Genomic DNA, 57671 nt, shown 5'->3' on the forward strand with positions numbered 1-57671 from the left:
AACCTGCGAAATTGGTTTTATTTAAGAATCTCATATCGTTTGTTTGTTTAATTAATTTTTCATTCCGGTTCGGCTGAAGTTGTAGATGATCCTTACATTATCACCCGCTGAGTTCACATTCTGTTCGAGGCTAAAAGAATCTGCAGTTTGACTGATGAGATTTAATGAATACCCTTCAGTGACAGATTTTGCTTTGGAGCCTTCTAGCATTTTTTTGAATTTGAATTCAGAACCGTTTACCACTTCAAATTTAATAGGCTGAATCACGCTTGGGCATGCGCCGCCGCCACTCAAAGTGTAAGAGCCTGTCCAATTATTGGGGATAAGCCTCCAGTGGCTTCCTACGAAACACTGTGCATCCGCACCTTCATCAAATGGCTTCACCTTATAATTTTTATCGTAGTTTACACTGGTAATCTCCCAGTCACCTTTTAGCTGAAGAAACTCGGCCCTGTTGTTCTGAGCGGTTTTAGCCGTACTGCAAGAAACAGTAAGTGCTGCCCCTACGAAGCCCGCTAATAATAGATTTTTCATAGCTTAAATTATTTGATACATACCCTACAAAAAACCGTGCCACACCCATAGATATCCAAAAAAAAGCCCGAATAACCGGACTTTTTATTGAACAATCATATAAAAAGATTTATTTCTTAACCTTTTTTACCGTTTTTTTAGGTGCCGCATTTTTGGCTGCTGGCATTGGTTTATAGAAATTAGTATAGGCATATTCCGCCGCTTTCAGCACATCAATAACTCCGCCTGCCTGAGAAATAAGGTTGAAGCTGTTATTGGTATTTGATGAAATCATCGCGTTTACAGAAGATTTGTTTGAAGTCTTCACCAGTGCTTCGATGATTTGCGCCGGTGTGAGGTTAGGCATGTAAGCCAGCAATACCGATGCTGCGCCTGCAACCACCGGAGCTGCCATTGATGTCCCTTGCAGATACTCATATTTGCCATCGGGCACAGTAGAGTAAATTTTATCGCCTGGGGCAAACACATTCACCATCTTTTGGTTGTAGTTGGAGAAACTGGCTCTTAGAAACTCATTATTATTGGTAGAAGCGCCCACCACAATCATGTTATTAATAAAAGGTGCCGGATCGGTAACATCCTGGAAGTTGGTTGGGTAATATATATTCTCCTCGATGTTTTCATTCTCATTACCAGCAGCTTTTACGAGTAACACACCTTTATCCTGCGCATATTTAAATGCTTCCCAAACGATATTCTTGCCGGGAGAAACGGGTTTGCCGAAACTCATATTCAAGATTTTAGCGCCGTTATCCACTGCATATCGTATGGAATTGGCCACGTCCTTATCTCTTTCATCACCATTTGGCACGGTACGAACGGTCATGATTCTTGCGGTTTTATAGCCTACACCATATTGTACTTCGGCACCGTGTGGCATACCTGCGATAATGCCTGCAACGTGTGTCCCGTGCTGGGCATCCGGGCCTTCGTAATTGTTATTACCATAAAAACGCTCCGTATAATCATCATAGTTATCGCCTACAATTTCGGCACGCGGATCATAATCAAGATTATACTGCTTGGTAGCCTGGGGACCATAATAATCGAGCGCTTCTTTCATTTGTGCTTCCAGAAACTTTTGTACTTCAGCCGGTGCTTTCCCTTTCACTGAAGGGTCGTTCACCAACTGACCAAGTACCGAAGCTGCCATCGCCTGCTCCTGTGTGGTAGGCTTAATGGCGGCCACAGCTTCAGTGGTGAGCGGCTGGCCGTTGAGCAACGCAATCATTGATGGGATCATTTGCTGAATGCGCGAATAGGTTTCGTACCCTTGTTTGGCTTCGAGGCTTTTCTTAGTGAAGAGTTCCTTGGACTTCATGTACATTTCGAACTCATTCGGCATTTTTGCCTGATTCGCTTTATTGACAGTGGAGTTTGCGCCTTCAAAGACATCTTTATACTTCTTCACCACGCGGGTTACTTCCATATTATCTACATCGATGTCACCGTTTTTCCCGCCCATGAAATTCCAGCCATGTACGTCGTCTACATAACCATTGTTATCATCGTCTTTGCCGTTGTTTGGGATTTCATTCGGATTTCTCCACATGTTTTTCATTAGTCCGGGATGGTCCACTTCTACCCCGCTGTCGAGTACGCCTACGACAACTGGTTTGGCTTTAAGGCCTTTGGACTCCAGATATTTATATGCATTATCGGTATTTACACCATATACGTTGGTGGCAGCAAAATCTTTGTGATACCAAGTCATCAGATCTTTATCTTTCATTGGATCCACCGGCTGGCTGTCGGCTTGTGCAAACGCAGCTGTGCCTGCGAGAAAGTAAGCTGCGATGAGTAATTTTTTCATATTAAATTTTGTTTAGATCGATATTCTTAAGATAAGTAAGCGTTTCCGGGCCTTTGTTACATATTAAATCGAGTATGGAGAGATCTGCCTCAAACCCGAATTTGTCCGAGAAAGTCTGGTAATAAGTTTCGAGACCATAATCCTCCCGGTGTTTGGCAGGAAATTTTTCCCGGTAATTTTTTCCTTCCGGTTCTTTCAGGTACTCGCCGCTCAACGTATATTCTTTTTCTGTTTTCAAGATTTGCTGAATGACTTTCAGGGCGTTCAGATTAAATTCGATAAGAGAAGGGGTACTAAAGTTAAATATAGCCTCGAGCTTATCTTCATAAAACTCGAAATACGGCGAACTCTGATACGCGGTTTTAATAGATTTCCAATGGAGTTTCTGCCAGTTTTCGCGGTAAGAAATTTCTGTTTCATTCAGTACACGTTTACCGTTATGGCTTATCGGAATAATGAGTGACAGACGACCATTGGCCCCATAAATGGTGGTACGGTTACGGTAAGTCTGTTTCGGGAAATGCTCAAATTGCTCCAGTTCTACTGCTTTACTTTGTAAAAAGACAGCGAACCATGACACTGGCGGAAGATAAAATATAGGTAATAAAACTTTCATCGAATAAAAATTAAAATCCCCCTCCAGGGGAGAGGGAAAGTGATATAAAAATGTAAACAGTTTAGTCTGTTTTTTCTTTCTTTTTGAAGAGCTTGGCAAAATAATCCCAACCGAAAAACAATACAAGAATAATGACGGCTACCCACCAATAAGAAGTTTTGTGTGCTTCACCGGTGTTGGTGGCTTTAAACATACGGTCCCAACGGAAAGATTTGCCATCCGGCTGGTAAGATGAACCGTTGTCAGCAAAAAGACCTTCTATACTCAACCAGGTAAACATGGGGCTGCCGACGATATTTTCCTCTGGCACGAAACCGAAAAACCGGGCATCAAGTGAGGCATCGCGGTTGTCACCAATCATCATATAATAATCCTGCTTTATGGTGTACTGATTGGTTTGCTGGCCATTTATAAAAATTTTACCATCGCGGTTCTCGAGTTTGTTATGTTCGTACTCTGAAATAATCCATTGATATTCAGGCAAATTACTCTGGGTAAGGGTTACCACATCGCCTTTTTTCGGAATCCTTAGCGGCCCATACCAATCTTGATTCCATTTCTTATTGATCGGAAAAATGGACTGGGCGGTATCAATGTTTTTGGTATATGCACTACGGTCGGCATTTACCTTATAAGAAACCGCAGCCGAATCTTTTGCCCAGATATGTTCTTTAAGTTCAATCACTTGCGGCAATTGCTTGATTTCTCTGGCAGTTTTATCCGTAAGTCCTTGGAAATCATAAACAAATCCGTTTTCAGTCTGTAACTCCTGTACCGGTAAGAAACCATATTGTCTGTATAACGAAGGAATATCCAACTGGCTGCCAGTTACAGCGATGAACTTATGCTGTTTCTGCTGGTCTCCTAAGATAGTTTCTGGTTTACCATTCACAAACAAACGTCCGGCGCGCATTTCTATGAGATCGCCGGCAACTGCCACGCAGCGTTTCACGTAAGGATCTTTTCGGTCTGTAGCGGTGTGAACAGAATCTTGGGGATAATTAAATACTACAATATCGTTTTTCTGCGGTTTATTGAACTGAAAAATCCTTTCGTAAGGAAGTTTTACAGTTTCCACATAAGACTTGGGGTCATCCTTTGGGTTGCCCTTCTGGCCGGTATCTAAAATAGTTCCCTGCAAGAACGGAATCGCCAGCGGACGCATCGGCATACGGAAACCATACGTCCATTTATTAACAAATAGGAAATCGCCTACCATTAATGTACGCTCCATAGAGCCCGTTGGAATACCAAATGGCTGAACTACAAACACATGCACAATAGTCGCAAACACTGCCGCAAAAGTTATTGAGCCGATAAAAGATTCTTTTTTCTTTTCTTGAGGTTCTTCACCGGTAAGGAATAATGAGTCTTCGGTTTCTATCTCGGCATCCTTACTATAGTTCACCACCGCCATATAAATGAATGGTAATAAAACAGTCAGCAACCTTTGCGTAAAGGTTCTTTTCCCGAAATGTTTCATCAAAAACAAGTGAAAAACCGACAACATAATAGGCCCCACAATGGGCAGATAAGCCATGATTACCCACCATTTAGGATGTTTTGTTTCTTTCTGTATGATGAAATAATTATAGAACGGAACAAACGCCAGTAACGGATGATAGCCCATTTTCTTAAAGAGCTTCCATGTGGAAAGCCCCATCAAAACGGATAAGATAAGGACGTAAACGGTATAGGTAATAAAATAATTCATGGATAAAAATCTGTTTGCGTTTGCTGGTAAACGATTAGTTTTAAGTTTCGGGCAATTGTTACAGGGCTACTATTGGTAATATTACGAAAAAAGCACGTCTTTCATCGTGAAGCTGCCAGATTTCCCCTCGATCCACTCTGCTGCGATTACGGCTCCCAAGGCAAAACCATTTCTGTTGAAAGCGGTATGTTTGATCTCAATCTCATCCACATCGCTGCGGTAATAAACGCTGTGTGTACCGGGTACCTCATCCTCACGGATGGCAAAAATACCCAGCTGTTCCTTATCTGTTTCATCGAGTTTCCAGCTGTTGAACGCAGCATTGTTCTTTATGATGCCTTCTGCCAGTGAAATAGCGGTGCCACTGGGCGCATCAAGTTTATGCGTATGATGAATTTCCTCCAGCTGCACATTATATTCATTGAAACCTCTCATCATGGCAGCCAACTTCTCATTCAGCTCAAAAAAAAGATTTACACCTAAACTGAAATTGGAACCATACAGGAAACCCGTACCATTATCGATGGCCATCTGCTCCACCTCTGGTTTTTTTGCCAGCCAGCCCGTGGTTCCGCAAATAACCGGGATTTTATATCCTAGGCAAGTTTTGATGTTTTCAAAAGCCACCTCCGGGTTTGAAAATTCTATCACCACATCTGGCTGATGAAGGTTTTCCAGCGTAGGAGATTCGTTGAGGCGGGCTACGACTTCATGTCCACGGGAAACAGCAATCTGATCAATGATCTTACCCATTTTTCCGTAGCCTACCAATGCAATTTTCATATTTGTAATCTTATTTTTATTAAAAGTTGTAACTCAAACTTAGCCCAGCCTTTGAATTCTGCCTGGCAAATTCATCATAAATAACCGTTGGCTTCAGCGCTAGATCAGGGTCTTTGCGGCCTTCGTAGAGGTGTGCGTCCACTACTGCGTCTACGATATTCAGCAAATACACCAGTCCTGTTACGGCAATGGCATAATCTCGCTGGCGTTTGGCGCGGTCTTGCGTGCGCCCTAAAGCTTCGGCTGTAATGCCCGGAATGTCAGAAAATTCATGGGACTGCCCATTGAGTTCTGCGATAAAAGCGTCACGGTAGCGGTTATATTGTTTTTGATTCCACAGGGTAATACCGATGCCGGTCCCGATCCCACCCCAAACGATTGGGATCTTCCAGTATTTTCTGTTGTAATACTGCCCCAACCCTGGTAAAACCGCCGAATATAAACCCGCTTTTGTAGGATTATACCGCACAGCAACCGGTGTCGAGTTGGATTGCTGAATATCTGCGTACACTTCCACTTCAGACTTCGGAGTAGTGGCAGAAACCGAATCGGTCGGATAATTCTCTACGCGGATCGTATCCTTTGGCAGAACCTGACCAAATATTTGAACTGATATAAACAGAAGCAGCAAGGCTGTGATTTTACCCATTATCTGAAATGTGATAGGATGTTTTCCAGTTCTTCTTCATTCTTGAAATCGAGTACGATCTTCCCCTTTTTCCCGTTAGCGGCGGCCTTAATCTCTACTTTTGAATTTAGTATATCGGCGAGGTTCTTCTCGGCTTTCTTGAAATGATTTGGTAAAACCGCTTTCGCTCTCTTCTCAGGATTCGCCTCATTTTTCATCCTCGAAGCTTCTTCCTCTGCCTGTCGTACGTTAAGTTTATGCGCAACGATTTTCTGAAACAGCATCCTTTGCTTTTCGGGATCGTCTTGGCTTAAGATGGCACGGCCGTGGCCAGCAGAGATTTCTCCACTTCGGATGGCATCCTGTATTTCTGGTGACAGGCGCAACAGCCTTATCGAATTGGTAATGGAAGTTCGGTCTTTGCCGAGTCGCTGGCTAAGGTTCTCCTGTGTGAGACCTATTTCTTCGAGCAAGCGTTGATAGGTAAGCGCAATTTCTATCGCATCGAGATCTTCGCGCTGAATGTTTTCTACCAAAGCCATCTCGAGCAACTCTTGATCGTTCACCAGGCGGATGTAAGCAGGCACAGTCTCCAGACCGGCAATCTTACTCGCCCTGTAACGGCGTTCCCCAGAGATAATCTCAAATTTATCACCATCTTTCCGTAAGGTGATCGGCTGAATGATGCCCAGGCTTCGGATAGATTCTGCCAGTTCATTCAGTGCTTTTTCATCGAAATAAGTCCGGGGCTGCGAAGCATTCGGATAAATATCATCCAGCGAAACCTGTACGATATTTCCCACGAACTTATCTGCACCTTCGTCGGTGGCAGAGTTTACCGTTGCCTTGGATTCGGCACTCAGTATCGCACCCAGGCCACGCCCCATCGCTCTTTTCTTATCTCTCATAATATGGTTAGCGTTTTACTTTTTAACTTTTTACTAAATTTTCATTTTTCAGCAACACTTCCTCAGCCAGCTGAAGATATTGAATAGCGCCTTTGCTTTCAGCATCATAATTAAGGATGCTTTCGCCGAAACTTGGCGCTTCACTCAAACGTACATTTCGGCTGATGACTGTCTCGAAAACCATTTCAGGGAAATGCGAGTTCACCTCTTCCACGACCTGGTTTGAAAGTCGCAGACGCGAATCGTACATCGTAAGCAGCAGTCCTTCGATATCAAGGTCCTTGTTATGGATTTTCTGTACATTCTTAATGGTGTTCAGTAATTTACCTAAACCTTCAAGGGCAAAATACTCGCACTGTATCGGGATGATGACAGAATCGGCGGCTGTTAGGGCATTAATGGTAATCAGTCCCAAACTTGGCGCACAGTCGATAATGATGTAATCGTACTCGTCACGAAGTTCTTCCAGCGCTTCTTTCAGCATATATTCGCGGTTCTCACGATCTACAAGTTCGATCTCGGCCGCAACCAAATCGATGTGCGAAGGTATAATATCGAGATTTGGCGAAGTGGTTTTCTGCACACAATTTTTAGCATCGGTACTGCGCTCCAGCAGGTTATAGGTAGAAAACGTGGCCTCGTCAACACCAAGACCCGAAGTGGCATTGGCCTGCGGATCGGCATCAATAATAAGGATTTTCTTTTCAAGCACCCCCAGTGCGGCAGCCAGATTCACAGCTGTAGTTGTTTTCCCTACCCCACCTTTTTGATTGGCAATGCCAATAATTTTAGCCATTCTTTATATTTTAAACCTCAAAAATACACTTTTTTATCATTTTCAGATATTTATAAAAAAAGCGAATAAACTTAACGCCTTTAAAATGAATAAGATAGCTATAAAAAAAATTATCCACAAAAGATGGTATTCTGTGGATAAAATTAGAGCGAGACAAATGATTTCACTCAAACTGCATAGAAATAGGGAATTTGAAGTAACTTCTTACAGATTGGCCATTAAGTTGCGCCGGCGTCCATTTCCCTTTGATTTTTTTGATGGTTTTTTCGGCTTCCGCATTAAAAACGGGATCTTTCCCTGTAGCTTTTACGGCTGAAATATTACCGTCTTTCTCTACAATAAAAGTCACCATGGTCTTTAGTACCTCACCACGGCCTTCGAAATCATCCGTACTAAAATTCTGTACTACCCGAATGCGGAAAGCATCTATCCCACCCGAAAACTTAGCTTCCACATCTACCTTTGCAACCGGTGAATCATCTATTGGTTTTGGTACACTTTGCGGAGGGGCTACGGGCACTTGTGGCAAGGTGACAGGCGGTGTATATGAAGAAACCGGTGGTGGCCCTGATACGGTGACAAGACCAATATGGGCATCTCGTATATCATTTACAGTGGGTGGCGCTACGTCTTTAACAGGATTTTTAGTAGGTGTCGGCATTTCGATGCTTACCGTGGCGGGCGGAATACTGACAACCGGCGTTTGTGAAGCGGCAGGCGGCTCGATTTCATCCACCGGAACCAATGTATGGCCAGAATTATCTGATATCGAAGGTACTTCGGCCGTATCCAAAGCGTTTATAAACACCGGAGTGAGAGAGATACCTGCAAAAACGGCAATCCCCAGAAACAGTGATTTTCTTAGGATGGCGCTTTCACTGGCGCGTAATTGGTACGCTCCATAAGCCTTGTTGCGGTTTTCGAAAAGGATTTCATTAAACCGGTTTTCCTGAGAGGTCGTAAAAATGTTCATGGCAAAATATTTAATTGTTAAGATAAATAACTTTTCAACACAATAACGTTATCAATAAAGAACCAACAAATAAAATGCCTAATCATTTAATATTTTTAAACTAAATTATTCTTTCCATACAAATTAATTAATTTTACCTGTAAAAAAAGCTGCCTGTCGGCAGCTTTAGTTTTAAAAAAGTTCTTTACGGATGATATTCTGGCTCCGCTCCGGACCTACGGAAACCAGATATACATTGATGCCGAGATATTTCTCGATAAACTCAATATATTTCTTGGCGTTCTGCGGTAATTCATCATAGCTTCTGGCATTGGTAATATCTTCGTCCCAGCCGTCAAGTTCCTCATAAATTGGCTCATAATCGTACAATTTCGTGGTTGAGGATGTGAAGTAATCTATGATCTTACCATCTTCGGTTTTGTATTTCGTAGCAATTTTCAATGGTGAAATACCGGAAAGCACATCAAGTTTTGTAATAACCAGATTATTAATTCCGTTAATCATCGTCGCATGTTTCAGTGACACCAGGTCAAGCCAGCCAGTTCTTCGCGGACGCCCTGTAGTAGCCCCAAACTCAAAACCGATTTTTCTGATATGTTCGCCCAAATCATTATTAAGTTCGGTAGGGAAAGGGCCTTCGCCCACTCTGGTTGTGTAGGCTTTCGCCACACCTATTAAATTCTGCAGACTGGTTGGTGGCACACCGGCACCTGCACAAACACCGCCCGTAGTAGGTGATGATGAGGTAACATACGGATAGGTACCGAAATCAATATCGAGCATCGCCGCCTGCGCCCCTTCGAAAAGGATGTTTTTACCCTCGCGGATGGCTTCATTAAGTTCAGTTTCGGTATCGATGATGCGGTGTTTTAACTGCTCGCCCAAGGCTAGATATTGCTGGTAAATCTCATCAAATGCAAGCGTAGGTTTACCATAATATTTTTCAAAAAGTGAGTTTTTGAGTTTCAGGTTTTTCTGGATTTTATCGGCGAGGATCTCAGGATTCAGCAAATCAATCATGCGGATGCCAATTCTCGCAATCTTATCCTCATAACAAGGGCCGATACCTTTTTTGGTAGTACCAATGTGGGTGCCGCCGGTTTCTTCTTCCCGGTAGGTATCCAGCAGGATATGGTATGGCATGATGACGTGTGCGCGGCGACTGATGAATACATGATCTGTCTTAAGCCCTTTTTCTTCAATCTGCCCAATTTCTTTAAGGAAAGCCATAGGATTAACGACTACCCCATTGGCAATAACACATTTGCCTCGGCATTGTAAAACGCCCGAGGGCAGTAGGTGAAGCACGAACTTCTCTTCACCGGCATATACGGTGTGACCGGCATTATCGCCACCCTGAAAACGCACTACATAATCGGATTTTGCGGAGAGGACATCCGTGATTTTGCCTTTTCCCTCATCACCATACTGCAGGCCTACCACTACATAAGTTGACATAATTTTTTACTTTTATTTAGATTTATGCAAAAGTAGATTTTCTGAGGGTTACAGGCAACCAAAACCGTTAAATATATCCCCTTAACAGTCTTATCTCGTGTGTATTGATTTTAATTAAAGTAAGATTCCTTAAAAAACATTAAATTTGCGCTTTGCAAATCTCTATGGAATCCATCAAAATTCACGACAAGACGTTTATTCCTTACCTGCGCGATGCCGAAATACAGGAAATCGTAAAAGAAACCGCCCTGAAAATTTACGAAGATTACAAAGATGAAACACCGGTATTTATTGGGGTTTTAAATGGCGTAATCATGTTTTTTTCAGACCTGCTGAAACATTATCCCGGCCAGTGCGAAGTCGCATTCATCCAGATGAGTTCGTACGTGGGCACACAATCTACAGGGATCGTTTACCAGAAAATGGAGCTTACCAAAGACATCAAGGACCGTCACATCATACTTGTTGAAGACATTGTAGATACCGGAAACACCGTTGAAAGTCTCTTTAAATACTTCACCGAAACCCAGCGCCCGAAATCTGTGAAATTAGCTACCTTCCTGCTAAAGCCTGATGTTTACAAAAAAGATTTCAAACTTGATTATGTCGGGAAAGAAATCCCGAACAAATTCGTGCTCGGCTATGGCTTGGATTATGATGAAATCGCCAGAAACCTGAAAGACCTTTACCAACTGGAAGAAGGCCGCATCAACGAATAAACATCGCAGCAGCCCTGCAAATCCTTCATAAATCTAATAAAAAATTAATGATAAACATTGTACTCTTTGGCCCTCCGGGAAGTGGCAAAGGCACACAGGCACAACATTTAATTGAAAAATTCAACTTGAAACAGATCTCTACCGGCGATCTTTTCCGGTTCAATATGAAAAATGGCACCGCGCTCGGCACACTGGCCAAATCCTACATAGATAAAGGCGAGCTGGTGCCCGATCAAGTAACCACCGATATGCTGGTAGATGAAATAAAGAAGCCTACCGATGCTGTAGGTTTCATTTTCGATGGCTATCCGCGTACGGCCAACCAAACTGATGCGCTAGAGCAGATTGTGAAAGAAGTACTGCATGACGAGATTTCCGTATGTCTTTCTTTGGTGGTAGATGATGAAATCCTCGTGGATAGATTACTTAAAAGAGGCGAAACCAGCGGTAGGACAGATGATTCTAATGAAGAGGTCATCCGCAACAGAATTAAAGAATATTATGCTAAAACTGCTGAAGTAGCCGAACTTTACAAGCAGCAAGGCAAATATGTAGAAGTAAACGGCGTAGGCGGAATCGAAGAAATTTCCGAAAAACTGTTCGCCGAAGTAGAAAAAATAAAAAAATAACTGCCGGAAACTTTCCGCAGCAAACGAAACCACAACCATGTCGAATTTCGTAGATTACGTAAAAATCCATTGTAAAAGTGGTCATGGCGGTGCAGGGTCTGCACACCTTCGCCGTGAAAAATATATTCCGAAAGGTGGCCCCGACGGTGGCGACGGCGGACGCGGTGGCCACGTGATTATGAAAGGAAACGCGCATGAATGGACGCTCCTGCCGCTTCGTTACACCCGCCACATCAAGGCGGAACGCGGCGAAAACGGTGGCAAGAACCAGCTCACAGGCGCATACGGTGCTGATGTGTACATTGAAGTCCCGGTGGGTACTATCGCCAAGAATGAAGAGGGGGAGATCATCGGTGAAATCCTTGAAGATGGCCAGGAAATCATCCTCATGCATGGTGGCAAAGGCGGTTTGGGTAACGAGCATTTTAAATCTGCCACCAACCAGACCCCGCGTTATGCACAACCCGGCCTGCCTGGGGAAGAAGGCTTCGTGACTTTCGAGCTTAAACTTCTGGCCGATGTCGGTTTGGTAGGTTTCCCGAACGCCGGCAAATCTACTTTGCTCGCAGCAGTTTCTGCCGCAAAACCTAAAATCGCCGATTATGCGTTCACTACTTTAACACCAAATTTGGGGATTGTAGATTACCGGAATTACAAATCTTTCGTAATGGCCGATATCCCGGGGATTATCGAAGGTGCGGCAGAAGGGAAAGGTCTCGGTCACCGTTTTCTGAGACATATCGAGCGGAATTCAATTCTTTTATTCCTGATCCCGGCTGATTCTGAAGATTATTACCAGGAATTTAAGATTCTTGAAAACGAGCTGAAGGAGTTTAACCCCGAACTTTTAGATAAGGATTACATTCTTTCAATCTCAAAATCAGACATGTTAGATGATGAACTTAAACAAGAAATAGCAGCAAAGTTCCCCGAACACCGCCAGCCAATTTTCTTTTCAGCCATCACACAGGAAGGTTTGATGGAACTGAAAGACGCGATCTGGAAAAAACTCCACGGATAATTGATAAGGCCTGATTTTCATTCATGTCTTTTTTTTCATCTTCGTAAATGATTTAATTTTCTTATAAACCACATTCGTAGCAGCTAAGACACAAAGCTGCTCAGGTTTCAACGGTAAAATAATTTAACGTATATTTGCCTCATCATTCCTTCTGCTACGGAAGGATTTTTTTTGTACGGTGTCATTCTTGGTGAATCTGTTGCTGCGTTCTGCAAAACCTTTTGTTACAGACTCATTTCCGTACTTATCGAAAGAATGACGCAGCTCATTTTAATTTAACCTAAAACATTTCATTTGAAATTTACTGATTTAAAACTCATTGATCCTATCGCAAAAGCGCTTCAGGAAGAAGGATACGTGCAACCCACCCCGATCCAGGCAAAAGCCATCCCCAGTATCTTAGAAGGTCGCGACCTTTTGGGAACCGCACAAACCGGAACAGGCAAAACGGCTGCTTTCGCCATCCCTATCTTACAGAATTTAACAGCGAAAAACATTCGCAACAACCAGATAAAAGCGCTGGTATTAACTCCGACCAGAGAATTGGCGATACAGATTGAAGAAAGTTTCAACGCGTATGGCAGACACTTGAAACTACGCAACTTGGTCATCTTCGGCGGCGTAAAACAAGGCGCACAGGAGCAGGCCTTGAAAAAAGGCGTAGATATCCTGGTGGCCACGCCGGGCAGACTGCTCGATTTCATTTCGCAAGGTCTCATTTCGCTTAAAAACCTTGACATCTTCGTTCTTGATGAAGCCGACCGTATGCTCGACATGGGTTTTGTGCATGATGTAAAACGCATCATTAAGCTTCTTCCACCAAAAAGACAGACTTTGTTCTTTTCCGCAACTTTCCCTGATGAAATCAGCAAACTCGCAAACTCGATGCTTACGAATCCTGTGAAGGTAGAAGTGGCTCCGGTTTCCTCAACAGCGGATACCATACAGCAGAAAGTATATTTCGTTGATAAAGAAAACAAGCTTGATCTGCTGACACATATACTTAAGAACGATATTTCAGATTCGGTATTGGTGTTTTCTCGGACCAAGCATGGTGCTGACAAGATCGCGCGAAAGCTACAGTCACAGAAGATTTCCGCAGAAGCCATCCACGGTAATAAATCCCAGAATCAAAGACAAAACGCGTTAAGTAACTTCAAATCCGGGAAGACCAGGATTTTAGTCGCTACAGATATCGCAGCACGCGGCATTGACATCGACGAACTGAAGTACGTGGTCAACTACGAACTTTCTGACGTGTCCGAAACGTACGTTCACCGCATCGGCCGTACCGGAAGAGCCGGCGCCGATGGCAGCTCGATCTCTTTTGTAGACGGTCTGGATCTCATTAACCTCAAAAATACGGAAAAACTGATCGGAAAGAAAATTCCGGTGGAGAAGGACCACCCTTTCCACACAGATAACCTGGTGGTTGAAAAAAGAGATTCGAACAACAAGCCGTTCACACCGAGACCAAAACCGCAAACCAAGGAAAATATCGGCTACAAAAAGCCGAAGAACAAAAGCAATTTTTCGAGGAATAAATAGAACAACTTTCAAATAGTAAAATACCGCAAATAATATCTGCGGTATTTTTTATGTAAAGATTCGATTGGCGTTTTCCGAGGTAATCCGATCTATTTCCGAAAAATCAACTTTATAAATATCAACCAGTTTACCGGCCACAAGCTCCAGGTACGAACTCTCGTTGCGTTTACCGCGGTGCGGAGCCGGCGCCAGGTAAGGCGAATCGGTTTCCAGCACTATTTTATCTAAAGGAATTTCGTGCAGAAACTGATCGATCTTTCCATTTTTAAAGGTAATGACTCCGCCGATGCCTAAAATAAAATTCAGGTCGATGGCATGTTTTGCCTGCGCCAGATTTCCGGAGAAACAATGGAAAATCCCACGCAGTTTGGGGTGTTTTTTCCTTTCTAACACTTCAAAAACTTCATCAAAACTCTCGCGGGTATGAATCACGATTGGCAAATCTCTTTCAATTGCCCAGTCAATCTGCTGCTCGAAAGCTTTTACCTGAATGTCCAACGTGGTTTTGTCCCAATATAAGTCGATACCTATTTCGCCAATGGCCGCAAAATGCCTTTGATTGAGATAATGCTCAACGATCTGGAGTTCAGCCTCCCAATTTTCGGGTTTTACATAACACGGATGCAGGCCCATCATCGAAATAATCTGCTCAGGATACTGGTTTTCTAAATTCAGCATTTTCTCGTGTGTCTCAGCATCAATTGCCGGAAGATAGAATTTTGTTACGCCTTTTGAAATGGCTCTTTCAATCATCTCATTCCGATCATGGTCGAATTCTTCAGAATATAAATGCGTATGCGTGTCAATCATAGATTAGTTGTGAATAACAGTTTTAGGCGGCTAATGAGGCTTGCCATCATCTTAGGAATCTGTGTAATGAAAGTCGGCGTAGGTTTTTAATGCTTTTTACAATTTAGTTCAGCCGCTGAATACAGCATTGCTGGTTACGGATTAATGAATATTTTATGCTTCACTTTTGCCTGTTGGTGGGCAATCCTATTGTTCAGCGCGTTGCGGAACTCTTCATATTTCGGATGTTGAGCATCAGTAGGACGATGTTGGAGTGCCTGCGAAATCTTAAAATTTTCTTCTACAAAATCCATTGTTTCATCAGCAAAATAAGCACTACCGAACTTTTCCCAGATGTACTGTATGGCTTGGTGGTTGGGATGGATCATGTCTTCTTTGTAAAAGCGGTAATCGCGCAAATCATCCATCATCAGTTCATAAACGGGCAGATAATGGCAACCATCAAATTGCGGTAAAATTTCGTGCAGCGCGGTGATCAGTTTTGCTTTGCTGAGGTTGTTCTCGCTCATCCCGTCTTTCGTATGGCGAACCGGCGATATCGTAAAAAGAATCTGTACGTGGCTTTCACAAATATCTTTTAGCAACGTTACGGTTTCATAAATGGCATCGGTAAGCTCCAAATGGGTAAGCATCCTTTTCCTGAAATGTTTGCCCGGGATTTTATGACAGTTCGCGACCAGTTTGTTTTTCGGTAGAAATTCATAAATAAATGAAGTCCCATAGGTCACAATAACCCAACCTGTCTCCTGTAGAAAACGGTTGCCTTCTTCTACCGCAGTATTGATTTTTTCGAGTGTCTGATGTACAAAACGCGAATTGAAACTGCTGTGATGATCCAGCGAAATAACCTCATCGTTATATTTTATGAGATCTTCTTCGGTATAAAATGCCGACGCATGCAATTTTTTAAGCGCTTTATTGATGGAATACGGATTGAAAACGGTCCCAAAAGGATTGTTTAGAGTCTGTATCTGGCCGGTTTGCAGCAACCTAGCGATTTCGGAGGCAAAACAAGAGCCTATCGTAAATAAGCGGTCATCCGCAGCGATTTTCTGCGGACTATCAGGAATCTGTACTTCAGTGCGAAATTTCATAAGCCATAAATGGTGATTTCAGGTCACCTTTAGATTGAATTTCAGTTTAGCTTTCTCTTCTTAAAAGATAGTTTGCCAGTTCTATGAACGGTTTCTTTTTCTCATCCGGTACATTGATTTGGTTCAAGTAGCCTTGGGCAATTTCATTGTATTTCTGGATCAGCATCAGGGTTTTTTCATCCACTTTTGTTCTGCGGAAGATTTTTTCCACGCTGTACACTTTATCAACGTTGTCTGTCTTCTTAGCGTACCAGTAGTCCAGCTCTTTTTGTTCCTCTTCAGTGCCATGTTCTTTGGCGAGCAGGTAAAGAACGGTCTTTTTATTTTCATAGATATCCCCGGCGTGCTTTTTACCAAATTGCTCTTGGTCACCAAAAACATCCAGATAATCATCCATAATCTGGAACGCAATGCCAACATTCTTCCCAAAGTTGAACGCCGCTTTGGCATCTTTAAAATCAGCACCTGCTATTAATGCGCCAATCTCAAACGAAGAAGCACTTAAAACGCCTGTTTTATAGGTAATCATACGGATGTAATCATTAAACGTAACATCACCCTGCGTCTCGAAATTGATGTCGTATTGCTGTCCTTCGCACAGAAGTAAGCCAGTATGCGTGAAGACACGTACGCAGGCCTTGAAAAGTTCGGGCTCCAGGTCTTCAAAGAACTTATACGATTTCATCAGCAGGGCGTCGCCTGACAGGATACCGGTATTGATGCCGTGCAGCGTATGTATTGTCGGGACATTTCGGCGCAGCGGAGCCTCATCCATAATATCATCATGGATTAGGGTGAAATTATGGAAGAATTCAATCGCGAGCGCAGGTTTAATGGCCTTTTTCATATCACCACCGAACAGGTCATTGGCCATGAGTACCATAATGGGCCTCAGCCTTTTGCCACCATGCGAAATAATATAATTCATGGGATCATACAATTCGGTAGGTTTGTCCTTAAAGGCATATTTCTCAATAGCTTTCGATACGATTTCCTGATATTCTTCTAAAAACTGCATAAGATTTCTTGTTTATGGCAAAAATAGGGATTTTAAAAGGAAGTTGAAGCACAAATATGGCTCCGTAAAGTAAAGGGTATAACTGTGAATTTTATAATGAAATTTTTGCGATGCTAACCAAGCGTTTGCCAAATGATACACAATACTTTTATTAAACTAAAAAAACCACCCGAAGGTGGTTTTAATATCATCATTTCTAAAATTTCTACTTCACAAAAATTACAACTAAATAGGTAATTCCTGCAACAATCGCAGAGATTGGGATGGTAAGAATCCAGGCCCATAGCAAACTTACTGTGATCCCCCAACGTACGGCGGATACCCGTTTTGTAAGTCCTACCCCAATGATAGCACCGGTAATGGTGTGGGTTGTAGAAACCGGAATCCCCAGATGATCGGTAATAAACAAAGTCGCGGCACCAGCGGTTTCTGCGCTCACGCCTTCCAGTGGGGTTACTTTTGTAATCTTAGTACCCATCGTTTTTACGATCTTCCAGCCACCGCTCATGGTTCCCAAACCTATCGCCAAGAATGAAACAAAAGGTACCCACATATAATCTGTAGTAAAATGCGCAAATCTGTCCGCAGAGTCCATCATCGCATACGGATCGTTACCGCCAATCATGCTCACGTGATAGTAAATTACTGCCGCTCCTATGATACCCATTACCTTCTGCGCGTCATTCAACCCATGTCCTAAGCTAAACAGTGCTGAAGATACCAACTGCCATTTCTTAAAGTGCTGATCGGCTTTTCTCGGATTGCTGTTTTTAGCAAAATAAACGATGATAAGGGTGATAACGATGGACACCAGCATCCCAATGAATGGCGCCATGAATATAAACAGGAAGATCGGTATTACTTTCTCGTATTTCACCACATTTTGTGTAAGGACTTCCTGCAAGGCAAGTTTCATCTGAGTCCAGAAACCAAGATCTGGGTGAGCCAGCACTACTTGTTGATAATCCATCACCAGCGCGTGCATCAGCGCGGCACCCAAGAAGCCACCAATAAGCGTATGGGAAGAGGATGAAGGGATACCAAACCACCAGGTAAGTAAATTCCAGAAAATAGCGGCGATAAGGCCGGAAAAAATAACTTCGAGGTTGATAAAATCTTCATTAACCGTTTTGGCAATGGTATTTCCGATTTTAAATTCACCGATAATGTACATGGCCACAAAAAACGCGGCAAAGTTCCAAACCGCTGCCCACAGCACTGCCTGAAACGGCGAAAGCACCTTAGTGGAAACAATGGTTGCAATGGAGTTTGCAGCATCATGAAACCCGTTTATGTAATCAAATATTAACGCAAGCGCAATAATGATTATGAGTAATATTGGTAATTCCATTCTGAATATTTAATATTAGCGGTTACGCATACTTGATGACGATACTGTCCATCGTGTTGGCAACATCCTCCGCTTTGTCAGTTACAATTTCCAGATATTCAAGAACAGATTTTATTTTAATGATGTTGATGGCATCATTGGTTTCAAAAAGCTTCACCGTAGCCTGGCTCAAAACATCATCAGCGATATTTTCATAAGAGTTTATCTTGATGCAAGATTCCTTCACCGCTTTCCCGTTTTTAAAATCTTTAAGGTTTGCCATGGCCGACTGAATTTCCAGGCAAGATTTGTAGATCAATAGCGTAAATTCGGTATAAGCAGGGTCCAGAGGCGTTTTGTACAGATAAATATATTTTGCAGATGCATACATATAATCCGCAATATCATCAAGCCCGCTGGCAAGATGGCTGATGTCTTCACGATCGAACGGGGTAATGAAGTTTTCGCCCAACTGTACGAAGATTTCATGCGTAAGGTCATCAAGCTTGTGCTCGTAATCACTCATGTTTGTCAGCATGGTATCATCATTAATGTCAAAATCAAGCAGTCCCTCGTGGAACTCTTTAGACATTTCCACAAGCGTTTCCGCTACTTTTTCAAACAATACAAAGAACACTTTGTCCTTGGGCTGGAAGGCTTTAAAAATATTACCGATTCCCATAATTTTTTAATTTAAATTTCTGGTGCAAATTTCTGAAATAGGTCCTAAAGTATCAGGATTTAATATTAAGTTTTATTAACATTGCGTAAAACATTTCCCCAAAAAACAAAAAATCAGTCCTTGTAATAAGAACTGATTCGTATCTTTCCTAAAAAGGCAATGGTTTAGTTAGCCACCTCGGCGCGCATTTCCTTCCCTTTGAATTTAAGCGTTTGTAGGCCACGAAGGACTTCATCTTTATAAGATTTCTCCACTTCGAAGAAAGAGAATTTCTCCAGGATTTCTATCTCACCGATATCCGGGCGTTTTTTTGATTTCGAGGTCGATTTGTTGATGATATCCAGCATATCAATCTTCTTCAGATGATCTTTCTTACCAAGATTGAAGAAAAACCTTACCATATCGCCGTTATTTCTTTTGGGTTTACGGTCTCTGGCCTCGCGTCCGCCCTCACGGGAGTTCTCTCTGCGGTCTCCGCGATCACGGTCTCTGCCACGGTCTCTATCTCTGTCACGCGCACGATCTCTGCGGCTGTCGCCACGGTCGTCCGCATTGAATTTTTGCTCCGCTAGGTCATTTTTGTCTTTATAATACATCGCTAGGTCGCGAAGCTGAAGCTGAAGAAGCTTGTGCACCAATTCTTCTTTCGAGAACGCCGAAAGATCCGGAATCAGGGCGTCATCAAAGGTGAAAAATTCTTCATGTTCGGTGAAAAGTTCTTCGAAAACGCCCGCAACCTGCGCTTTGATAATCGCTTCGCCGGTGGGGATCTTTTTCTCCTGAATATCAATCTTTGTGGTAGATTTTATCTGTTTCAGTTTACGCTGTTCCTCTGGCTTTATGAGTGCCATCGAAATTCCGTCTTTCCCTGCTCTACCGGTTCTTCCACTTCGGTGAACGAAAACTTCAGGGTCATCTGGGAGTGAATAATGGATTACGTGCGTCAAAGAATTCACATCCAAACCACGCGCGGCAACGTCGGTTGCTACAAGGATATCGATGTTTTTCAGTCTGAATTTCTTCATCACCGTGTCACGCTGCGCCTGCGAAAGGTCGCCGTGTAGCGCATCCGCGGCGTAGCCGTTCTGCATAAGGAAGTCCGCGACTTCCTGCGTTTCCATACGCGTGCGACAGAAGAGAATCGAGTATTGGTTAGGGTTTGCGTCGATAAGTCTTTTTAAGGCTTCTTTCTTGTGACGGTAACCTACCACATAATATTCGTGCTTGATGTTTTTCTTCACCTCGTTGATGGAACCTACCGAAATACGGTGCGGCGAAGTAAGATAGTTCTTTGAAATCCTCTCAACCTCTTTGTTCATCGTAGCTGAGAAAAGATAAGTCTGTTTGGTATCCGGCGTTTCGCTTAAGATGGTTTCCAAATCATCTTTGAAACCCATTGAAAGCATTTCATCAGCTTCATCTAAAACGAGCCACTGAATTTCAGAAAAATCAAGCGCTTTTCTGTTGATAAGGTCGATCACACGGCCCGGTGTTCCCACGATGATCTGTGGTTTTTCACGAAGTGAGCGGATCTGATCCATAATACTGCTGCCCCCATATACCGCTGTAGTTTTGAGGTTGGGCATGTATTTAGAATAATTTTTAATGTCTTTCGTAATCTGAAGACACAGTTCTCTTGTCGGACAAAGCACCAAAAGTTGGATTTTGCGACTACCATCGTCAATCATATCCAAAATCGGAAGCGAAAAAGCTGCTGTTTTGCCCGTCCCAGTCTGCGCAAGTGCGATAAGATCGCGAATATCTGTAGAGATGAATGGAATGGTCTGTTTTTGGATTTCTGTGGGGCTTTCGTAGCCCAGTTCGCCAATTGCCTTCAGGATTTCAGGGCTTAAATTGGTTTCCGTAAATAAATTCATTAAGTATTTTAAATATCGTGCAAAGATACGCTTTTTAGAATTGATAATAAATACATTGTTTCATTAAATTTTTGTTAAACATAATTGGGATGTTTACTTGGTTTAATTTACATAATTTTACCCTTCCAAATTAATAGATATGGCTGTTACAATAACCAATGCTACCCTTAGTTTTTTGCGCCAACTGGCTAAAAACAATCATCGTGAATGGTTTATAGAACATAAGGATGAATATCAGCAAGCCAGGCAAAACGTAGTAGATTTTACAGAAGCGCTGATTGAAAAAACCGCCGAATTCGATGAGGAAATTATAAAAACGGATGCCAACAAGGCACTTTTCAGGATTTACCGCGACACCCGTTTCTCACTTGATAAAACACCTTACAAAACCAATTTCGGTATAGGACTTGGGTTTAAAAGAGCTAATGGGAGCGCCGGTTACTATCTTCACATCGAGCCAGGAAAGTCATTTGCGGCTGGTGGCATCTATCAACCCGAAAATGCTGTGTTGAAAAATATTCGTAAAGAAATTTCGCTCAACGGTGAACAATTCCGAAGGATTATCGAACAGGATGAATTCCGCAACAACTTCCGGGGTCTAAGTGTGGAACATAAACTCAAACGTATTCCTGCGGGCTTTGAGAAAGATGATCCTATGGCTGAATATCTGAAGTTAAAAAGCTTCAATGTCAATCACCCCGTCTCAGATGATATTTTGATGCAAGAAAACGCTACGGACGAAATCGCACGCATCTTCGGTAGCATAAAACCGCTGAATGACTTTCTAAATACCGCTTTAAGATAACTTACAGTTGCTCCAGCAATACAACCGAAAACTCAGTATCGATAACTACTTTTCCATTGGTAACTTTGGTAGTTTTGCCTGAATACGCGTCCTGGAGCCTGGTTCCGTTACTGAAAACACCATTTACTGTAACTTCCTTAATACCAGAATGTTGACCCAATCCGACAACCACTTTATCTTCCCCATACGTTCGGCTGAACCAATAGGGTGCACTGCTCATCATTTGATGAACGCCGGCACCAATCGCCGGATGGTTGGCACGGAAACGCCCTAATTTCTGGTAATGCTGTAGGAGTTTTTGGGTGCCAGGGTTGTACTGTACGTCGCTCCAGTTCATATTGCTGCGCAATGTGGCATCGCCCGACGCGCCTTCGAGAGTGAGGCTGCGCGCTGTTTCGTCACCGTAGTAAATTTGCGAAATCCCTGGTGCCAAAAGTAGTTTCGTAGCCGATTCATAGGTTTTTCGGCGGTCTTTGTCGAACGGCGAGCCATCATCATGCGAGGTCAGATAATTCATCACAGTTTTACCGTTAAGATCACCGTATAATATTTTAGAATAATTTGAAAAAAGCTCTTCATAAGATTTATTCGCATCCCCTTTAAAATCAAAATTAATCAGCGATTTGAAACCGTTTTGGTAATAATTCACTTTTTTATCACCGAAGTCGTAAGTCTGTTTTTGAGAAATGCCGTAACCGTACACTTCGCCTACCATGAAGAATAACTGGTTATCCAACACCTTCGAGGGGTTCTTACGCTTATAGATATCGAAGGCTTCTTGGCAGACTTTGTGAAAATCCTTCCAAACATCCTCATTGGTATGTTTTACGGTATCTACCCGGTACCCATCGATACCAAACTGCTCCACATAATCCGCCAGCCATTTCATGATATAATATTTCGGTGCTTTAGGATAACCGGTTCGGGCAAAAAATTCGTTCAGCGACTGTATTTCGGCGTCATATCGGCCTTCTTTCTTCCATTTTTCCACCAACATTGGCGGCAAATCAGCAGGCGCATCAGATTCAGTTAAAATATCCGGCAAGTTTGCCACCAGCGTACAGGCAGTCGTACTTTGATAATTGTTATAAGTACAGGTTGGTGAAGTTCGTACCCAAGAAGCCGGGAAAACCGGATCTGCCTGCGTCACCGGACCTGTATGGTTGATGACCGCATCCAGCACGATACGGATGCCTTTGGCGTGCGCTTTTTCTACCAATTCCTTTAGATCTGCTTTTGTACCGAAGTTAGGATCCAGCGCTGTCCAGTCTTTAGCCCAATACCCATGAAAACCGTAAGTCTTGCCGGTACCCTCGTCGGTAGCGGCATGAATCTGTTCCACGATTGGTGTCATCCAGATGGCATTTACACCCAGGTCAGTGAAGTAATTGTCATCAATCTTCTGAATGATACCACGCAAATCGCCTCCTTCGAAACCACGCAATACTGCTGCTTTTTCTGTTCTGTTAAAATTTACATCATTGGTAGTGTCGCCATTTGCAAACCGATCGGTAAGCAGGAAATACATATTAGCCCCTTCCCAACTGAAAGTTTGCGCTTGCTTTTTCTGAAGTGTTGAACATGAGAACAAAGCCAATACGGAAGCCAGATACAGAATTTTTTTCATAGCATATTATTGAACTATAAAGATACCGTAAAGAAACCGTAACATAAATCGTGAAACTGCCTGTCGCAAATGTTTTAACATTATTTTAACATATTTTTCTATATTTGCCGTTTAATAAAGGAATGAATAGGAAAGCTGACCTCAAAATTGATCTTCTCTGTTGAAAAAGTTTTCTTTTTGAGCCTGAATATTCTTTATAAAATCGTTTGTGGATGAGTGTAGTTGCACGTCAGGGATTCAAGTATTCAGTCGTTGGTTATCTGGGTTTTTTGCTCGGAACGTTTTCGGCAATCTTTGTCTTCCCTTATGATATGGAGTTTTACGGGAAACTGCGTTATGTACTCCCGACTGCCGAAATGCTGCTGCCCATTGTGGTATTCGGGATCTCTTTTTCTAATGTGAAGTTTTTCACGAAAACACATTCCGACGGTAAACACCAGAATTTCCTCTCGCTTTCCCTTGCAGGTATTACGCTTAATTTCATCATCTTCACGGCGGGCTACTTTGCGGCCAACTATATCTTCCCGTCCTTACAGCAAACGGAAATGTGGCAAATGAAACGCCTCATTTTACCTTTGATTCTTGTATTGGCTTTCAGTACGGTTTTTAACAAGTATCTTTCAAATTTCAAAAGGATTGTCATCCCAAATATTTTTGAAAACCTACTCCCGAAACTTGCCAACCTTGGGGCATTCTGCCTGTTTTTTTTCTTAGGCTTTCCGGAGAAGGCCGCGTATGCTTTTTTCGTTGGGATGTTCGTAGTAGGGCTCTTAGGTTATGTGTATTACACCAACCGATTGGAAAGGCTGCAGCCAGATTTTTCTATTGAATACATTAAAAAAGACGCACTATGGAAACAGGTACTGAATTACAGTTTCTACGGTTTTCTGGGAAATATCGGCAACTTCATCGCTGTACGTATTGATAGTGTAATGATTGGCGAATACATCGGTTTCGAGCCTAATGGTGTATATAACACGCTTTACTCTATCATTTCGTTAATTACGGTGCCGGCCATGGGGCTCTACAGTATATCTGCCCCGCTTATCAACAAGCATCTGGCAGAAAACGAACTGGAGGAACTTGACAGGATGCACAAAAAATCTTCCTTAGTGCTCTTTTTCCTTGGGCTGGTGCTGCTTTCGTGTGTATTGGTGGGCTTCCCGTATCTTACCCATTTTATCAAAAACGGTGAGTTGCTGCGTCAATCAGAGCCTGTGATTTGGGTTTTGGGATTTGCGATGCTTTTCGATCTGGCTACCGGTTTCAATGGGCACATTATCTCGCTGTCAAAATATTACCGCTTTAACATCATTGTCATGTTGTTCTTGGCGATTACTACGGTTTCGCTTAATTTTTACTTTATAAGCAATACAAATCTGGAGTTGCTCGGTATCGCCATAGCTACGGCTATTTCGCTGACGCTTTTCAATATTGCTAAAATCAGTTTCAATTATTGGAAATTCCGGGTGTTTCCATTGACGATTGAGATGATATATGCCCTGATCATCGGAACTTTAGGTATTACTTTGGCCATTTTGCTGCCTTCTTTCGAGAGCAGCCTGCTGAATCTTTTCTACAAACCTGCGTTTGTACTGACGCTGTTTTTAATCGGCAATTATTTTTTGAAAATTTTCCCGCTCGGTGATTATCTGAACAAAGACTTCCTGAAAAGCCTGTTTAAATTTTAAATAAACTCAGCGAGTTTTTCTTCTAAAGATTTCAGAACTTTTTCTTTAGCGAAATTTTGTTCAAAATCATATTCCATCCATTTGTGATAGGTGTAAATTTGCTCTTCAATATTGTTATTTTCGGGAATGATGAACGGATGTGAATTAGGATAATCCGCAGGAAATATAGCCAGCTTACCATATTTAATGGCATCACCCACGTTACCGCTCATTTTAGTGATCCCGTAATATTCTTTCTGGCTGAAAAATTCAGTTTCCTGCTGAAGCGGACACCATAAGATATCGGCTCTTTGCATCCATTCATCGAAAACGGGCTGCGACACCCTTTCTGTAAAGTATTTAATCGAAACATGCTGAGGTTTCTGACCTTCAAAATCCTTTAACCATTGTAATTCTTCGCCAGAAGCTTTTCCTAAGAACACAAAGTGATACTGATTTACTTGGTTAAATTTTTTTAAACAATTCAAAATGTGCCTGTAGTCCCTTCTCTGCTGAGAAACCGTACCAGGAATGACAATGGTTTCGACAGATTCTGAAGCGTTTTTATGCCCGTCTGTATAAAAAACCGGCAAGAACTTCAGTTTTTGTGCTGGATTGTTCTTTATTAAAACCTCATCAAGCACCAGCAAATTATTGGCTTTCTGATAAACCCGAGGTGCGGACAGTAGACTTTCCTCACATAATAATTTCAGGCGGTAAATGGCATCCTTCTGTAGCACTTTAAAGAGTAAACAAAGCCTTGTAGCCCGCGAAAAATTCAGATTATGAACAATAACCGAAGTATTTAAACTGTCTATAATCTGCTGAAAAACATTAAAGTAGCGGTGAACGGTCCCGATGATAACCAAATCATACATTTTATGCTTCAACTGGTTCAAAATATTTCGGTGAGTGACCTCGAATATATTTTCAGACTGTTGGGCGAGGATCTCCATAATCTTGCGGCTGAAGTAATAATCGACAGTGAATACATCGGAATCACGCATTAATTCCAGGAAATTACCCGCGATCTCCGCATGGGTATCAAGTTCAATGTAAGCGATTTTCTTCAACTCAGTGTACTTTTTTGCCGCTCGCGTAAGTTTCCAGCACTTTAGTATGTAGGATGCTGTTCTCTTCAATTTTCATCAGGTCCTGATTCAGAATCACAAAATCCGCAGATTTACCTACCTCCAGACTGCCAAGCTGGTCTTCCTGAAACGCAGCTTTGGCCGCCCAAATCGTCATCCCCCGCAATGCCTGTTCTCTGGTCAATGCATTTTCTTTCTGAAAACCACCTGCCGGGAAATTCTTAGCGTCTTTACGGGCAACCGCAGCATAAAAAGTCTTTAAAGGATTGATTTCCTCCACCGGAAAATCGGTCCCCAGGGGCAACCAACCGTTTTGTTTCAGCAAATCGGCATAGGCGTAGGAATGCTTCAGACGGTCTTTGCCCAAACGCTCTTCAGCCCAGTACATGTCGGAAGTGGCATGGGTAGGCTGTACAGACGGAATGATGGAATACCTGCCGAATAAAGCGAAATCTTTTTCCTGTACGATCTGCGCATGTTCAATACGCCATCTTCTGTTGTTTTCAATACCTAGAACATCGCCGTAAATCTTCAGTATCGTAGCGTTGGCAGAGTCTCCGATGGCGTGGGTACACATCTGCAGGTTGCTGTCTTTCAATCTTCTGGCTAAATTTTCGAAATGTCGTTGATCACTAAGCAAAAAGCCTTTCCAACCTTTTTTATCAGAATAATCATGTACCAGACACGCACCGCGCGATCCCAAGGCCCCATCAGAATAGACTTTATAACCACCAAACGTAATATTGCCATTTGTAAATCTGCCTTTTTTAATCCATTCATCATACGAAGCAGGATTGTCTTCGAGCAGGGCAAATATCTTCATATCCAGTTTATTCTGTTGCTGCGCTTTCTCTAATAATGAGAAGGTATGAGTGGTGATTCCGCAGTCGTGCAGCGACGTAAGACCGTAAGAGAAGCATGTTTTTTGCAGATCCGAGAAATACTGAATCGCCGTTTCATCATCCAGTTCAGGGATGTGTTTTTCAACTAAAAGCATGGCGTTATCAATTAAAATTCCGGTAAGACGGCCGTTTTTCATTTCTATTTCGCCGCCCTGCACTGTTGTACCGGCAGTAATGCCGGCGATATCCAAAGCTTTTTGGTTGGCAATGGCCGCATGTCCGTCAACTCTTTTCAGGTAAACCGGGCGGTCCGGGAACAGTTCATCGAGCCTTTTTTTGTCCGGAAACTCTTTAATTGGCCAATCATTTTGGTCCCAGCTTCTGCCATACACCCATTCCATCTGGCTTTGCTTAGCGTAAGCGGTAATTTTCGTGATGATTTCGTCCCAGGACTTTGTTCCCCAAAGTTCACACTTCCACTTATCGGTCGCATATCCTGTAAAATGACAGTGGGCGTCGATAAAGCCCGGGTAAACCGTTTTCCCCTGAAGGTCTTGGGTATTTTTTGAAGTATATTTCTTTAGAATGTCCTTACTTTTTCCCACTGCGATGATTTTTCCATCATATACAGCCAGGGCTTCTGCCTGATCGAAGTTTTTATTGACGGTATAAATTTTGGCATTGGTGATGATAAGATCCGCTTTCTTCTGTGCATTCAAAAAAAACGATGCTGACAGCGTGGCTAAAAGGAGTATTTTTTTCATATTATTTTCTGTTGATCATTTGTTTACAGCGTAATTTCCTGATATACTGAATTTCTTTTTCTGATAACGGCCTTTCGGTTTTCTGTTTTAGAAATGATTTTAACGTAATTAAAAAATCTGCGACGGAACGGTTCTTCAACGCTGATTTTGCCGAAGAAACCACCATCAAAGGTAAGTTTAAACCAATATTATAAAAATATTCGCCGAGTTTTTCTGCACGCTGACTTTTATATTTGTAGGCGGTAGGACGCAGATGTTTCACCCACAAATCCTTAACTGTCACAGTTTCCCAGCCGTGCATTTTCGCAAGCATCACATCTATATTGTCCCAACCCAGCACCGGTCGCAAGCCGTTCATGTCTTCAAAACATTTTTTCCTGTAAGATTTTATAGGACCACGCACATGGTTTTTGGATGAAATGTTTTCAAATATCCAGTCTTCATCATAATCAAAATCAAAAGTTTTGGTTTCCTCAAATGGTTTTGCGGGAATCCTTACCAAACCGGCTACCATGCCCGCACGTGGGTTCCGTTCGTATTCTTGATTTATTTTCTCTAAATAATCTGTAGGGAAAATAATATCCGCATCGTATTTACAGATGATTTCGGCTTGCTGCGGAAGTCTTTTCATTCCTTCATTGAAAGTCCTGACCACTTTGGCCCCCGGCTGATGTGCTGAAACGGGCAGATGAACCACCGAAAATTGCTGATGTGCTGTACAGAATTTATCTGCGATCTTCGCTGTATCATCCGTAGAACCGTCATTAACAACGATGACCTGAAAATCCCGGAAAGTTTGCTTCACAAGGGATTCAAGGCAAAAAAGCAGATTTTCCGCTTCGTTGTGGGCTGGGATAATAATGAAAAACTTCATGCTTTAATGCGCTTCTAGCCAATGGTCGCCGACACCAACTTCTACCAACAACGGAACTTTGGTTTCAAAAGCAGATTCCATTTCAGTTTTTATAAGGTCCGTTGCGGTGTTTACCTCTTCCAGCGGAGTTTCAAAAACCAATTCGTCGTGTACCTGAAGCAGCATTTTGGTCTGTAAATTCAGTTCGGTTATTTTACGGTCGATCTTTATCATGGCCAGTTTTATTACATCCGCCGCACTGCCTTGTATTGGGGCATTTACGGCATTTCTTTCGGCGTGGGCTTTTACTACAAAATTACCGGAATTAATATCTTTTAAATGACGTTTGCGCTGCAAAATAGTTTCCACATAACCCAAATCCTGCGCTTTCTTTACCTGTTCCGTCATGTACTGCTTAAGCCGCGGATAGGTTTCGAAATAAGCCTCAATCATCTGTTTAGCTTTACTCCGTGAAAGACCGGTCTGCTCGGCCAGCGCAAAAGCGCCTTGCCCGTAAATGATCCCGAAATTAACGGTTTTCGCCTGGCTGCGCTGTGTTTTATTCACTTCTTCAATGGGAATATTAAACAGTTTTGAAGCCGTGGAAGCGTGAATATCTTCCCCATTCTGGAAAGCCTGGATCATGTTCTCCTCATGGGAAATTTCGGCAATCAGCCTTAGTTCAATCTGCGAATAATCCGCCGAAATAATTTTGTGCCCGGGAGCTGCGACGAAGGCACCGCGAATCTGCTGTCCGCGCTCTGTACGGATGGGGATGTTCTGCAAATTGGGATTCACAGAAGCTAAACGGCCTGTGGCAGCGGTGGTTTGCGAAAAATTGGTGTGTACCCGCTGGGTATCTTTGTCAATCTGCAATGGCAGCGCGTCCACATAAGTAGATTTTAATTTCTGATATGTACGGTATTCTAAAATATGCGCGATGATCTCGTGTTTTGGCGCGAGTTTCTGTAGAATATCTTCGGAGGTGGCGTACTGGCCGGTTTTTGTTTTCTTGGCTTTAGGATCAAGCTGTAATTTCTCGAACAGAATTTCGCCCAATTGTCGCGGAGAATTGATATTAAACGCTTCCCCAGAAAGTTCAAAAATAGATTTTTCGAGGTTTCTAAGGTCGTTTTCAAGATCTTTACTTTCCTGCTCGAGCCAGTCCTTGTCGAGCGAGATGCCTTCAAGTTCCATCTTAGCCAATACTGTCATCAAAGGCATTTCCACTTCATGAAAAAGTTTCCCGAGGTTTTCTTTTTCTAATTGCGGGGCAAATATTTCATAAAGCTGCCAGGTAATATCAGCATCCTCTGCCGCGTATTTGGTTTGTTCTTCCAATGAAAGATCCCGGAAAGTGAGCTGGTTCTTGCCTTTTTTACCGATTAAAGATTCCAGCGCTAGGGGTTTATAATTCAGGTAAACTTCTGAAAGATAATCCATCAGATGCCGCCCATCAGGATTTAGCAGGTAATGGGCAATCATGGTATCGAACAAACTGCCTGCGAGCGTAATGCCGTATTGCTGAAGCACTTTGTAATCAAATTTTAGGTTATGGGCGATTTTCACGACTGTTTCGTCCTCAAAGAACGGCCGGAAAATCTCAAGTGTGGTTTTCACTTCCTCTTCCTCGCCGGATAGCGGTACAAAATAAGCGAATCCCTTTTTGTAGCAAAAACTTAAGCCTACAAGTTCGGTTTCCATCTCGTTTAAGGTGGTAGTTTCCGTATCGAACGCTACGGCAGGCTGTCGCCGAAGATTAGAGACCAGTATGCGCTGTGCCTTTGGACTGTCAATGTATTGGTAAAGTATATCGTGATCATCGATTGTGGATTTGGTTTGGGTCGCGTGATCGAGTTCTTCAAAATTAGCAAACAAGTCAAGTTGTTGTGGCGATTTATCCGTTACTTTTGCGAGTTGCTGTGGCGCCGCCAGCGTTGGGGTAGCCGGTGCAAAGGCGCGGTAAAGATTCTCATAAAGCCGACGAAACTCCAGTTCATCAAAGACGGCTTTTACACCCTCAAAATCGGGTGTTTCGAGGTCATATTGCTCTTGGTGGAATTCTATCGGAGCATCACAAATAATGGTAGCGAGTTTTTTAGACATGATGCCACGTTCGGCGCTTGCTTCTATTTTTTCGCGTAGTTTACCCTTTATTTCATGGGTATTGGCAAGCAGGTTTTCGATGCTGCCGTATTCTTTCAGGAATTTTTTTGCGGTTTTCTCGCCTACACCGTCCAGGCCGGGGATGTTATCTACAGAATCGCCCATCATGGCCAGAAAATCTATGACCTGTTTAGGATTTTCGATTTCGTACTTCTCTTTAACTTCTTCCACACCAAGGATGGTGAATTCTGCACCTTTAAGGCCTGGCTTGTAGATTTTAATTTTTTCGGTCACCAGTGCGCAAAATCTTTGTCTGGCGTTACCATGAACGTTGTATAGCCTTCCTTCTCTGCTTTACAGGCGATGGTGCCAATGACGTCATCAGCCTCGTAGCCTTCCACGCCAAGAATGGGCACATGCATGGCCTTCAAAATACGGTGGATATAAGGTATCGCCAATTGGATGGCTTCTGGAGTTTCGTTACGGTTGGCTTTATATTCCGCGAAATCTACTGTGCGGACGCTGGCCTGTCCTACATCAAAAACAACGGCCAAATGTGTAGGCTTTTCGCGGCGGATAAGTTCGATAAGCGAATTGGTGAAGCCAAAAATGGCAGAGGTGTCTTTGCCGTCGCTGGTGATTCTGGGGCTGCGGATAAGCGCGTAATACCCACGGAAAATCATCGCATACGCGTCGATGAGGAAAAGCCTTTTGTCTTGGTTGTCTTGCATGATAGCAAAGATAATATTTTTAAAGATTAGAAACAGTGGCGAACCTGTCGCCAACAAAAAAACCGCTTTCTTTTGAAAGCGGTTTTGTACCTATTGATAAGCTGATTATTGTTTGATGATTTTTTGTGAAACAGTTTGTCCGTTTACATCACCAGTGATGATATACATTCCTTTGTTTAAAGAAGATACATCAAGGCTTGTCCCCTCTGTTACTGCTGCTGACTTTACTACTTGTCCGTTTGCATTAACGATGTTCACGTTTGCTTTTGCACCAAAAACTATGGCATTATTAACAATCGTATTTTTCACAAGTTTTACTTTAGATCCATTTACGTCAGATACTGATAAATTAGAATCATCAACATTACCAGTAATGACCACATCATCAACGCTAAAGGTACCGGTTGTTGCTTCAGCACCATAGAAATAAAAACGGAAAGTTACAGCACCTGCTTGATTTGTAATGGCAGGCGTAACAGTAGAACCATTTTGGCCAGTACTGATGTCATTTACATAATGAAACTGGTTTGTTGGCACTACCTCCAATTCTGCATTTGCAGGAACAATACTTGCAGGAAGGTTAGCTGCATAACCGTCAACGCTTGATCTTACTGCATAATATCTTGGTCCGGTCCCAGATCTTTGTGCACGGAAAGTAATAGAAGATACATCTAAATAATATCCAGCAGCTGGCGTCACTGTAACCTGCAAATATTTGCTGGTATCAAGCACACCCGCAGTTGGAGCACCTTCATGAGTAAATCTATTTCCAGTAGCAGTTTGGGTATACCCTACCGATGTAAAGGCAGAAGCCGTATAGTTAGAACCCGTAGTTACCGCTGTTGTAACAGGAGGAGTTCCCGCGAAAGCATACGTTGCTGTGAAAGCCTGTGCGCTAACTGTAGCAGAGACAGCAATTGCTGCCAATAAAGAATAGAATTTTTTCATAACTGAAATTTTTAAATTAATAATTTATTTCTCAAAATTACAAATAATTTTAGAAATCGCATAACAATGATGTTAAATTACCGTTAAATTTGCACCCACGTTTACAAAGGTCTGTTAGAAATTACTGTGGCACTTTGCATTAATCACCTTGAACCGAAATTTACTTTTTCTTGTCTGTCTCTTCTCTGCCTGGTGTTCTATAAATGCCCAGATATTTGAATGGCAAAACCCTAACCTGCGCGATTCGGTTCGTCATCAGCAAGATTCTGTTTTGGCCGCCAAAATAAATACCGAACTCTTTAGCCGAGACACTTTAGATTTTGTACGCACACCCGGCCGCATCGTGGTAGATGAAGGCATTCTGGTTAAAAATCCGCGTGCGAAAATTCTGGGGGATCTCAATTCTAAAGGATCTATCGTGCGTGGGATTACTTTTGGCAATAACCAGGGACAAAGCGTACAAAGCTCAATGGATTTACAGATCACCGGTAAACTGTCGAAGGATGTATCGGTTTTGGCTTCCATTTCAGATCATAATTTACCCATTCAGGCCGATGGTTACACGCAAACGCTGGAAGAATTTGATAAGATCTATATACAGCTGAATATCAAAGACCAATCCGTACTACGCGCCGGCCATCTGGATCTTTTAGATGAAAATACGTTCTTCGGCCGCTACCAGCGCAGAAGCATGGGGTTGCAATACCACACTTTGTTCGGACAAGACCACAAAACTTATATAGATGTTTCCGCAGGTGTCGCCCGAAGCGAGTTCCACAGGGTACGTTTTCAGGGAATTGAGGGCAACCAGGGTCCTTACCGCCTCAATGGTAAAAACGGCGAGCAGTTCATTACCATCATTTCCGGCTCTGAGCAAGTGTATATTGACGGAATTTTGATGAAACGTGGTGAAAACCAAGATTATACCATTAATTATAACACCGGTGAAGTCACTTTCACCAGTTACAGACCAATATTTAAACAAAACAACATTAATATTTCCTACAATTACACGAACAGAAATTATACCCGTTTTTTGGTCACAGGCGGACTTCGACATGAGCGTGCGAAAGCGAGATACGGCTTCAGCTGGTTTATGGAAAACGACAATAGAAACGCACCGCTTTCCCTTAATCTAAGCAAAGAAGAAGAGCAGATCCTGGCAGCTGCGGGCAACAATCCCGACCTGATGTACGCGCCAAGCGGAACGGTGGCGGAATATGATGTGAATAAAATTCTTTACCAACGCATTGAAAATATAAACGGTCATTATTACGAATTCTCTACCGACCAAAACCAAACGCTGTATCAGGTGGCTTTTACCTATTTTGGTGAAAACATGGGTGATTACCGACTGAAACAGACCACCAATAATGGCCGCGTCTTTGAATATGCAGGGCCAAATATGGGCAACTATAAGGCAGTCCGTAAGTTACCAGCGCCGCAAAAAACGCAGGTTTTCTCCGCCAACTCCGAATTTTTGCTTAAAGAAGGGAAAATTGGCGCGGATGTTTCGCTCAGCAATTTCGATATCAATCTTTTCTCGTCTAAAGATGCTGATGAAAACATTGGTTATGCCGGCCGTATCTTTGGTTATAAAACCTTTACCAGCCGTAACTGGCGCGGCACGCCAGCTTTTGAATATCAACACATCAATTCGCGTTTTCATATTCTCGACCGCATCAATGAAGTTGATTTTTCACGGGATTTCAATTTGCCGCAAGAGTTTAACCAGATCACCCAAAACCGGCTGATTTTCAGTTTCCTGAATCAGTGGAATAACAAATCTTTCGTTAATTATAAAATGAATTATCTGGATGAGCAGCGAAATTATACGGGCTTTAAAAACGAGTTTGATTTTGGCTGGTTTCGTGGTAAGTTCACCACCAAAGGAAACATTTCTTATCTTGATACGAAGGGCGTGGTGCAGGACACCAAATTTGCACGGGGCAACGTAACGTCTGCGTATCAGACGCGCAAAGGCAACTGGGCGATCGGCGCTGCGATGGAGCATAATGTTAAAAATTTCCGTGAGATCAATCAGCTGGATGTCACCAGTTTCAGTTGGAAAGAAATCTTCATTGAGAAAAAAATAGCAGATTCGGCACGCACCAAATTTTTAACGAGAATGTATTTCCGTGATAACGATTCGGTACGTAATAATTCGCTTACAGATATGAACCATATTATAGGAATCGTAGCCGAAAGCCAATTAATAAAGACCGAAAAAACCACGCTGAACGCGCTTGTGCATTACCGGAAATTCTTTTATCAGCAACAAGATTTGGCCCATCAGTTTAACCAGGATTTTGTGGTGGGAAACATTTTGTACAATCAGCAATTGTTCCGTAACGGCATGCGTTTACAGGCATTTTATGAACTCGGGAACGGCCAGGAAGCGCAGCGCGAATTTCAGTACCTGAAAGTAACGGATGGGCAGGGAATCTATAAATGGACGGATTATAACAATGACGGCATACAACAGATCGATGAATTTGAAACCGCTGAATATACCGATTTGGCGCAATACATCAGGGTTTATACCAATACCGTTAATTATTTACCCTCTAATAAAAACAAACTGCAGCTGGCACTTTTCATAAATCCTTCGGTCATATTCAATTCTGAAAATAAGTTCCTTAAACGATGGAATTTTAATATTTCTGTCAATTCGCAGAATTCATTTTTCAAAAAAGACCGAATCTTGGTTTTGAATCCATTTGAAAAAAATGAAGATCAGATCCTGAAAAACCAAAACATCCTGGCTTCAGCACAGTTTAACCCAACAGATCAATCGGGCTGGCAGAGCAGCTATCGGTTTATCGACAATCAAAACCTAATCAACGCCAATTTCAGTAATGAAGAGCGCTCACAGCAGTCTCACTTCCTTAATGTGGGCTATTGGTTCAGCAAAGATTTACGTGTGGATTGGGAAAATGCGGTGCACCATATCGAAAATGCCTCAAAGCTTTTCAGTTCCCGCGATTATACACTGAACAATCTCGAAACCCGCCCGAAAGTCATATATAAATTCACGCAGGCTTTGCAGGCAGAATTTTCGTCGGCGTTTCGACAAAAAAGCAGAACGGACGGCGAAGAGTTCCTTAAAACAATGGATTTAAGCGGCAGTTTGCAGTGGGATTATAAGAAAACGTCGGTACGTGGCAACTTTTCGTTTATCAATAATGATTTTACGGGCAACAGTTTTTCCATTGTCGGCAACCAGATGCTCGATGGTCTGAAACCGGGGAAGAACCAGGTTTGGTCGCTGTTTTTACAGCAAAGTCTCAATTCATTCATTCAGCTGAATGTGAATTATGAAGGCCGAAATTCCGGCGAGCGCACCATCCACATCGGATCGATGCAGGTGAGAGCCAGTTTCTAGACCTCTAATTTTTACATTAATCTGGGTAGATTACGTATTTTGCCCGGATTTTCTCGAAAGATGCCAGATCTTTTTGCCAGGATTTTTTAATTTCCTTGGCAGATTTCCCTGCGATCATTTGTTTTCGGAGTTCATCCGAACCGGCAAGTTTATCAAAAAACAGATTCTTTAAAAAGAAATCCTGCGTAGGATTTTTATAATTTTTGTAAGCTTTCAGCAGCCATTCAATATTCAGGCTTCGTAATTCTCCCTGATTATCGGAAAGGTTTTCGCCATAACATAATTGACCGTTGAGGAAAGGATCTTTCGCGCCGTAGTTGGGTTTTGGCGTAAACTTGTAGGGCAAATCTTTTGTCCACGGACTACCGTAGATCTGGAAAGGGAGCGGTGTCCCACGTCCTACGGAAACCTGGGTGCCTTCAAAAAAACATAAACTCGGGTACAGATTTATTGACTGGTCATTCGGTAAATTAGGCGAAGGCTTATCCGACACGCCGTACCGTTTTGTCTTGTGATAATTCTGCATCGGAATTAAGGTATATTTCGCCTGTACACCGTTCTTCAGCCACTTTTCACCGTTCACCATTTTTCCGTATTCGCCAATTGTAAGCCCATACACGACAGGGACCGGATGCATCCCTACAAAACTCGTCCAGCGTTGCTTTAGTACAGGCCCATCAATATAACCGTCGTGCGGATTCGGGCGGTCAAGCACCATCACTTCTACCCCGTTTTCGGCCGCGGCTTCCATCACATATGTCAAGGTCGAAATATAGGTATAAAACCGAACGCCAACATCCTGAATATCAAACAAAATGATATCAACATCCTTCAGTTGTGTTGCCTTCGGCTTTTTGTTGGCTCCGTACAATGAGATGATGGGAATGCCTGTTTTGGCATCGGTACCGTTTTTTACATGTTCGCCTGCATCGGCATCACCACGAAAACCATGTTCCGGCGCGAAAATGGATTTGATGCTTATGTTCTCTGAAATCAGAAAATCCACGAGAAACGTACGGTCGGCCCGCAAACCTGTCTGGTTGGTCACTACAGCGATGGTTTTTCCTTTCAGCAAAGGCAAATACAGTTCGTGACGATCGGCTCCTGTTTTAAAACCATTATAATCAATGTCTTGCGCATAATTCAATTGGTAAAACCCGAAATAAATTAGCACAATCAACAGTAAATCTTTAATTTTGGCGATTAAATCCATCGGTTTGAAATTTCCGTTATATTTTTCTAAAAAAATAGCATTTTCCAAAGATAATAAAAATAACCTCTCAAGGATTATTGTCTTTATCGGTCGGCTTTCGGTAGCCCTTGGCGTTATTGTTTCGCTGATTACGGTTTCCACAGGTTTGGGATCGAAAAGGGCTATAAAAGAACGAATGGCGGATTTTTCGGGGCACATCTCCATTAAATCCAAACAGTCGAATAATTCTTATAACTCATCGGTGCTTCAGACAGAAGGTCTTCAGCTCGCGAAAATAAAGGATATACCAGCAGTCGCAGGCACACAGAAATTTGTTTCCGTAAGCGGGATTATGCGCAATGAGCACAATTTTGCAGGCATTATCTTTAAAGGTGTCGGGAAGGATTTTGACAGTGAACGCTTCAAGAAATTTTTAATTAAGGGAAACACGCCAAAAATTACAGAAGATGGTTATAACAACAGCATCTGTATTTCCGAAAAAATAGCAAAAGACCTTCATTTGGGCGTGAAGGACAGCATTGTCGCAGTGTTTTCCAAGGAAAGCCAAAGTCCGCTGTACCGGAAGTTCGAGGTTGTGGGAATCTATAAAACGGACATCAAGATGATTGATGACCTTTTTGTAATTGGTGACATCAACCATGCCCGGAAAATACAGGGGATGCAGAAAGGAGAATCGGGCGGCATTGATGTTTTCTTGAAAAACATTGATAATATAGATGAAGAAACCCCCATGATCGACCGCCTGGCCGGCTACCAGAATTACACATTGAAAGCGACGGATGAATATCCGCAGATCATGGATTTTATCGCCATTTTCGATACCAACATCGTACTCATCATCAGCATCATGCTGATTGTAGTCATCATTAACATTGTGATGGTGTTGCTCATTTTAATCATTGAAAGAACCAACTCCATCGGTATGCTGAAAACACTGGGCGCTACCAACCGGCAGATCCAGGCGATTTTCATCAATTACACCTTGTTGATCATGATTCCGGGACTGATTTTCGGGAACCTTATTGGTGTCAGCTTTTTATTATTACAGAAATACTTTGGCCTTATACAGCTGAATCCGGAAAATTATTACTTAAGCGTAGTACCGGTTGACCTTAACATTCTGCATATGGTAAGTATTTCTCTCGGGATTCTGCTGGTGGCGGCGATAGCACTGATTCTCCCCAGCTATCTGATCAGTAAAATTTCTCCCGTAAAATCCATTAAATATACTTAGAATAATATATCAACATTTATGAAATATTCAAATAACATATTAGAAACCATCGGTAACACGCCGCTTGTAAAACTCAACAAAGTACTGGGCGACGACTTCCCTGCGCTGGTACTTGCCAAAGTAGAAACCTTTAATCCCGGTAATTCCGTAAAAGACCGTATGGCATTGAAAATGATTGAAGATGCCGAAAAAGACGGCCGACTGAAACCCGGCGGTACCATTATCGAAGGAACTTCGGGCAATACAGGGATGGGCCTTGCGCTCGCCGCTATCGTAAAAGGCTACAAATGTATTTTCGTCACCAACTCTAAACAGTCCAAAGAAAAATGCGACATCCTGCGCGCTGTAGGTGCGGAAGTGATCGTTTGCCCCACCGATGTGAAGCCTACAGACCCACGGTCTTACTATAGTGTATCTAAAAGGCTTGCCACTGAAACTGAAAACGGCTGGTACGTCAACCAATACGATAACCTTTCGAACCGAACCGCGCATTACGAATCTACCGCTCCGGAAATCTGGGAACAAACCGAGGGTAAACTCACCCATTTCGTAGTAGGTGCCGGCACGGGAGGAACTATCTCGGGTTGTGGTAAATTCTTCAAAGAAAAAAATGCGGATATTAAAGTGATTGGGGTAGATACCTATGGTTCTATTTTAAAGGAGTTTCACGAAACCGGCGAACTTCACTATGACCACGCCTACACCTATATCACAGAAGGCATTGGTGAGGACATCATCCCGGAAAACTATGATATGTCGCTGATTGATCATTTTGAAAAGGTAACCGATAAGGACGGGGCCATTTATGCAAGAAAACTGGCCAAAGAAGAAGGTATTTTCTGTGGTTATTCTGCCGGAAGCGCCATCTCAGCGCTGGTACAGATGAAAGATCAGTTTACCAAAGATGACATCATCGTCGTACTTTTACACGACCACGGTTCGCGTTACGTAGGGAAAATCTATAACGATGAATGGATGAAGGAAATGGGTTGGTTGTAACAACTCATTTTATGTACGAAAAAGAGCAAAATATTATTTTGCTCTTTTTTTGTGTTATAGTTTATAACCTTCAGTTCTTATCTTGGGGCGGCGGCTTCGCCGCCGCCCCAAGATAAGCATCTACCTCACGCCAGCAGCCTGCTGAGTTCAGCCGTCAGGTTTTTCCTCGAAAAACGCTCGATATTAGCGCTGGGTCTTTTTGGTTTCCCACTTTTCCAGTGGAGGTATTGCGTGAGGATAAAATCTTTTAGCGGACCTGCATTTGTATAGGTAAAGTGCATCCCTGCCTGCGTTTCAGCCAATATTTTCTGTACATCACTTTCGGCGGGACCAAAAGACAGAATCTGATTTCCACTTGCAAGGTATTCAAAGATTTTTCCAGGGATAATGCCTTTCGACTGTGGTTCCGGGAAATTGGTAATCAATAATAAATGTGCCGATTGCATGGCTTCATTAGCAGCGGCGTGTGGCAAATAACCAGAATATTCCACATGATTTCCCAATGCAGAATTTTCAATATCAAGCAGAATTTTATCATCAACCCTGCCAACAAATTTTAATTTGAAGTCATTAGAAAAACCACTGTTCTCGGCTAACAATTCATTTAAAACCTGCCACAGGATTACCGGATTCCTAAGTTGCTCAAGCACACCTATATAGCTCAGTGTAAACTTCTCACTAGGGGCTTCAATGCTTTCTGTAGCACCATCGAAACCGTTGGTAATACAAAACACGTTTGCCCCTTTCTGCCGGAAATTTTCAGCGTCAGCATAGCTGGTCGCCAAGGTAATGTCGGCATTTTCGAAAACTTGCTGCTCTAATTGGTGGTGTTTACGGTCAGATTTTTTGGTAAGTTTCAGGTGTTTATAATACGAGATATCGGTCCAGGGATCACGGAAATCCGCCACCCACTTCAGCTTCGGAAAAATCTTTTTTAATTCTAACCCAATTAAATGCACAGAATGTGGCGGGCCTGTGGTCACCAACGCATCGAAATGATTATTCTGAAGATAATTCTTAAGATATTTCACAGAAGGCTTCACCCAAAAAACACGTGCGTCTGGAATGAAAAAATTGCCTCGAACCCAAATAGATAGTTTCGATTTCCAGTTTTGGTTTTTACCGACATCAAACTGGCCGGCCTTGAATTTCTTGTTGTCTTTTCCGAAAAGTTCAGCAATTTGATAAGGCTCCCAGATTTTGGTCCTGATAACACGCAAATCTGCGGAAACTTCTTTTTGCAGGGATTCATCTACAATCGGATAACTTGGGTTTTCTGGAACGAAAACCGTGGGTACCCAACCGAAATCGGGCAGATATTTAACAAATTTTAGCCACCGCTGTACACCAGGCCCTCCCGCCGGTGGCCAATAGTAACTGATGATTAATATTTTTTTTGGTGAATCCATCCGATTATGCGGTAACTTCATTTTGTTTGGAGCGGCGGTAGAGGTAAACCAATCCAAAAACACTCAGCAATATAAACACTGCGAAACAGATGAAGGAGATGATTTTACCGGTCTGGATCACCGCTGGCTCGAATATCATTGACAGGGTGTGCTTGCCCGCAGGTACATGCACCGCACGCAGAAGATAATTGACCTTGAGGTAAGGAACTTCTTTCCCATCCAACATCATCTTCCAGCCTTTTGGGTAATACATTTCTGAAAAGACAGCCAATTGCGGTGCGCGGGACTGTATACTGTATTCCAGTTTATTAGGTTGATATTTGGTTAACTGTATGCTTGCCGCAACATCAGATGCCAAAGACTTCCCGTTAAAATAATCCTTATCCTCTGCAGAAACAATCGCTACTTTCTTAGTATCCACCTCACCGATTTGCAGAAGTTCTTCATTAGGGGTATCCACAAACTTTACCTGTGACACGAACCATGCGTTGCCGTTATTCTCGGGGTTCATCACAGTCTGCGGATTTTCTGTATCACCAAAGATCATGTATTTGGTATTGAGCATATTCAGGATGCGCGGCACCTTCACAGTATCCATTTTACTGAAGTAGGCGTTAATAAGATCATCATACCGGCGAAGCTTCACGGCGTGATAACCACCCACCGATGCTTTGAAATAAGACGTGTTGGTCTCGCTGAACGTCCCCAGCACCTGGTTGTAGATCCGATAATGCGTCTGGTCTTTTTCAGCGATGGTTTCTAAAGTTTTATTTACAGCCGCGTTTTGCAAAAGTGTCTGTAGGTTTTGGTTATCACCTACTTTATGCATCAGCAAATCTGAGTTTTCCGTCTGGAATGGGTTATCCGTAAAGGTTTTGTCGATGAAGTTATCACTGTTCAGATAGCGCTTGTTCACACTCCAAAGGTCGAAGAGACTTACGGCCCCGATTATCAGAAGCGCAATGTTTTGATTCAGTTTATTTTTAAGACCGAGATACAGCACCGTTGCGGTGATCCCCACATACATTATGGCTTTGATGGCATCAGCCCGGAACATGCTGAATCTTTCATCAACCAGAAAATCAAGCAGATATGGCGGAAGATACGTTTTCTCCTGATCGGTATGGAATCCTAAAATCCCTTTCCCGAATAACAGAAGCAGAAAAGTGATCCCTAAAACCGTGGCACTTACATAAATAAGTATTTTCTTCTTATCATCTTCACGGGAAGCATCTGCCTCCGTTTTGTTATTGTCATTGAAGAAGTAATAAAGTCCGATGACAGCGATGAGCGGGAATAAGAGTTCTGCCACGACTAATATTGAACTTGGCGCACGGAACTTATTGTAAAACGGAACCAAATCAATGAAAAAGTCTGATAAAACCATAAAATTACTTCCCCATGCCAACATGATGGTGAGCGTAGAAGCCCCCAAAATCCAGTAACGGAATTTTTTCGGCGCGAAAAAGAAGCCTAGCAACGCTAAAAAGCAAACCACCGCACCCTGATAAGCTGGCCCTGAAGTCCCCGGTTGTTCGCCCCAATAGGTTAGCGAGCCAAGCCCCTGGCCAATGCGGTCTAATTCTTCCTGTGAACTGACGTTAGCCTGTACCAGTTCTTGGATTTTACCCATCATTTGTTCGGAGCCTTTTTCGTTACTGGCGCCACCCATCAGTCGGGGTATAAAAAGATTGAAGGTTTCGAGTTTGCCGTAACTCCACATCAACATGCTTTCTTTATCCATGCCGGATTTGCCGGAAGTGTGGCTTTCATTATTCAGGATCTGTTTGCCGCGCACGGTCTCAGTCACATATTCAGCATTGGCCATCAACCTTTGTGAATTCATGCCGATGCCAAGTAAAAAGGCCAGCGCCAGAATCCCTGATGAAATGCCGAAATGCCGCCAAGTCGTCCTTCCTTTTGCTGCCCGAACCAGTTCTGAGACGAACAAGAAAGCCAGCGCAATAAAGAGGTAATAGGTCATCTGCGGATGGTTTGCCGCAATCTGAAGCCCCATGAATAAAGCGGTTACTATAAACCCAATAATGTATTTTTTCCGGATGTAGACCAGAAGAATCCCTGCCAGCAAAGGTGCAAAGTAAGCCACTGTGTGTATTTTACCGTTGTGCCCTGCCGCCAGCGCAATATAAAAATAGGTGGAAAGCCCGAAAAAAGTAGCACCAAGCAGTGCATACTTCCAGTCACGGACGGCTACAATGCCTAAAAGGTAAAACCCAGCAAAGAGCAGGAAGATGTAATTGGCCGGTTTGGGCAAAAAGTTCAGGATATCATCAATCTTTTTAATGACATCACCCCGGAACTGCGCGCCCATCTGATAAGTGGGCATCCCACCGAACATAGAGTTGCTCCAGTAGGTTTCTTCACCGTTTTGCGCGCGGTAGTCCAGCAGTTCTTTTGCACCACCTTTGTACTGTACGATATCATGCTGATAAAGCTGCTTGCCTATAAGCACAGGGTGCGCGTATAGAAGTGCGATAACCACAAAGGCAACCAAGCTGCCGATGATGATGAGGGTTATTCTGTTTTTTGCCATGTTTGGTGTATTAAAAACCCTTTAAAATTAAATTAAAAAGGGCTGTTGATTTATCTGTGGTCTTTGTTTTCCTTCACTTCCTCATACTCCACTGTTTCGGCATCCCAGTTTAGTTTGGGATCTTTTGAGGCTTTGGTTTTGCTTTGGTTCGGTCTGGGGCCATTGGGTGGTTTTGGAAACCGGTAAAAAGCGGTGAAAAACAATCTTTTTAGAATATTCCAAAGGAAGAAAATGATAATGACCGTGAGGATTATTTCTAAAATATATTTCATTTGCTGAAGTTATAATTTATTTATTTGGATTAACGACGACCGTAGACTTAGAGGCGCTTTTCATGCTCTGCGACTGTTTACCATCAGAGAGGGTTTCGGTTTGCAGCGTATTTACAGCGATGTTCTGGTTCTTGATCCAACCGGTATTTTGGTCCAGTAATATGGTACCGCTCTGCGTCAGTTCAGAACTTAGGCTTCGGGTAATGCCTTCCTGTGTTTTCTTGTCCGATTTTTTAGGAATCCCGCCTGTCACATCAATGGTTACCAAACCGTTAGCTACATTCTTGAGCGTGTAATGAGTAGTGATCTTTATTTTACCATCAGCACTGGCATTCTCCGTGCGGGTCCATTTTTCGCCCAATTTCACACCTTTTGCCGGAATCAGCAGTAAATTTTTTGTAAACTGATCTTTCAGGATTTTCTCGTTAAAACTTTGCTTAAAGCTTTCGTTAAAAGCTTTTTTCTGCGCGGCTTCCTTCAATACGCTTCCCACTGAAGCCGTTACTTTGGCATACACCGGATCGAAACCGGTAATCGACATCACCTCACCGGATTCCTTCATTTTCAATGAAAGTTTATTGCCTACCAAGGCTTTGTTGACCTTCCACATCATTTTCAGCTGTTCTTCTTTCGGTTCGGCGAGTTTGGTATCGACTATGATGCTTTTTCCGTTGGCCGACTGTGCGTTTCGTTTGCTTAGCAGATTAATTGTAATATCGTAAACCCCGTTCTCGAATTTATTTACGGTAAAGGTCATTTCATCGGTACTTTCAGTAGTTCCGCTCTGCATTTTACCATCGGGCGCAGTCATGGTCTGCACATCTTTCTGATACGTGATGAGTGGGTAAGTTTCACCAACTTTCAGTTTGAAAGATTGGGTATAGACCCCTAAGGAATCTTTAATGGCGGGATTTTGCACGGCGGCATCGGCAGCAATACCAGCGTCTTCTGCGGGCACTTCTACGGTAATGGTCTTGCCGGTTTCAGGATCTGTTTTAGTTACGGTTTTGGTTTCTTTGTTACAAGCTACCAAGGCTATAGACAGCAGCGCAATCGCTGTAATTTTTCTCATGCAGTAATTCTTAATTATTAATCACCCGTTTTTTTCGGTGACAGGGCAAATTTAAGGTAATTATTTTTGATGATTTTATGTAAGAGAGTTTTTTTTAAGAGTAGAACCAGCCGAAAAGCCATCAGAAGTTCAGTCCGCCGTATCGTACAAAACTGCCGAGAACAAGCATGGCCACGCCCAATAATGTAACGCTTATGATATGAAACGCCATTACCGGAAGTAGCTTGGGTGAAAGTTTAGGAAGCACAAAAATGTTGGCGCTTAAGGCAAATAATACAGTCGTGAACAGTAACAGCAGTTTCAGCGACACCACAGTTTCTATCGGATTACTGAACGAAAACCAGTGAGAAACGCCTACACCAAAGTTCAGCGCCATCCATACGCCAGAAACAACCATTATAATAAGTGCCGGAATCCCGATCTTTTCATATTTTCTTTCGAAATTCAACAGGATTTCTGGGGATTGCTTCCTCAGTACTTCAGGTAAGATCGCAATGGAAAGGATCAGGTGGCCGCCAACCCAGATGGCAGCGCCCAACAGATGAAGGATAAGCAATAAATGGTGTGGCATCGGTCCGCGTTTATGTCTTAACAAATATAAAGTTAAAAATTGAGTAAATTTACCCTTTGAAATCAATTCTCGCAGACAAACACAACCTATATGCAAAATCCACTGTTACAAAACTTTTCGGCAAAACATCACGCAGCGCCCTTTCGGGAAATAAAAGAAGTACATTTTCTGCCCGCATTCAAAGCGCTTATCGAAGCTTCTGAAACAGAAATCAATAACATCGTCAACAATCCCGAGCCGCCTACTTTTGAAAACACCATCGAAGCGCTGGCCTATTCAGGGCAACAACTCGATATCGCCTCCAGCATATTCTTCAACCTAAATTCTGCTGAAACCAATGATGAAATACAGAAAATCGCCCAGGAAGTTTCGCCGATGCTGACTGAATTCTCAGCAAAAATCTCCCAAAACGAACAACTGTTCGCAAGGATTAAAAAAGTTTATGACGATAGCCAACAATATACTTTAGATACCGAACAGCAAACGCTGCTTACCGAAACCTATAAAGGATTTGTACGAAGCGGCGCATTGCTAAATGAAAAAGACAAAGCCAGATTTAAGGAAATCAGCATTGAACTCTCGAAAAAATCACTTCAGTTCGGGCAAAATGTATTGGCAGAAACCAATCACTATTTCAAACATATCACTGATGAAAAAGAACTTGCCGGCATACCCTCCGCGGTTCTGCAGCAGTACCGCGAAGAAGCCAAGGAGCGCGGGCTTGAAGGTTTTGTGATTACGCTGCAATACCCCAGCTACATCCCGCTGATGACCTACGCTGAAAACAGGGGATTACGCCGGGAAATCGCTTTGGCCAACGGTAAAAAGGCTTTCCAGCAGAATGAGTATGATAACCAGCATCTTATCCGCGAAATCATCACCCTAAAACAGGAAAAAGCCAAACTTTTAGGTTATCACACGTACGCGGATTTTGTTTTAGAAGAAAGAATGGCAAAATCTCCCGAGAAAGTCACTGCTTTTTTACATGAACTGCTTGTGAAGGCAACTCCATACGCCACACAGGAAATCGAGGAACTGAAATCCCTTGCCGCCGCCGACGGAATTGTGGACATGCAAAGCTACGACCATGCTTTTTACGCTGAAAAACTCAGGAAAGCCAAATTCGATATCGATGATGAAGAACTGAAACCTTATTTTCAGCTCGAAAAAGTTCAGGACGCGGTGTTTGGTCTGGCAGAAAAGCTCTTCGGTTTACATTTTAAAGAAACCGATGAAGTGCAAAAATATCACGATGAAGTAAAAACCTACGAAATCACTGAAAACGGGCAGTTCAAAGCGTTGCTGTATGCAGATTACTTCCCCAGGAAAGGCAAAAGAGCCGGTGCGTGGATGACCAGTTTCCGAAACCAGTATAAAAAAGACGGTGTGGATCATCGCCCGCACATATCAGTGGTGTGTAATTTCACTAAACCCACAGCCGATACCCCAAGCTTACTGACCTTCCAGGAGGTCACCACACTTTTTCATGAATTCGGGCACGCGCTACATGGCGTCTTGGCAGATACCGTTTACCCAAATCTTTCGGGTACGTCTGTAAAATGGGACTTTGTAGAACTTCCGTCACAATTTTTAGAGAATTTCTGTTACGAACCAGAGTTTCTTAAGACCTTTGCCAAGCACTACCAAACCAATGAAATCTTATCTGATGAAAAAATCCAGAAGATATCAGACTCGAAAAACTTTATGGAAGGTTACCAAACTTTAAGGCAGCTTGGCTTCGGATTGCTTGATATGGCATATCATACCCGCCCCGAGAAAGTTGAAGATATTAAAACCTTTGAGACAGAAGAGACCATAGCGACCAACCTGTACCCAACAAATCCAGAAACTGCTTTGAGTACAAGCTTTTCACACATCTTCCAAGGTGGTTATTCGGCAGGATATTATTCTTACAAATGGGCCGAAGTGCTGGATGCGGATGCTTTCCAATACTTTAAAGAAAACGGCATCTTCAACCCCGAAATCGCGGCGAAATATAAAAAACTGCTTTCATCGGGCGGCACCAAGGACCCGATGGAACTTTACAAAGACTTCCGCGGTAGCGAGCCGAAGGTGGAAAGTTTATTGAAAAGAGCTTTTGGATGATGAAAATATCTGCTTTGGTTTCCATAGCAGATATTTTTTTATTTAACTGATGTTTTTCCCGCGCGCCCGCGCCAGCACAGGCACCGAAATCATGCCCATCACCAACATAATGGCCAGTTGCATGGTATGTGAGATAAATGCGTAGGAAAGTCCGATCTCGCCACCCTCTTCCGGATTACGACCTGTGGATAGGAACAGTGCTGTGATGCCTAATTTAAGGGCGAAATGAAATGCCCCGATTCCTCCCGAAGCCGGCACCATCATGCCCAGAGTGCCTACTACGATAATAAAAAAACCGTCAGCAAATGTAAAGGCCGATGTTTCAGGCAAGGCAAAACATATCAGATAGGCCGCAAGGTAATAAGATACCCAAATCGCAAGGGTGAGCAGGGTAAATTTCAGTTTTTGCTTTAATTTGAATATAGACATTAGCCCCTGGAAGATGCCTTTGCCAAAATTGGCTACTTTTTGGTAAATGGGGAACTGCGCCAGTTTTTTCCTTAAAATAAAAAACACAATGGCCAGTATTACAAAACCTCCGAGGAACAGGTACATTTTATTGCTTGTTTCGGTTGTCGTATGCTTGTTCTGTTCTTGGGTTATATGCTGATAGAATGCGTAGATCGCGTCATATTTGAATATCAGGGTAAGCAATAAAAAACCGGCCATACAGATCAGGTCCACCACCCTTTCAAGAATAATGGTCCCGAAAGATTTGTCCACCGGTACTTTTTCAACGCTGAAAAGCGCGGTAGAGCGTGCCACTTCCCCACTTCGCGGAATGGTAAGGTTCATTAAATACCCGAAAGAGATGGTCCAAAACGCATTACTGTTCGATATCTGGTATCCCATCGGTTCCAGTAGCAGGTTCCATCGAACGGCCCGAAACCAATATGCCAAAATCCCAAACGCCGCGGCACCCCTACCCAGAGGTAATTGGCTTTGGCAAAATAGCCTGCAATCTTCTGGATTTCGATCCCTTTAAGTGCGAACCACATGAAAAGTGCCGCAACCACAAGGGAAACTAAAATGGTAAGAAAGGTTTTTAGCGGATTAGTTTTTTTATTTTCTTCCAACAGAAAAATTTTTAAAGATCGTTAAGTAAGGAGGTTGGTTCGCTCGTCCGGGAAGATGATTTTCGGCTGAAAGTCCTGGGCTTCTTCGGGGGTCATCTGTGCATAGGCAATGATGATGATGATATCGTCTTTCTGTACCCTGCGTGCTGCAGGGCCGTTCAGGCAGATCTCTCCGGATTTTCGTTTGCCTTTTATCGCGTAAGTGTCAAAGCGTTCGCCGTTGTTTACATTTACAATATATACCCGTTCGCCTACGACAATCCCCGAAGCTTCCAACAGGTCTTCATCTATGGTAATGCTCCCGATATAATTAAGATCCGATTCGGTAACGCGGACGCGGTGTATTTTTGATTTAAAAACTTCAATTAACATGGCGCAAATTTATATATTTTCTATCAGAACATCTTTAAAAAATTAATGGTATGATGATGATATATTTTAAGTAAATAAGAATTTATTTTTAAATTATTCGCAAAATTAAATCTTAAAAGGGTAAATATCGAAAACTGCGACAGCTAAAGGATTTTCCGAAACCGTACGGGCTGTAAAGCCCGATATTCTGTATAGGCAGTAAATTCGGAACTTTTCGTTAAATTTCGGCTTTCAATCAATTTTATTTTAAATATGTGTAATTAATTTGCGCAATTTGAAAATTGTTTTATATTTGCTTTAATTACAAAACTAACCCTAATAATAATTATTATGAACAAGTCTGAATTAATCGACGCTATGGCAAATGATGCCGGCATTACTAAAGTAGCTGCAAAGGCAGCTCTGGAATCTTTCATCTCCAATGTTACTGCAACTTTATCTAAAAAAGATGGCAAAGTTTCTTTGGTTGGCTTCGGTACTTTCTCTGTAGCAGAGAGAGCGGCAAGACAAGGCATCAACCCTGCTACTAAAAAACCAATTAAAATTGCTGCTAAGACTGTTGCAAAGTTCAAGGCTGGTGCAGAGTTAGCGGATTCAGTAATGGGTGGTAAAAAGAAATAAACTACTGTTACAGAAAATGAAAACCTCACTGAACAGTGAGGTTTTTTCATGCTTTCAAGGTGCGAGACGCGAGATCTTCCAATCAAAATCTTGCTGCAGTTCATAAATAATACGGTCATGCAAGCGGTTGGGACGGCCCTGCCAGAATTCGATCTCATAAGGTTTTGCAAGATAACCTCCCCAATTTATAGGCCGCGTAACTTCTTTCCCTGCAAACTTTTTCTCAATAGCAGCCAACTGATCTTCAAGGAATTGACGATTTGGGATTACCTGGCTTTGTGGCGAAACCACTGCGCCGAGCTGGCTCCCCTGTGGCCTTGAATGAAAATAACCATCACTTAGGTTCTCCGCTATTTTCTCAACACTTGCTTTAATGATGACCTGTCTTTCCAGCGCTGGCCAGAAAAAATGCAGACAGGCTTTAGGACAGGCTTCAATGGATTTCCCCTTTCTGCTGTGGTAGTTGGTATAGAAAATGAATCCTTCCCAAGTATACTCTTTAAGGAGCACCATGCGGGTACGCGGGCAGCCATCTGTGTCCACAGTTGAAACCGACATTGCGTTAGCCTCTGAAATAGCAGGATTCTCCTGTGCATCAAGGAACCACTGGTGGAATTGTTCCAGCGGGTTTTCTTTTATTTCGTTTTCCAGAAGTTCAGCTTTCGCATAATTTTTTCGGTGGTCGTGCAACTTTTCCATTAATTTTTTTTTATTTTTGATGGAGGTTCCATATAAACCTCCGCAACAGATGAATAACACTTACAAAGGTAAAATATTAATATCCACTCCCGATATTTCCGGCGACATCTTTTCACGGTCCGTAGTCCTTATCATAGATCATAATCCGGAAGGGGCTTTTGGCCTTATCCTTAATAAGAAAAACCAGCAGATGAGCGCACGTTTGTTGCGTATATTTGGTTTTCCGGTAGCGGTTTATGAAGGCGGACCGGTAGAAAACGACAAAATATTCTTCATCTGCAAAGGCCATAAAATCACAGAAAACTTCTCGCAGATAGATGATGATTTCTACTTAACAGAAGATATCGAAAGCGTAGTAACCGCTATTATAGAACAGCGCATTTCGGTGGCAGACATCAAAGTATTCTCCGGCTATTCTGGCTGGGCACCACAACAGCTGGAGCAAGAGATACGCCGTAAAATGTGGACCGCCGTAGAAGTCTATCAGCTCGATTATACGTTACCCAACGATCATGGGCTCTGGAAGAGCATCATGCAAAACCTCGGCGGCGAATATCTGCTGTGGGCCAATGCGCCAGAAGATGTATCAATGAACTAAAGAAAGTCATAAGTTTACACAAACTGTGTACGCCATTGCGCCACCATTTCTGTAAAACGTGTGGCTGAAAATGTTTTGTTTCGGATTTTCGATACACTGAAAACGCCTTTCTCATCAGAGATCAGCAGTATTTCCTCTGCTTTCTGAGACTCAAATGCGATCATCTCCGCTTCCTGAATCTCCGCCAGCCTGTTTTTATGGACAAAGGTCACAAAGTTTTCCATCAGTGGCGAAATATAGGCACCTTCCGACTGCTTGGGGATTTTAATCGTGTCATGATCCAGGAAAAGCAGATTCCCTGAAATGCTGCGTGCGATCCTTTTCTGCGGGTTAAGCAGAATCACCTCATCAAGGTCATTTTCTTTCGCATAGATTTCAGCGTAGGTATTTTCAGGACTGTGCACCCGTATATTGCTTAACAAGTGCGTGTTCACACTAAGGTCTTTCAGCAGGTCAAGCTGCAGTGCGTCACCAATCTGCAGCACATCAATACCAGGTTTTATCCTCGCGAAGAAAGAAACTTCCGCTTTATGCAGCGCCGTTGTGCTGGTACCGCGGTAAACCAGGAAGTCAATCACCGCTGCATCAATCCCCTGATGAAGCACTTTTTCGGCGATAAGCTGCTGAAAAAACTCCAACGTATAACTCATGGGGATATGCATACGCATTTTGCGCATGCTGGCCATCAAGAAGAAATAACACTCCTCGCCCATGATAAGTTTCGAGTTATGAATAAAGAACGATACACGTACAGCGTCACCGTATAGAAAAGCGCGGTTTTCCGGCAGAAAATCACCCGAATAAAAAGTAAAATCTTTCAAAATTGCTGGTTTAATAAAAAAATAATGAACGAAAAAATCGTTCATCAAATTATGGTATAAAATACTAAGAGGCCCCGAGTTTTATCTTCAGGTTTTCAATAAGATTCTCCCAGTACAGCTGGTTCTCATTCTCATCACCAGGATCGCAGAAGTCGGTTATATTCAAAGACAAGTCTTCCGTAATATCATCAATCATAATCGTCATCTCAAAGAAATTCTTCGTACCCTCATCCTCTTCCCAGCGAAAGCGTACAAAACTCTCAGGTTTATAACGGATCAGCGTTGCCTTTTCAGCCGGCCCACCGTTCCAGCTGAAGTAGAAGTCGTCGCCTTTCTCTACCACCTCATCGGCAAACCACTCAGAAAGTCCCTCTGCACTTGCCATATATTCATACAAAATCTCCGACTGACAGTGCATTGGAAATTCGTATTGCACCTTCGTTTTCGCCATATTGCTCCCTAATTTTATTGTTGCGCAATATATAAAATAAATTTTTATTTAAGCAATAAACAGGCACAAAAAACACAGTTTTTAGGAGCATAAAACACCGTTTTCCCTTTCAGGTTCTCACCCGCTCTGCGCACTCGCTGCCCGGGGCCTTTCCAGGCCCCGGGCGAGCTCAGACAAATGCTTCGATCGGGGCTAAAAGTCCTGTCCGTTCCCTTTTCGAACCTCATACCGTTGTCTCCTCAATGGCCTGAAGAATGATGCCGCACCCCTCACGGATTTCATCAAAAGATAAGGTCAAAGGAGGCGAAATACGCAGATATTCGTTTCGGTAGAGTTGCCAGAAAACCACCAACCCAAGTTCCATACAGCGCGCGGCAACCTTAAGTGTGAACTCGGGCGAGCCGAGATTCACCGCCAGCATCAGGCCTCTTCCATTGATGTTCTTTATTTTGGGGTGTACAAGCAGCTCGCGGAACAGTTCTTCTTTGGCGTGCACTTCATCCATAAGACCAGACTCAAGCACTTCATGCAGCGTGGCATAACTCGCGGCCGCTATTAAAGGATTGCCGCCAAACGTGGTGATATGCCCTAATTTTGGCGAATGAGACAGTGTTTCCATTATTTTGCGTGAACTCATGAACGCGCCTACCGGCACACCGCCGCCCATGCCTTTGCCCATCACCAGGATATCGGGCACGATGCCATAATGCTCAAAAGCGAACAACTTACCCGTACGTCCGAAACCGGGCTGTATCTCATCCAGAATCAGGAGTGCGCCTACTTCCTCGCAACGCGCTTTGAGTTTTTTAAGATAATCGGCTTCCGGCAGCAGAAACCCTGCGGCGCCCTGAATGGTTTCCAGGATGACGCCGGCAGTTTTGTCCGTAATCTTTTCCAGATCCGGCAGTGAGTTGAACTCAATAAAACTGACCATCGGCAGCAAAGGCCGGAACTCACGCTTGTGATATTCATTACCCGACACCGAAAGTGCGCCGTGCGTGTTGCCGTGATAAGCATTTTTAAAGGAGACAATCTCTTCCCTGCCCGTATATCTTTTGGCGAGTTTCAAGCTGCCATCGATGGCTTCCGCACCGGAATTTACCAGGTAAGTTACTTCCAAAGGATCGGGTGTTGCTTCTGCAAGAAGCTTACAAAGTTTCACGGGCATCTCCTGCGCATACTCGCCGTATACCATCACGTGCAGGTATCTTTCAGCCTGTGTCTTGATGGCTTCCACGATCTTCGGATGCGAATGTCCGAGCGTGTTGGCGGAAACGCCCGCGACAAAATCAAGATATTTGCGGCCATCTTTGCCATAGATATAACTGCCTTCGGCTTTTTCTACCTCGAAACCTGCTGCAAATTGTGTGGTTTGGGCCTGGTATTTAAAGAAATCTGTTTGCATTTGATAGTACATTTTTATTTAAAAGAGATAGCGTTCCTACGGAACGCGCCTTATTTCCAAATCTGTTTTTCTACACAGAAGGTGTTCCGGCGGAACACCATTTATTTTCGATGCTCCTGAATCCCTCAACAGCATCAAGCATCTTTCGGTTTGAATGTCCCCAAAGTGTTAGCTGAAACGCACGCGACAAAACCAAGATATTGGTGACGATATTGGTTTCGGTTACTTCCTTACCCGTTTTGGCCGTTTGGCTTCTTCCTTTGCCTTGGCTTCGTCTATGGCCTTCTGTGCCTGGTTATAGAGGGTATCTGCGGGTTCGTACTGTATTTCCTCATAACCGGGCGTGTCGAGGAAGATGTCTTCCCAGCGCCTCAGTCGGTCTTTAGTATTCCAGTTGAAGTCGGGGAAGAAGCGCCGCTCCCGCGCGATCAGGCTCATCGGATAGACATCTGAATTGGCGCCTACGTTGCAGGCGATGATCTGGACCTTATTTTCATCAAACTCGGCTTCGATGGTGCCACAGGTTGACAGGGCTACGCCGATGCGCTCGACCTGTTTGGTGCTTTCATTCTGGTCGTCGGCATAGGTAATCGCCTGGGCATTGCCGATGACTTTTGCCAGGCTTATTTGGTTTTCTTTGTAATAAACCGTCATGAGTTTGCCTTTGACCTGGTTAAACTCGTCTTTCAGATTAAGCGAATCTGCCTTACTGATGGCGAAGGCGTTGCCAATGACTTTCAGCGAGTCTATATACTCTTTCTCGGTATCGAAGTAGGCTTCTATCTTATCCCCGGTCACCTGTTTCTCGCCACTCCAGGCAATTGGCGCGCCGAAGAGGTGCATGATACCATCGGTTTCATTAAAACTTAAAGAATCTGCGCGCACCTGTATGTTCGATTTGTACATACGCGCCTTGCGAAACGCCCGCAAGAAACTCTTCTTTTTCAGCGGATCATTATCATCTACCTTTTGGTAAGCCAAGAGCTTCTGCGCAGAGAAGTACATGGAGTCTTTCTCTAAAATCTTCACGGCATAAGGTTTTTCCGTCATTACAGCAGAGTCTTTCTTCTCGTAGATTTCGCCGTAGCCGCCTTTCAGGTAGCGGTTTTCAGCAGGATCGCGCAGGGTAACGTTGCCTTTGGCCGTACCGAAGCCGCTGATCTGGTTAAAGTACATATCGTCTCCGGTAAGTGTTTTTCCGTTATAGTGTATGCGCGAATTCTTCTTTAGATACACCTCTTTTGAGTTCATGTTATAAGAACCGCGTTCGGTATAAATGAGATTTGAGGGATTCTGTTTGTTTGTAATGGTGGTAGGCCCGAAGAAATCTGCGGTGTTGGTAATTTGGTTCTGCTTGATGTTGCTGCCCTCCACGATATAATCTGGGTTGTTGATCTTTACGTTACCGGTAAAATCAATCATTCTGGTGGTAAGATCGTAGGTTGCAGAGCGGGTGTACATTACGTTATTAGCATCTGAAATGGTACCGCCGGTATTGAAGTAGGCGACATTCGCGATACGGTCGTAATAGAGCGTCTCGGTCTTTATGGTCTGTCGAGGGTCTGTTAAGACAACATTCTTCTTGGCGATGCCTTTCTGCGTATTGCCGTCGTACTCCATCTCGCCGGCTGTAATGACAGAGCCGTCAGCATTCTGCAGCCTTACGTTACCGATGGCTTTCACGAAGTTCTCTTTCTCGTAGAAGATCACCTCATCGGCAAAGAGGACAGAGCCCTGCTGCTCGAACTGTACATTGCCACGAAAGAATGGGTTCCCGTTGTATTTATCGGGGGTTTTCTGAAAGAAATCCGCATGTACGAGGCGTACTTTCTCGCCCTGCTTGGCGCCTTTTGCCTGATTGAAGTACGGATCTTTCACGAGTGGCGTGCCGGGTTGTGTGCTGATTTGTGCGGATAAGAAGGTGCCAACCAGCAGGAATAAAAGAAAAAAACGCTTCATCACTCTTTTTTGGTGCCGTAGAAATATAAGGAATGTGAGCTGATATTAACACCAAAGGCAGTCTCAATAGACTCTTTAATCCCCTGAATACGCGGGTCGCAGAACTCGATGATTTCCTCGATTTCTTTATCAGACCCGGTTTTGTAGATGACTAAATGATCGTGCTGCTTATCGAAGTACGACTTCTCGTAAGAGGAGGTTGAGAGTGTTTTTTCCCCGAACTGATGTTTACGGATAAGGCCTGCATCAAGAAAAATTTCGATGGTGTTGTAGATAGTGGCCTTTGATACGTGGTATTTCTTCTGCATCATCAGCAGATAAAGATCATCTACATTAAAGTGATGATCCATCATATAGATCTCCTCCAGGATGGTGTAACGTTCGGGTGTGTTGCGAAATCCTTTCTGTAATAGATACTGTCTCAGGACTTCTTTTATGGTAATTAGGTTAAGGTCTTTCTGTGTCGCTTCCATAGGTGCAAATTTATTCATTTTATTCCAAATGAACACCTGGCGGTTTTCCGCAGCCACACCATGGGTTTTACCAAGCTTCGCAATGGGCTATGAGTTATAATGCCTGAAATCCACTTGCTGGATTTTTTTAGTAACTAGCTGCTGATCAAGCAATGGTGCAGATTCTACAATGACATTGTGCGGAGAAACGCCCCACGCCTTGAAATCATCACTGCCGATATACTTCACGAAATTATAGATATTAAGGGTGATTTTTTCTTTAACGGTAAGTAAAGTATCGTTGATATAGGTATTATCAATGATAACATACTTAAGGTCTGGCGGAATATTGTGCGCGCGAAGTGACGGGTGACTGCTGCGCGAAGGGATGGCACCTTCTTCTGTAAGATCCATTAATACCTGGTCAAAATAATCATTGATACGTCTGTCTATTTTGAAACCTAAGAGGAAGTTGATACGGTAAATGGTGCCTGGCATAATCTCGTCCACCGTATATTTAAAGGTAAACGGATCTTCCTGATTCACGATGTTCAGGATAAAATAATGATCGGCGCGTTTGGGTTGCTTCCGCAGGATGGAGTAAATGATCTTAGACTCGATTTCATCTTCTTTTTTTGCGCGGCTCAGGAAGGCAAGGTTGGTGGCATACTTGGGGATGGTTTCATCAAGCTTCAGGTCTTTGATGACGGGTACATATTTGTCGAGTTTTACAAATTTGATGAATTTGGCCTTGATAAGGCGCCCGTTGTACCACGCATACATACAGACCGCAATGAAGCCACCCAACACCATGGTAAGCCAACCGCCATCAAAGAACTTGATGACATTGGCATAGAAAAAGCCTAATTCGATGATTAGATATAACACGATGAAGGCAATGGCAAATCCTTTAAAAACCTGTGTACGCCGCAGCCAGAAGAACAGTAGCAAGGTCGTCATCAGCATGGTAATGGTAATCGTAAGACCATAAGCGGCCTCCATATGCTCTGATTTCTTGAAATATATCACGACTATGAAACACAGCACCATTAATCCCCAGTTGATTTTAGGGATGTACATCTGCCCTTTGATGCCCGAAGGATAATCAATCTGTTGATTTGGCCAGAAAGAGATTGACATGGCTTCTGAAAACATGGTGAAAGACCCTGTCAATACCGCCTGACTTGCGATAATGGCAGCTGCTGTAGCCAATATGACCCCCGGTAAGATAGCCCATGCCGGCATGATACCAAATATGGGGTTGATCCCCTGTGCTACCAATTGATGATTATCTAAAAGCCAAGCACCCTGACCTAAATAATTAAGGATCAGCATGGATTTCACAAACACCCAGCTTACACGGATATTCTTTTTCCCACAATGCCCAAGGTCTGAATAAAGCGCCTCTGCCCCAGTCGTACACAGAAATACCGCACCCATAATAATAATGGCACTGGGTGAATGGGTGATGAGATTATACGCATAGTAAGGATTAAAGGATTTAAAAATCTCTACATGATCAAAAATATGTACAGAGCCGAAGATCCCTAGTGTGAGGAACCATAATACCATCACCGGCCCGAAGAATTTACCTATCGATGCCGTACCGAACTGCTGAACAATAAATACTATCGACAATATAAACAGGGTAATGGCCACTACCGGCGTATTCGGGCTGTAAATCTGCAACCCTTCCACCGCCGACATCACGGTCAGGGATGGTGTGATCACACTATCGGCCACCAAAGTTGCGGCACCAATAATCGCTACGATGTAGAGCCACTTTTTCTTCAGTCTTTTTACCAGTGAGTAAAGAGAAAGGATGCCGCCTTCCCCTTTATTATCGGCTTTCAAAGCAATCACCACGTATTTGATGGTGGTTTGTAGCGTTAGAGTCCAGATGATGCAGGACAATGCACCTTCAATATATTCATCAAAAGGCATAGCGCTGCCAACGCCCCTGGCATTCACGATAGCTTTCATTACGTAAAGCGGCGAAGTACCGATATCACCA

General features: G+C 43.1%; 48 protein-coding genes and 2 pseudogenes (2 of these 50 running past the window's edge). 12 read left to right on the forward strand and 38 right to left on the reverse strand.

The genetic code is table 11. The features are described 5' to 3' along the window. From CO230_RS07745 to CO230_RS07795, 11 genes are all read right to left on the reverse strand, one after another. Positions 1 to 34, reverse strand: the beginning of a protein-coding gene (locus tag CO230_RS07745) for an OmpA family protein (protein WP_122028073.1). 659 nt of this gene lie to the left of the window's left edge; the window shows 34 of its 693 coding nt (coding positions 1–34); the start codon lies at positions 32 to 34; the stop codon falls past the left edge of the window. A gap of 17 nt (positions 35 to 51) precedes the next feature. Then, entirely contained in the window at positions 52 to 534 is a 483-nt protein-coding gene (locus tag CO230_RS07750) for a lipocalin family protein (RefSeq protein WP_122028074.1), read from the reverse strand. Between the two features lie 109 nt (positions 535 to 643). Further along, positions 644 to 2347 (reverse strand): S8 family serine peptidase, encoded by a 1704-nt coding sequence (locus tag CO230_RS07755; protein ID WP_122028075.1) that lies wholly within the window; start codon positions 2345 to 2347, stop codon positions 644 to 646. A gap of 1 nt (position 2348) precedes the next feature. Next, entirely contained in the window at positions 2349 to 2963 is a 615-nt protein-coding gene (locus tag CO230_RS07760) for a WbqC family protein (protein ID WP_122028076.1), read from the reverse strand. Between the two features lie 61 nt (positions 2964 to 3024). Beyond that, the gene (gene lepB / locus CO230_RS07765; protein WP_122028077.1) at positions 3025 to 4677 is read right to left on the reverse strand and encodes a signal peptidase I; all 1653 of its coding nucleotides are present in this window, start codon (positions 4675 to 4677) and stop codon (positions 3025 to 3027) included. 81 nt (positions 4678 to 4758) lie between these two features. After that, positions 4759 to 5460 carry a 4-hydroxy-tetrahydrodipicolinate reductase gene (gene dapB / locus CO230_RS07770; RefSeq protein ID WP_122028078.1) on the reverse strand — a complete coding sequence of 234 codons (702 nt, stop codon included), beginning with the start codon at positions 5458 to 5460 and terminating at the stop codon, positions 4759 to 4761. Between the two features lie 19 nt (positions 5461 to 5479). Beyond that, the gene (locus CO230_RS07775; RefSeq protein ID WP_122028079.1) at positions 5480 to 6109 is read right to left on the reverse strand and encodes a DUF5683 domain-containing protein; all 630 of its coding nucleotides are present in this window, start codon (positions 6107 to 6109) and stop codon (positions 5480 to 5482) included. Then, positions 6109 to 6996, reverse strand: coding sequence for a ParB/RepB/Spo0J family partition protein (locus tag CO230_RS07780; protein WP_122028080.1), 888 nt, complete (start codon positions 6994 to 6996; stop codon positions 6109 to 6111). Before CO230_RS07780 ends, CO230_RS07775 begins: the two co-directional genes overlap by 1 nt. A gap of 22 nt (positions 6997 to 7018) precedes the next feature. After that, positions 7019 to 7792 carry a ParA family protein gene (locus tag CO230_RS07785; protein WP_122028081.1) on the reverse strand — a complete coding sequence of 258 codons (774 nt, stop codon included), beginning with the start codon at positions 7790 to 7792 and terminating at the stop codon, positions 7019 to 7021. A gap of 163 nt (positions 7793 to 7955) precedes the next feature. Further along, entirely contained in the window at positions 7956 to 8765 is an 810-nt protein-coding gene (locus CO230_RS07790) for an energy transducer TonB (protein ID WP_122028082.1), read from the reverse strand. 171 nt (positions 8766 to 8936) lie between these two features. After that, a complete protein-coding gene (locus CO230_RS07795) occupies positions 8937 to 10223 on the reverse strand; it encodes an adenylosuccinate synthase (RefSeq protein WP_122028083.1) in 1287 nt (428 codons plus the stop codon). A gap of 164 nt (positions 10224 to 10387) precedes the next feature. On the opposite strand from CO230_RS07795, the gene hpt reads away from it, so the two are divergent. The 4 genes from hpt to CO230_RS07815 all read left to right on the forward strand — a co-directional run bounded on the left by hpt (position 10388) and on the right by CO230_RS07815 (position 14140). Further along, entirely contained in the window at positions 10388 to 10942 is a 555-nt protein-coding gene (gene hpt / locus CO230_RS07800) for a hypoxanthine phosphoribosyltransferase (RefSeq protein ID WP_122028084.1), read from the forward strand. 47 nt (positions 10943 to 10989) lie between these two features. Continuing rightward, complete coding sequence (locus CO230_RS07805) at positions 10990 to 11571, forward strand: adenylate kinase (protein WP_122028085.1); 582 nt, start codon at positions 10990 to 10992, stop codon at positions 11569 to 11571. A 37-nt stretch (positions 11572 to 11608) separates the two neighbouring features. Next, a complete protein-coding gene (gene obgE / locus CO230_RS07810) occupies positions 11609 to 12592 on the forward strand; it encodes a GTPase ObgE (protein ID WP_122028086.1) in 984 nt (327 codons plus the stop codon). Positions 12593 to 12886: 294 nt separating this feature from the next. Then, positions 12887 to 14140, forward strand: a complete 1254-nt coding sequence (locus tag CO230_RS07815) for a DEAD/DEAH box helicase (RefSeq protein WP_122028087.1) — start codon at positions 12887 to 12889, stop codon at positions 14138 to 14140. 48 nt (positions 14141 to 14188) lie between these two features. Here CO230_RS07815 and CO230_RS07820 read toward each other — a convergent pair whose 3' ends face one another. The 6 genes from CO230_RS07820 to CO230_RS07845 all read right to left on the reverse strand — a co-directional run bounded on the left by CO230_RS07820 (position 14189) and on the right by CO230_RS07845 (position 20951). Further along, on the reverse strand, positions 14189 to 14950 hold the full coding sequence (locus CO230_RS07820) for a TatD family hydrolase (RefSeq protein WP_122028088.1): 762 nt from the start codon (positions 14948 to 14950) through the stop codon (positions 14189 to 14191). A 134-nt stretch (positions 14951 to 15084) separates the two neighbouring features. Beyond that, positions 15085 to 16044 (reverse strand): GSCFA domain-containing protein, encoded by a 960-nt coding sequence (locus CO230_RS07825; protein ID WP_122028089.1) that lies wholly within the window; start codon positions 16042 to 16044, stop codon positions 15085 to 15087. Positions 16045 to 16090: 46 nt separating this feature from the next. Continuing rightward, entirely contained in the window at positions 16091 to 17062 is a 972-nt protein-coding gene (locus tag CO230_RS07830; protein ID WP_122028090.1) for a polyprenyl synthetase family protein, read from the reverse strand. Positions 17063 to 17267: 205 nt separating this feature from the next. Then, positions 17268 to 18413, reverse strand: coding sequence for an inorganic phosphate transporter (locus tag CO230_RS07835; RefSeq protein WP_122028091.1), 1146 nt, complete (start codon positions 18411 to 18413; stop codon positions 17268 to 17270). A gap of 22 nt (positions 18414 to 18435) precedes the next feature. After that, complete coding sequence (locus tag CO230_RS07840) at positions 18436 to 19074, reverse strand: DUF47 domain-containing protein (protein WP_122028092.1); 639 nt, start codon at positions 19072 to 19074, stop codon at positions 18436 to 18438. A gap of 164 nt (positions 19075 to 19238) precedes the next feature. Further along, on the reverse strand, positions 19239 to 20951 hold the full coding sequence (locus CO230_RS07845) for a DEAD/DEAH box helicase (protein WP_122028093.1): 1713 nt from the start codon (positions 20949 to 20951) through the stop codon (positions 19239 to 19241). 139 nt (positions 20952 to 21090) lie between these two features. On the opposite strand from CO230_RS07845, the gene CO230_RS07850 reads away from it, so the two are divergent. Beyond that, positions 21091 to 21756 carry a DUF2461 domain-containing protein gene (locus CO230_RS07850; protein WP_122028094.1) on the forward strand — a complete coding sequence of 222 codons (666 nt, stop codon included), beginning with the start codon at positions 21091 to 21093 and terminating at the stop codon, positions 21754 to 21756. A 1-nt stretch (position 21757) separates the two neighbouring features. Here the strand turns inward: CO230_RS07850 and CO230_RS07855 are convergent, their stop codons facing one another. Beyond that, positions 21758 to 23383 carry an alpha-amylase family glycosyl hydrolase gene (locus tag CO230_RS07855; RefSeq protein ID WP_122028095.1) on the reverse strand — a complete coding sequence of 542 codons (1626 nt, stop codon included), beginning with the start codon at positions 23381 to 23383 and terminating at the stop codon, positions 21758 to 21760. 212 nt (positions 23384 to 23595) lie between these two features. Between CO230_RS07855 and CO230_RS07860 the strand changes: the two genes are divergently transcribed. Beyond that, complete coding sequence (locus CO230_RS07860; protein ID WP_122028096.1) at positions 23596 to 25074, forward strand: lipopolysaccharide biosynthesis protein; 1479 nt, start codon at positions 23596 to 23598, stop codon at positions 25072 to 25074. On the opposite strand, the gene CO230_RS07865 is transcribed toward CO230_RS07860, so the two are convergent. The 5 genes and pseudogenes from CO230_RS07865 to CO230_RS07885 all read right to left on the reverse strand — a co-directional run bounded on the left by CO230_RS07865 (position 25071) and on the right by CO230_RS07885 (position 32388). Then, positions 25071 to 26126, reverse strand: coding sequence for a hypothetical protein (locus CO230_RS07865; protein ID WP_122028097.1), 1056 nt, complete (start codon positions 26124 to 26126; stop codon positions 25071 to 25073). The genes CO230_RS07860 and CO230_RS07865 overlap by 4 nt on opposite strands. A 1-nt stretch (position 26127) precedes the next feature. Then, positions 26128 to 27750, reverse strand: a complete 1623-nt coding sequence (locus CO230_RS07870) for an amidohydrolase (protein WP_122028098.1) — start codon at positions 27748 to 27750, stop codon at positions 26128 to 26130. Between the two features lies 1 nt (position 27751). Next, positions 27752 to 28624: a glycosyltransferase family 2 protein gene (locus CO230_RS07875; protein ID WP_122028099.1), complete on the reverse strand. Its 873-nt coding sequence runs from the start codon at positions 28622 to 28624 to the stop codon at positions 27752 to 27754. Between the two features lie 3 nt (positions 28625 to 28627). Next, positions 28628 to 31440 (reverse strand): annotated as a pseudogene (polA, locus tag CO230_RS07880) (DNA polymerase I). A 105-nt stretch (positions 31441 to 31545) separates the two neighbouring features. Beyond that, the gene (locus CO230_RS07885; RefSeq protein WP_122028100.1) at positions 31546 to 32388 is read right to left on the reverse strand and encodes a T9SS type A sorting domain-containing protein; all 843 of its coding nucleotides are present in this window, start codon (positions 32386 to 32388) and stop codon (positions 31546 to 31548) included. Between the two features lie 148 nt (positions 32389 to 32536). Here CO230_RS07885 and CO230_RS07890 point away from each other — a divergent pair, with 148 nt between their 5' ends. Continuing rightward, entirely contained in the window at positions 32537 to 35773 is a 3237-nt protein-coding gene (locus tag CO230_RS07890; RefSeq protein ID WP_228438088.1) for a hypothetical protein, read from the forward strand. Positions 35774 to 35789: 16 nt separating this feature from the next. Here CO230_RS07890 and CO230_RS07895 read toward each other — a convergent pair whose 3' ends face one another. Beyond that, complete coding sequence (locus tag CO230_RS07895; RefSeq protein ID WP_122028930.1) at positions 35790 to 36986, reverse strand: exo-beta-N-acetylmuramidase NamZ domain-containing protein; 1197 nt, start codon at positions 36984 to 36986, stop codon at positions 35790 to 35792. A gap of 4 nt (positions 36987 to 36990) precedes the next feature. Between CO230_RS07895 and CO230_RS07900 the strand changes: the two genes are divergently transcribed. Both CO230_RS07900 and CO230_RS07905 read left to right on the forward strand, forming a co-directional pair. Then, complete coding sequence (locus CO230_RS07900; RefSeq protein WP_122028101.1) at positions 36991 to 38220, forward strand: ABC transporter permease; 1230 nt, start codon at positions 36991 to 36993, stop codon at positions 38218 to 38220. Between the two features lie 18 nt (positions 38221 to 38238). Continuing rightward, the gene (locus tag CO230_RS07905; protein ID WP_122028102.1) at positions 38239 to 39219 is read left to right on the forward strand and encodes a PLP-dependent cysteine synthase family protein; all 981 of its coding nucleotides are present in this window, start codon (positions 38239 to 38241) and stop codon (positions 39217 to 39219) included. 125 nt (positions 39220 to 39344) lie between these two features. On the opposite strand, the gene CO230_RS07910 is transcribed toward CO230_RS07905, so the two are convergent. From CO230_RS07910 to CO230_RS07930, 5 genes are all read right to left on the reverse strand, one after another. After that, positions 39345 to 40628: a glycosyl transferase family 1 gene (locus CO230_RS07910; RefSeq protein WP_122028931.1), complete on the reverse strand. Its 1284-nt coding sequence runs from the start codon at positions 40626 to 40628 to the stop codon at positions 39345 to 39347. Positions 40629 to 40632: 4 nt separating this feature from the next. Continuing rightward, the gene (locus CO230_RS07915; RefSeq protein ID WP_122028103.1) at positions 40633 to 43182 is read right to left on the reverse strand and encodes a YfhO family protein; all 2550 of its coding nucleotides are present in this window, start codon (positions 43180 to 43182) and stop codon (positions 40633 to 40635) included. A 50-nt stretch (positions 43183 to 43232) separates the two neighbouring features. Then, positions 43233 to 43454 carry a hypothetical protein gene (locus tag CO230_RS07920; protein ID WP_122028104.1) on the reverse strand — a complete coding sequence of 74 codons (222 nt, stop codon included), beginning with the start codon at positions 43452 to 43454 and terminating at the stop codon, positions 43233 to 43235. A 16-nt stretch (positions 43455 to 43470) separates the two neighbouring features. Beyond that, entirely contained in the window at positions 43471 to 44526 is a 1056-nt protein-coding gene (locus CO230_RS07925) for a DUF6263 family protein (RefSeq protein ID WP_122028105.1), read from the reverse strand. A gap of 121 nt (positions 44527 to 44647) precedes the next feature. Then, on the reverse strand, positions 44648 to 45097 hold the full coding sequence (locus CO230_RS07930) for a copper resistance protein CopD (RefSeq protein ID WP_122028106.1): 450 nt from the start codon (positions 45095 to 45097) through the stop codon (positions 44648 to 44650). A gap of 90 nt (positions 45098 to 45187) precedes the next feature. Between CO230_RS07930 and CO230_RS07935 the strand changes: the two genes are divergently transcribed. Next, positions 45188 to 47203, forward strand: coding sequence for a M3 family metallopeptidase (locus CO230_RS07935; RefSeq protein WP_122028107.1), 2016 nt, complete (start codon positions 45188 to 45190; stop codon positions 47201 to 47203). Positions 47204 to 47245: 42 nt separating this feature from the next. Here CO230_RS07935 and CO230_RS07940 read toward each other — a convergent pair. Continuing rightward, positions 47246 to 48279: pseudogene (locus tag CO230_RS07940) on the reverse strand (lysylphosphatidylglycerol synthase transmembrane domain-containing protein). Positions 48280 to 48300: 21 nt separating this feature from the next. Then, positions 48301 to 48651: an aspartate 1-decarboxylase gene (gene panD / locus CO230_RS07945; RefSeq protein ID WP_122028108.1), complete on the reverse strand. Its 351-nt coding sequence runs from the start codon at positions 48649 to 48651 to the stop codon at positions 48301 to 48303. A gap of 330 nt (positions 48652 to 48981) precedes the next feature. On the opposite strand from panD, the gene CO230_RS07950 reads away from it, so the two are divergent. Continuing rightward, a complete protein-coding gene (locus CO230_RS07950; RefSeq protein ID WP_122028109.1) occupies positions 48982 to 49272 on the forward strand; it encodes an HU family DNA-binding protein in 291 nt (96 codons plus the stop codon). Between the two features lie 54 nt (positions 49273 to 49326). Here CO230_RS07950 and pdxH read toward each other — a convergent pair whose 3' ends face one another. After that, positions 49327 to 49971 carry a pyridoxamine 5'-phosphate oxidase gene (gene pdxH, locus CO230_RS07955; protein ID WP_122028932.1) on the reverse strand — a complete coding sequence of 215 codons (645 nt, stop codon included), beginning with the start codon at positions 49969 to 49971 and terminating at the stop codon, positions 49327 to 49329. A gap of 49 nt (positions 49972 to 50020) precedes the next feature. Between pdxH and CO230_RS07960 the strand changes: the two genes are divergently transcribed. Beyond that, on the forward strand, positions 50021 to 50569 hold the full coding sequence (locus CO230_RS07960) for a YqgE/AlgH family protein (protein ID WP_122028110.1): 549 nt from the start codon (positions 50021 to 50023) through the stop codon (positions 50567 to 50569). Positions 50570 to 50583: 14 nt separating this feature from the next. Here CO230_RS07960 and CO230_RS07965 read toward each other — a convergent pair whose 3' ends face one another. From CO230_RS07965 to CO230_RS07990, 6 genes are all read right to left on the reverse strand, one after another. Continuing rightward, positions 50584 to 51393 (reverse strand): aminotransferase class IV, encoded by an 810-nt coding sequence (locus tag CO230_RS07965; RefSeq protein WP_410492876.1) that lies wholly within the window; start codon positions 51391 to 51393, stop codon positions 50584 to 50586. Between the two features lie 61 nt (positions 51394 to 51454). Then, the gene (locus tag CO230_RS07970) at positions 51455 to 51841 is read right to left on the reverse strand and encodes an START-like domain-containing protein (protein WP_122028112.1); all 387 of its coding nucleotides are present in this window, start codon (positions 51839 to 51841) and stop codon (positions 51455 to 51457) included. 223 nt (positions 51842 to 52064) lie between these two features. Beyond that, positions 52065 to 53246 carry an aspartate aminotransferase family protein gene (locus tag CO230_RS07975; RefSeq protein WP_122028113.1) on the reverse strand — a complete coding sequence of 394 codons (1182 nt, stop codon included), beginning with the start codon at positions 53244 to 53246 and terminating at the stop codon, positions 52065 to 52067. Positions 53247 to 53468: 222 nt separating this feature from the next. Continuing rightward, complete coding sequence (locus CO230_RS07980; RefSeq protein WP_122028114.1) at positions 53469 to 55205, reverse strand: OstA-like protein; 1737 nt, start codon at positions 55203 to 55205, stop codon at positions 53469 to 53471. Further along, the gene (locus tag CO230_RS07985) at positions 55205 to 55678 is read right to left on the reverse strand and encodes a Fur family transcriptional regulator (protein WP_122028933.1); all 474 of its coding nucleotides are present in this window, start codon (positions 55676 to 55678) and stop codon (positions 55205 to 55207) included. Before CO230_RS07985 ends, CO230_RS07980 begins: the two co-directional genes overlap by 1 nt. Before the next feature lie 87 nt (positions 55679 to 55765). Continuing rightward, positions 55766 to 57671: the 3' portion of a KUP/HAK/KT family potassium transporter gene (locus tag CO230_RS07990; protein ID WP_122028115.1), read on the reverse strand. The gene runs 83 nt beyond the window's last position; 1906 of the gene's 1989 nt are visible here — the last part of the coding sequence; the start codon falls outside the window, past its right edge; the stop codon is at positions 55766 to 55768.

The organism is Chryseobacterium sp. 6424, assembly GCF_003692615.1.
Lineage (GTDB): Bacteria > Bacteroidota > Bacteroidia > Flavobacteriales > Weeksellaceae > Kaistella.

What these genes read in the sequence shown, in the direction of transcription:
- CO230_RS07925 (WP_122028105.1), bottom strand. Translation starts at nt 44,526, where the DNA reads ATGAGAAAAATTACAGCGATTGCGCTGCTGTCTATAGCCTTGGTAGCT.
- CO230_RS07775 (WP_122028079.1), bottom strand. Translation starts at nt 6,109, where the DNA reads ATGGGTAAAATCACAGCCTTGCTGCTTCTGTTTATATCAGTTCAAATA.
- CO230_RS07830 (WP_122028090.1), bottom strand. Translation starts at nt 17,062, where the DNA reads ATGCAGTTTTTAGAAGAATATCAGGAAATCGTATCGAAAGCTATTGAG.
- CO230_RS07805 (WP_122028085.1), top strand. Translation starts at nt 10,990, where the DNA reads ATGATAAACATTGTACTCTTTGGCCCTCCGGGAAGTGGCAAAGGCACA.
- CO230_RS07930 (WP_122028106.1), bottom strand. Translation starts at nt 45,097, where the DNA reads ATGCCACACCATTTATTGCTTATCCTTCATCTGTTGGGCGCTGCCATC.
- CO230_RS07985 (WP_122028933.1), bottom strand. Translation starts at nt 55,678, where the DNA reads ATGGAAGCGACACAGAAAGACCTTAACCTAATTACCATAAAAGAAGTC.
- CO230_RS07960 (WP_122028110.1), top strand. Translation starts at nt 50,021, where the DNA reads ATGAATAACACTTACAAAGGTAAAATATTAATATCCACTCCCGATATT.
- CO230_RS07850 (WP_122028094.1), top strand. Translation starts at nt 21,091, where the DNA reads ATGGCTGTTACAATAACCAATGCTACCCTTAGTTTTTTGCGCCAACTG.
- lepB (WP_122028077.1), bottom strand. Translation starts at nt 4,677, where the DNA reads ATGAATTATTTTATTACCTATACCGTTTACGTCCTTATCTTATCCGTT.
- CO230_RS07795 (WP_122028083.1), bottom strand. Translation starts at nt 10,223, where the DNA reads ATGTCAACTTATGTAGTGGTAGGCCTGCAGTATGGTGATGAGGGAAAA.
- CO230_RS07820 (WP_122028088.1), bottom strand. Translation starts at nt 14,950, where the DNA reads ATGATTGACACGCATACGCATTTATATTCTGAAGAATTCGACCATGAT.
- CO230_RS07905 (WP_122028102.1), top strand. Translation starts at nt 38,239, where the DNA reads ATGAAATATTCAAATAACATATTAGAAACCATCGGTAACACGCCGCTT.
- CO230_RS07785 (WP_122028081.1), bottom strand. Translation starts at nt 7,792, where the DNA reads ATGGCTAAAATTATTGGCATTGCCAATCAAAAAGGTGGGGTAGGGAAA.
- CO230_RS07835 (WP_122028091.1), bottom strand. Translation starts at nt 18,413, where the DNA reads ATGGAATTACCAATATTACTCATAATCATTATTGCGCTTGCGTTAATA.
- CO230_RS07790 (WP_122028082.1), bottom strand. Translation starts at nt 8,765, where the DNA reads ATGAACATTTTTACGACCTCTCAGGAAAACCGGTTTAATGAAATCCTT.
- CO230_RS07875 (WP_122028099.1), bottom strand. Translation starts at nt 28,624, where the DNA reads ATGAAGTTTTTCATTATTATCCCAGCCCACAACGAAGCGGAAAATCTG.
- CO230_RS07870 (WP_122028098.1), bottom strand. Translation starts at nt 27,750, where the DNA reads ATGAAAAAAATACTCCTTTTAGCCACGCTGTCAGCATCGTTTTTTTTG.
- CO230_RS07780 (WP_122028080.1), bottom strand. Translation starts at nt 6,996, where the DNA reads ATGAGAGATAAGAAAAGAGCGATGGGGCGTGGCCTGGGTGCGATACTG.
- hpt (WP_122028084.1), top strand. Translation starts at nt 10,388, where the DNA reads ATGGAATCCATCAAAATTCACGACAAGACGTTTATTCCTTACCTGCGC.
- pdxH (WP_122028932.1), bottom strand. Translation starts at nt 49,971, where the DNA reads ATGGAAAAGTTGCACGACCACCGAAAAAATTATGCGAAAGCTGAACTT.
- CO230_RS07885 (WP_122028100.1), bottom strand. Translation starts at nt 32,388, where the DNA reads ATGAAAAAATTCTATTCTTTATTGGCAGCAATTGCTGTCTCTGCTACA.
- CO230_RS07845 (WP_122028093.1), bottom strand. Translation starts at nt 20,951, where the DNA reads ATGAATTTATTTACGGAAACCAATTTAAGCCCTGAAATCCTGAAGGCA.
- CO230_RS07970 (WP_122028112.1), bottom strand. Translation starts at nt 51,841, where the DNA reads ATGGCGAAAACGAAGGTGCAATACGAATTTCCAATGCACTGTCAGTCG.
- CO230_RS07855 (WP_122028095.1), bottom strand. Translation starts at nt 23,383, where the DNA reads ATGAAAAAAATTCTGTATCTGGCTTCCGTATTGGCTTTGTTCTCATGT.
- CO230_RS07910 (WP_122028931.1), bottom strand. Translation starts at nt 40,628, where the DNA reads ATGGATTCACCAAAAAAAATATTAATCATCAGTTACTATTGGCCACCG.
- obgE (WP_122028086.1), top strand. Translation starts at nt 11,609, where the DNA reads ATGTCGAATTTCGTAGATTACGTAAAAATCCATTGTAAAAGTGGTCAT.
- panD (WP_122028108.1), bottom strand. Translation starts at nt 48,651, where the DNA reads ATGTTAATTGAAGTTTTTAAATCAAAAATACACCGCGTCCGCGTTACC.
- CO230_RS07980 (WP_122028114.1), bottom strand. Translation starts at nt 55,205, where the DNA reads ATGAAGCGTTTTTTTCTTTTATTCCTGCTGGTTGGCACCTTCTTATCC.
- CO230_RS07950 (WP_122028109.1), top strand. Translation starts at nt 48,982, where the DNA reads ATGAACAAGTCTGAATTAATCGACGCTATGGCAAATGATGCCGGCATT.
- CO230_RS07750 (WP_122028074.1), bottom strand. Translation starts at nt 534, where the DNA reads ATGAAAAATCTATTATTAGCGGGCTTCGTAGGGGCAGCACTTACTGTT.
- CO230_RS07935 (WP_122028107.1), top strand. Translation starts at nt 45,188, where the DNA reads ATGCAAAATCCACTGTTACAAAACTTTTCGGCAAAACATCACGCAGCG.
- dapB (WP_122028078.1), bottom strand. Translation starts at nt 5,460, where the DNA reads ATGAAAATTGCATTGGTAGGCTACGGAAAAATGGGTAAGATCATTGAT.
- CO230_RS07755 (WP_122028075.1), bottom strand. Translation starts at nt 2,347, where the DNA reads ATGAAAAAATTACTCATCGCAGCTTACTTTCTCGCAGGCACAGCTGCG.
- CO230_RS07860 (WP_122028096.1), top strand. Translation starts at nt 23,596, where the DNA reads ATGAGTGTAGTTGCACGTCAGGGATTCAAGTATTCAGTCGTTGGTTAT.
- CO230_RS07825 (WP_122028089.1), bottom strand. Translation starts at nt 16,044, where the DNA reads ATGAAATTTCGCACTGAAGTACAGATTCCTGATAGTCCGCAGAAAATC.
- CO230_RS07915 (WP_122028103.1), bottom strand. Translation starts at nt 43,182, where the DNA reads ATGGCAAAAAACAGAATAACCCTCATCATCATCGGCAGCTTGGTTGCC.
- CO230_RS07840 (WP_122028092.1), bottom strand. Translation starts at nt 19,074, where the DNA reads ATGGGAATCGGTAATATTTTTAAAGCCTTCCAGCCCAAGGACAAAGTG.
- CO230_RS07920 (WP_122028104.1), bottom strand. Translation starts at nt 43,454, where the DNA reads ATGAAATATATTTTAGAAATAATCCTCACGGTCATTATCATTTTCTTC.
- CO230_RS07975 (WP_122028113.1), bottom strand. Translation starts at nt 53,246, where the DNA reads ATGCAAACAGATTTCTTTAAATACCAGGCCCAAACCACACAATTTGCA.
- CO230_RS07895 (WP_122028930.1), bottom strand. Translation starts at nt 36,986, where the DNA reads ATGGATTTAATCGCCAAAATTAAAGATTTACTGTTGATTGTGCTAATT.
- CO230_RS07760 (WP_122028076.1), bottom strand. Translation starts at nt 2,963, where the DNA reads ATGAAAGTTTTATTACCTATATTTTATCTTCCGCCAGTGTCATGGTTC.